At 67.6% G+C, this 46,939-nt stretch carries 49 protein-coding genes, 2 pseudogenes and 1 riboswitch (1 of these 52 only partly in view); of the genes and pseudogenes, 18 read left to right on the top strand and 33 right to left on the bottom strand.

What is annotated here, in order from left to right:
• On the bottom strand, positions 1-434 hold the start of the coding sequence (locus CEX87_RS16035) for an MFS transporter (RefSeq protein ID WP_064399247.1). 931 nt of this gene lie to the left of the window's left edge; 434 of the gene's 1,365 nt are visible here — the first part of the coding sequence; the start codon lies at positions 432-434; its stop codon lies beyond the left edge, outside the window.
• 70 nt (positions 435-504) lie between these two features.
• Here CEX87_RS16035 and CEX87_RS16040 point away from each other — a divergent pair, with 70 nt between their 5' ends.
• On the top strand, positions 505-1,461 hold the full coding sequence (locus CEX87_RS16040; RefSeq protein WP_094288068.1) for a LysR family transcriptional regulator: 957 nt from the start codon (positions 505-507) through the stop codon (positions 1,459-1,461).
• Positions 1,462-1,471: 10 nt separating this feature from the next.
• A complete protein-coding gene (locus tag CEX87_RS16045) occupies positions 1,472-2,239 on the top strand; it encodes an alpha/beta fold hydrolase (protein WP_094288069.1) in 768 nt (255 codons plus the stop codon).
• A gap of 5 nt (positions 2,240-2,244) precedes the next feature.
• On the opposite strand, the gene hsaB is transcribed toward CEX87_RS16045, so the two are convergent.
• The 4 genes from hsaB to hsaA are packed head-to-tail and all read right to left on the bottom strand — an operon-like array spanning position 2,245 to position 5,837.
• Positions 2,245-2,811 (bottom strand): 3-hydroxy-9,10-secoandrosta-1,3,5(10)-triene-9,17-dione monooxygenase reductase subunit, encoded by a 567-nt coding sequence (gene hsaB / locus CEX87_RS16050; protein WP_064399250.1) that lies wholly within the window; start codon positions 2,809-2,811, stop codon positions 2,245-2,247.
• Between the two features lie 19 nt (positions 2,812-2,830).
• Complete coding sequence (gene hsaC / locus CEX87_RS16055) at positions 2,831-3,730, bottom strand: iron-dependent extradiol dioxygenase HsaC (RefSeq protein ID WP_094288070.1); 900 nt, start codon at positions 3,728-3,730, stop codon at positions 2,831-2,833.
• On the bottom strand, positions 3,727-4,641 hold the full coding sequence (gene hsaD / locus CEX87_RS16060; RefSeq protein ID WP_064419297.1) for a 4,5:9,10-diseco-3-hydroxy-5,9,17-trioxoandrosta-1(10),2-diene-4-oate hydrolase: 915 nt from the start codon (positions 4,639-4,641) through the stop codon (positions 3,727-3,729). Before hsaD ends, hsaC begins: the two co-directional genes overlap by 4 nt.
• Before the next feature lie 11 nt (positions 4,642-4,652).
• The gene (hsaA, locus tag CEX87_RS16065) at positions 4,653-5,837 is read right to left on the bottom strand and encodes a 3-hydroxy-9,10-secoandrosta-1,3,5(10)-triene-9,17-dione monooxygenase oxygenase subunit (RefSeq protein WP_064399253.1); all 1,185 of its coding nucleotides are present in this window, start codon (positions 5,835-5,837) and stop codon (positions 4,653-4,655) included.
• Between the two features lie 202 nt (positions 5,838-6,039).
• Between hsaA and CEX87_RS16070 the strand changes: the two genes are divergently transcribed.
• Together CEX87_RS16070 and CEX87_RS16075 are read left to right on the top strand one after the other, a co-directional pair.
• Positions 6,040-7,098 (top strand): ferredoxin--NADP reductase, encoded by a 1,059-nt coding sequence (locus CEX87_RS16070; RefSeq protein ID WP_064399372.1) that lies wholly within the window; start codon positions 6,040-6,042, stop codon positions 7,096-7,098.
• Positions 7,099-7,201: 103 nt separating this feature from the next.
• Positions 7,202-7,690, top strand: a complete 489-nt coding sequence (locus CEX87_RS16075) for a hypothetical protein (protein ID WP_064428274.1) — start codon at positions 7,202-7,204, stop codon at positions 7,688-7,690.
• On the opposite strand, the gene CEX87_RS16080 is transcribed toward CEX87_RS16075, so the two are convergent.
• Complete coding sequence (locus tag CEX87_RS16080; protein WP_064399254.1) at positions 7,687-9,831, bottom strand: acyl-CoA dehydrogenase; 2,145 nt, start codon at positions 9,829-9,831, stop codon at positions 7,687-7,689. The two genes, CEX87_RS16075 and CEX87_RS16080, sit on opposite strands and share 4 nt — an antisense overlap.
• A gap of 272 nt (positions 9,832-10,103) precedes the next feature.
• Here CEX87_RS16080 and kstR point away from each other — a divergent pair, with 272 nt between their 5' ends.
• The 3 genes from kstR to CEX87_RS16095 are packed head-to-tail and all read left to right on the top strand — an operon-like array spanning position 10,104 to position 12,443.
• Positions 10,104-10,709 (top strand): cholesterol catabolism transcriptional regulator KstR, encoded by a 606-nt coding sequence (gene kstR / locus CEX87_RS16085; protein WP_165593330.1) that lies wholly within the window; start codon positions 10,104-10,106, stop codon positions 10,707-10,709.
• Positions 10,710-10,749: 40 nt separating this feature from the next.
• Complete coding sequence (gene otsB, locus CEX87_RS16090) at positions 10,750-11,502, top strand: trehalose-phosphatase (RefSeq protein ID WP_064399256.1); 753 nt, start codon at positions 10,750-10,752, stop codon at positions 11,500-11,502.
• Between the two features lie 2 nt (positions 11,503-11,504).
• Positions 11,505-12,443: an aminoglycoside phosphotransferase/kinase family protein gene (locus CEX87_RS16095; protein WP_064399257.1), complete on the top strand. Its 939-nt coding sequence runs from the start codon at positions 11,505-11,507 to the stop codon at positions 12,441-12,443.
• Here CEX87_RS16095 and CEX87_RS16100 read toward each other — a convergent pair.
• From CEX87_RS16100 to CEX87_RS16115, 4 genes are read right to left on the bottom strand one after another with little or no spacing between them, the layout of a single operon-like run.
• Positions 12,440-13,540 carry a LacI family DNA-binding transcriptional regulator gene (locus CEX87_RS16100; RefSeq protein ID WP_064399258.1) on the bottom strand — a complete coding sequence of 367 codons (1,101 nt, stop codon included), beginning with the start codon at positions 13,538-13,540 and terminating at the stop codon, positions 12,440-12,442. The two genes, CEX87_RS16095 and CEX87_RS16100, sit on opposite strands and share 4 nt — an antisense overlap.
• Before the next feature lie 32 nt (positions 13,541-13,572).
• Positions 13,573-14,439: a metal ABC transporter permease gene (locus tag CEX87_RS16105; RefSeq protein ID WP_064399259.1), complete on the bottom strand. Its 867-nt coding sequence runs from the start codon at positions 14,437-14,439 to the stop codon at positions 13,573-13,575.
• On the bottom strand, positions 14,439-15,242 hold the full coding sequence (locus CEX87_RS16110) for a metal ABC transporter ATP-binding protein (RefSeq protein ID WP_066810191.1): 804 nt from the start codon (positions 15,240-15,242) through the stop codon (positions 14,439-14,441). The genes CEX87_RS16105 and CEX87_RS16110 overlap by 1 nt, the downstream gene beginning before the upstream one ends.
• A complete protein-coding gene (locus CEX87_RS16115) occupies positions 15,229-16,182 on the bottom strand; it encodes a metal ABC transporter solute-binding protein, Zn/Mn family (RefSeq protein WP_066810192.1) in 954 nt (317 codons plus the stop codon). The genes CEX87_RS16110 and CEX87_RS16115 overlap by 14 nt, the downstream gene beginning before the upstream one ends.
• Before the next feature lie 31 nt (positions 16,183-16,213).
• Here CEX87_RS16115 and bluB point away from each other — a divergent pair, with 31 nt between their 5' ends.
• Positions 16,214-16,885 carry a 5,6-dimethylbenzimidazole synthase gene (bluB, locus tag CEX87_RS16120; RefSeq protein ID WP_066810193.1) on the top strand — a complete coding sequence of 224 codons (672 nt, stop codon included), beginning with the start codon at positions 16,214-16,216 and terminating at the stop codon, positions 16,883-16,885.
• Complete coding sequence (locus CEX87_RS16125; RefSeq protein ID WP_094288071.1) at positions 16,882-17,640, top strand: LamB/YcsF family protein; 759 nt, start codon at positions 16,882-16,884, stop codon at positions 17,638-17,640. The genes bluB and CEX87_RS16125 overlap by 4 nt, the downstream gene beginning before the upstream one ends.
• A 1-nt stretch (position 17,641) precedes the next feature.
• On the opposite strand, the gene CEX87_RS16130 is transcribed toward CEX87_RS16125, so the two are convergent.
• From CEX87_RS16130 to CEX87_RS16145, 4 genes and pseudogenes are all read right to left on the bottom strand, one after another.
• Positions 17,642-18,292, bottom strand: a complete 651-nt coding sequence (locus CEX87_RS16130) for a (2Fe-2S)-binding protein (RefSeq protein ID WP_094288092.1) — start codon at positions 18,290-18,292, stop codon at positions 17,642-17,644.
• Positions 18,289-19,071 carry an ABC transporter ATP-binding protein gene (locus tag CEX87_RS16135; RefSeq protein WP_233151398.1) on the bottom strand — a complete coding sequence of 261 codons (783 nt, stop codon included), beginning with the start codon at positions 19,069-19,071 and terminating at the stop codon, positions 18,289-18,291. Before CEX87_RS16135 ends, CEX87_RS16130 begins: the two co-directional genes overlap by 4 nt.
• Positions 19,068-20,137: pseudogene (locus CEX87_RS27985) on the bottom strand (FecCD family ABC transporter permease). The gene CEX87_RS16135 and the pseudogene CEX87_RS27985 overlap by 4 nt, the downstream one beginning before the upstream one ends.
• Complete coding sequence (locus CEX87_RS16145; RefSeq protein WP_094288072.1) at positions 20,134-21,111, bottom strand: ABC transporter substrate-binding protein; 978 nt, start codon at positions 21,109-21,111, stop codon at positions 20,134-20,136. The pseudogene CEX87_RS27985 and the gene CEX87_RS16145 overlap by 4 nt, the downstream one beginning before the upstream one ends.
• 88 nt (positions 21,112-21,199) lie before the next feature.
• A riboswitch (cobalamin riboswitch) is annotated at positions 21,200-21,323 on the bottom strand.
• 51 nt (positions 21,324-21,374) lie between these two features.
• Between CEX87_RS16145 and CEX87_RS16150 the strand changes: the two genes are divergently transcribed.
• Both CEX87_RS16150 and CEX87_RS16155 read left to right on the top strand, forming a co-directional pair.
• Positions 21,375-22,295, top strand: a complete 921-nt coding sequence (locus CEX87_RS16150) for an MBL fold metallo-hydrolase (RefSeq protein WP_094288073.1) — start codon at positions 21,375-21,377, stop codon at positions 22,293-22,295.
• Positions 22,286-23,524 (top strand): SLC13 family permease, encoded by a 1,239-nt coding sequence (locus CEX87_RS16155; RefSeq protein ID WP_094288074.1) that lies wholly within the window; start codon positions 22,286-22,288, stop codon positions 23,522-23,524. Before CEX87_RS16150 ends, CEX87_RS16155 begins: the two co-directional genes overlap by 10 nt.
• On the opposite strand, the gene rlmB is transcribed toward CEX87_RS16155, so the two are convergent.
• The 4 genes from rlmB to carD all read right to left on the bottom strand — a co-directional run bounded on the left by rlmB (position 23,521) and on the right by carD (position 26,918).
• Positions 23,521-24,465 carry a 23S rRNA (guanosine(2251)-2'-O)-methyltransferase RlmB gene (gene rlmB / locus CEX87_RS16160; RefSeq protein ID WP_094288075.1) on the bottom strand — a complete coding sequence of 315 codons (945 nt, stop codon included), beginning with the start codon at positions 24,463-24,465 and terminating at the stop codon, positions 23,521-23,523. The genes CEX87_RS16155 and rlmB overlap by 4 nt on opposite strands.
• Positions 24,466-25,866, bottom strand: a complete 1,401-nt coding sequence (cysS, locus tag CEX87_RS16165; protein ID WP_094288076.1) for a cysteine--tRNA ligase — start codon at positions 25,864-25,866, stop codon at positions 24,466-24,468.
• Between the two features lie 78 nt (positions 25,867-25,944).
• Positions 25,945-26,424, bottom strand: a complete 480-nt coding sequence (gene ispF, locus CEX87_RS16170; RefSeq protein ID WP_094288077.1) for a 2-C-methyl-D-erythritol 2,4-cyclodiphosphate synthase — start codon at positions 26,422-26,424, stop codon at positions 25,945-25,947.
• Between the two features lie 5 nt (positions 26,425-26,429).
• Positions 26,430-26,918: an RNA polymerase-binding transcription factor CarD gene (gene carD, locus CEX87_RS16175; protein ID WP_064425037.1), complete on the bottom strand. Its 489-nt coding sequence runs from the start codon at positions 26,916-26,918 to the stop codon at positions 26,430-26,432.
• A 340-nt stretch (positions 26,919-27,258) separates the two neighbouring features.
• On the opposite strand from carD, the gene CEX87_RS16180 reads away from it, so the two are divergent.
• From CEX87_RS16180 to disA, 3 genes are all read left to right on the top strand, one after another.
• Positions 27,259-27,825 (top strand): hypothetical protein, encoded by a 567-nt coding sequence (locus tag CEX87_RS16180; RefSeq protein ID WP_064399273.1) that lies wholly within the window; start codon positions 27,259-27,261, stop codon positions 27,823-27,825.
• Positions 27,826-27,900: 75 nt separating this feature from the next.
• Positions 27,901-29,292: a DNA repair protein RadA gene (gene radA / locus CEX87_RS16185; RefSeq protein WP_064399274.1), complete on the top strand. Its 1,392-nt coding sequence runs from the start codon at positions 27,901-27,903 to the stop codon at positions 29,290-29,292.
• 30 nt (positions 29,293-29,322) lie between these two features.
• The gene (disA, locus tag CEX87_RS16190) at positions 29,323-30,441 is read left to right on the top strand and encodes a DNA integrity scanning diadenylate cyclase DisA (protein WP_064399275.1); all 1,119 of its coding nucleotides are present in this window, start codon (positions 29,323-29,325) and stop codon (positions 30,439-30,441) included.
• Between the two features lie 14 nt (positions 30,442-30,455).
• On the opposite strand, the gene CEX87_RS16195 is transcribed toward disA, so the two are convergent.
• Together CEX87_RS16195 and CEX87_RS16200 are read right to left on the bottom strand one after the other, a co-directional pair.
• Positions 30,456-31,217: a hypothetical protein gene (locus tag CEX87_RS16195; RefSeq protein WP_064419281.1), complete on the bottom strand. Its 762-nt coding sequence runs from the start codon at positions 31,215-31,217 to the stop codon at positions 30,456-30,458.
• 58 nt (positions 31,218-31,275) lie between these two features.
• Complete coding sequence (locus CEX87_RS16200; RefSeq protein WP_064399277.1) at positions 31,276-31,896, bottom strand: carbonic anhydrase; 621 nt, start codon at positions 31,894-31,896, stop codon at positions 31,276-31,278.
• Between CEX87_RS16200 and CEX87_RS16205 the strand changes: the two genes are divergently transcribed.
• Positions 31,895-32,764: an HhH-GPD family protein gene (locus CEX87_RS16205; protein WP_064399278.1), complete on the top strand. Its 870-nt coding sequence runs from the start codon at positions 31,895-31,897 to the stop codon at positions 32,762-32,764. The genes CEX87_RS16200 and CEX87_RS16205 overlap by 2 nt on opposite strands.
• Before the next feature lie 17 nt (positions 32,765-32,781).
• Here CEX87_RS16205 and CEX87_RS16210 read toward each other — a convergent pair whose 3' ends face one another.
• Positions 32,782-33,777: a GlxA family transcriptional regulator gene (locus tag CEX87_RS16210; RefSeq protein WP_064425036.1), complete on the bottom strand. Its 996-nt coding sequence runs from the start codon at positions 33,775-33,777 to the stop codon at positions 32,782-32,784.
• Between the two features lie 71 nt (positions 33,778-33,848).
• Between CEX87_RS16210 and CEX87_RS16215 the strand changes: the two genes are divergently transcribed.
• Positions 33,849-34,103, top strand: coding sequence for a hypothetical protein (locus tag CEX87_RS16215; protein WP_064399280.1), 255 nt, complete (start codon positions 33,849-33,851; stop codon positions 34,101-34,103).
• Here CEX87_RS16215 and CEX87_RS16220 read toward each other — a convergent pair.
• Entirely contained in the window at positions 34,077-34,862 is a 786-nt protein-coding gene (locus CEX87_RS16220) for an alpha/beta fold hydrolase (protein ID WP_094288096.1), read from the bottom strand. The two genes, CEX87_RS16215 and CEX87_RS16220, sit on opposite strands and share 27 nt — an antisense overlap.
• 54 nt (positions 34,863-34,916) lie before the next feature.
• On the opposite strand from CEX87_RS16220, the gene mhuD reads away from it, so the two are divergent.
• Together mhuD and CEX87_RS16230 are read left to right on the top strand one after the other, a co-directional pair.
• Positions 34,917-35,240, top strand: a complete 324-nt coding sequence (gene mhuD, locus CEX87_RS16225) for a mycobilin-forming heme oxygenase MhuD (RefSeq protein WP_064399378.1) — start codon at positions 34,917-34,919, stop codon at positions 35,238-35,240.
• Positions 35,221-36,594 carry a serine hydrolase gene (locus CEX87_RS16230; protein ID WP_416171914.1) on the top strand — a complete coding sequence of 458 codons (1,374 nt, stop codon included), beginning with the start codon at positions 35,221-35,223 and terminating at the stop codon, positions 36,592-36,594. Before mhuD ends, CEX87_RS16230 begins: the two co-directional genes overlap by 20 nt.
• Here CEX87_RS16230 and CEX87_RS16235 read toward each other — a convergent pair whose 3' ends face one another.
• The 11 genes and pseudogenes from CEX87_RS16235 to CEX87_RS16285 all read right to left on the bottom strand — a co-directional run.
• Positions 36,595-37,146 (bottom strand): histidine phosphatase family protein, encoded by a 552-nt coding sequence (locus CEX87_RS16235; protein WP_094288078.1) that lies wholly within the window; start codon positions 37,144-37,146, stop codon positions 36,595-36,597.
• On the bottom strand, positions 37,143-37,940 hold the full coding sequence (locus tag CEX87_RS16240) for a CbtA family protein (RefSeq protein ID WP_066810203.1): 798 nt from the start codon (positions 37,938-37,940) through the stop codon (positions 37,143-37,145). Before CEX87_RS16240 ends, CEX87_RS16235 begins: the two co-directional genes overlap by 4 nt.
• Before the next feature lie 18 nt (positions 37,941-37,958).
• The gene (locus tag CEX87_RS16245) at positions 37,959-38,177 is read right to left on the bottom strand and encodes a CbtB domain-containing protein (protein WP_064399283.1); all 219 of its coding nucleotides are present in this window, start codon (positions 38,175-38,177) and stop codon (positions 37,959-37,961) included.
• 220 nt (positions 38,178-38,397) lie between these two features.
• Complete coding sequence (gene clpC1, locus CEX87_RS16250) at positions 38,398-40,941, bottom strand: ATP-dependent protease ATP-binding subunit ClpC (RefSeq protein WP_066810204.1); 2,544 nt, start codon at positions 40,939-40,941, stop codon at positions 38,398-38,400.
• 274 nt (positions 40,942-41,215) lie between these two features.
• Positions 41,216-41,557, bottom strand: coding sequence for a histone-like nucleoid-structuring protein Lsr2 (gene lsr2, locus CEX87_RS16255; RefSeq protein ID WP_064347878.1), 342 nt, complete (start codon positions 41,555-41,557; stop codon positions 41,216-41,218).
• 108 nt (positions 41,558-41,665) lie between these two features.
• Positions 41,666-43,204: a lysine--tRNA ligase gene (lysS, locus tag CEX87_RS16260; protein ID WP_094288080.1), complete on the bottom strand. Its 1,539-nt coding sequence runs from the start codon at positions 43,202-43,204 to the stop codon at positions 41,666-41,668.
• Positions 43,205-43,293: 89 nt separating this feature from the next.
• Positions 43,294-44,109 (bottom strand): type III pantothenate kinase, encoded by an 816-nt coding sequence (locus CEX87_RS16265; RefSeq protein ID WP_064399286.1) that lies wholly within the window; start codon positions 44,107-44,109, stop codon positions 43,294-43,296.
• A 4-nt stretch (positions 44,110-44,113) separates the two neighbouring features.
• Positions 44,114-44,521: an aspartate 1-decarboxylase gene (panD, locus tag CEX87_RS16270; RefSeq protein ID WP_064399287.1), complete on the bottom strand. Its 408-nt coding sequence runs from the start codon at positions 44,519-44,521 to the stop codon at positions 44,114-44,116.
• A complete protein-coding gene (panC, locus tag CEX87_RS16275) occupies positions 44,521-45,453 on the bottom strand; it encodes a pantoate--beta-alanine ligase (RefSeq protein ID WP_064399288.1) in 933 nt (310 codons plus the stop codon). Before panC ends, panD begins: the two co-directional genes overlap by 1 nt.
• A complete protein-coding gene (locus CEX87_RS16280) occupies positions 45,450-46,409 on the bottom strand; it encodes a Rossmann-like and DUF2520 domain-containing protein (RefSeq protein WP_198957236.1) in 960 nt (319 codons plus the stop codon). Before CEX87_RS16280 ends, panC begins: the two co-directional genes overlap by 4 nt.
• An 89-nt stretch (positions 46,410-46,498) precedes the next feature.
• Positions 46,499-46,939 (bottom strand): annotated as a pseudogene (locus CEX87_RS16285) (DUF6779 domain-containing protein); the annotation flags it as partial.

The raw sequence follows: 46,939 nt of genomic DNA on the forward strand, positions 1-46,939 counted from the left end.
ACCGCTCCCCCCCATTCGCCTCCGACCGCGAACCCCTGCATGAACCGCAGGACCACCAGCAGGATCGGCGCCCACACCCCGATCTGCGCGTACGTCGGCAGGCAGCCCATGAGGAAGGTGACGGCACCGACGAGCAGGATCGCGAACTGCAGCAGCTTCTTGCGCCCGTACTTGTCGCCGAAGTGACCGAAGACAATGCCGCCCAGCGGCCGCGCCACGAATCCGACGGCGTAGGTCAACAGTGCGGCGATCAGGCCGCTGGCCTCACTGGTGCCTTCTGCGAAGAACACCTTGTTGAAGACCAGGGTGGCGGCGGTGGCGTAGAGGAAGAATTCGTACCACTCGACGACGGTGCCTGCCATCGAGGCGACCACGACGCGTTTGAGCCCGGTCGGGACCGGCGCGGCGCCGCTGTCGGCATTGGTGACACCCATCGCACACTCCTTCGGGTTGTGATGGCAGACAAGTCGCCTGTGAGTATTCCCGCAGATACGTCCCCGGGCAATGGCGAAAGGCGCAGGGAGTATCTGCAAAAATGCACACATGACCCAGCCATCGGCTCGGCGACGACCGAGCGCCGATGACCTCCTGGTCCTGCTGGCCGTCGGCCGGTCGGGGCGGTACAACGCGGCCGCCGAGGAACTCGGCCTCAACCACACCACGATCTCCAGGCGTATCGCCGCGCTCGAGGAATCGGTGGGTGGACGGGTGCTGGTCCGCGGCGCGGGCGGATGGGAACTCACCGAACTCGGACGCGACGCCCTGGCCGCCGCGGAGGCCATCGAGTCGGCCGTGCGTTCACTTGCCCTCGATCCCGCAGGCGAGCGCGCGCTCGAGGGTGTCGTCCGGATCTCGGCCACCGACGGCTTCTCGGCCTACATCGCGGCACCCGCCGCCGCGCGCGTACAACGGCAGCATCCGAATGTGGCGGTCGAGATCGTCGCCGCCACCCGCCGCGCGACCCAGCAGAGGTCCGGGCTGGACGTCGAGGTCGTCGTCGGCGAACCCCGAGTCCATCGGGCCAGGGCGATCAGGCTCGGCGACTACTGCCTCGGCCTCTACGGTTCCCGCGACTACCTGGGCGAGCACGGTACGCCGAGGACCGTCGCCGACCTGAACCGTTACCCGCTGGTGTACTTCATCGACTCGATGTTGCAGGTCGACGACCTCGATGCGGCGACGAGCTTCGCGCCCGCGATGCGCGAATCCGTCACGTCCACGAATGTTTTCGTCCACGTCGAGGCGACCCGCGCGGCCGCCGGCCTCGGGCTGCTGCCCTGCTTCATGGCCGACCGCCACGCCGATCTCGTACGCGTCCTACACACCGAGGTGTCGGTGCGGCTGACGTACTGGCTCGTCACCCGCGGAGAAACACTGCGGCGGCCGGAAGTGGCGGCCGTCGTCGACGCGATTCGCGATCGGATGAGCGACCAGCACGACGTGTTATTGGGCAAGGGCTAACGTCGTCGGTATGCCGTTCATCGACCACCCGAAGGGTCGGGCTTACTACCGCCACTGGGCCTCGCCGCAGCCACGCGCGGCGGTGATCTTCCTGCACGGCTTCGGCGAGCACACCGGTCTCTACCACCGCTACGGCTACGCACTCAACGCCGCGGGCTTCGACCTGTGGGCAGTCGACCAGTTCGGCCACGGGCTGAGCCCGGGCACCCGCGGCGACTTCGGATCGACCGAGGACAGCTCCTCACTGGCCGACGATCTGATCTCGCTCGCCGAAAGCGCCACGCCCGAAATACCGTTAATCGCACAAGGACATTCGTTCGGCTCGATCGTCACGTTGTTCCGGCTGCTCGACCAGCCCGACCGTTACGCCGGCGGTATCGTCTCCGGCGCTCCGCTGGTGCCGATGGCGGCGATGCTCGACAACGACACCTCACTGGCCCTGGAGCCGAGTTGGCTGTCCGAGGACCCGTTCTACCTCGATCTGCTGGAGAACGATCCGTTGACGTTCGTCGACGCCGACGGTGTGGCGCTGGCGCGGGAGCTCGATAGGGCCTGGGACCGGTTCGGCGCGGTGCTGCCGAAGCTGACGGTGCCGACACTGGCCGTCCACGGTTCGAACGACCCCCTCGCCCAGGTCGGGGCGGTACGTGCCTACGCCGAGCAGATAGGCGCGCTGCGCCTCGCCGAGTTCGAGGGGGCTCGTCACGACGTTCTGAACGAAACCATGCATCAAGAAGTCGCGGCCGCGATCGTCGACTTCATCGACGGCTTGTTGTAGCGCGCCTACAACCAGGTGTCGTCGGTTGTCGCGGTGAGGAAGGCCTCGAGGTCGTCACGCCATTGGGCGGGCGTGTTCTTCTCCGGCTCGATACCGGTGTACTGCCCGCGGTAGAAAAGCAGCGGCCGCGGCTTGCGGTGCGGGACGTCCGACAGCGAATGCACCGCGCCGAACACGACGTAGTGGTCGCCTCCGTCGTGCACCGAATGCACTGAGCAGTCGATGTGCGCGAGCGTGCCTTCGATGACCGGAGAGCCGAGTTTGGACTGGTACCACTCGATTTCGGCGAACTTGTCGGGTTCCTTGGAGCCGAACCGCGCCGAGACGTCCTTTTGGTTCTCGTGCAGCACGTTCACGCAGAAATTACCGCTGGCCTCGATCGCCTGCCACGACCGGGACATCTTCGTCGGGCAGAACAGCACCAGCGGGGGATCCAGGCTCAGCGCGGCGAACGACTGGCACGCGAACCCGACCGGTACGCCGTCGTGGATCGTCGTGATCACCGTGATGCCCGTACAGAACTGTCCGAGCACGCTGCGGAATGTGCGCGGATCGATCGGTTCGGCCGCCATTATCGAGTGATCTTCACCGTCACTTGAAGCCGACGCTGAAGTCGTGGCCCCATAGGCTGACCGCGGTGCTTTCCCGCGCAACCCAGTCTTCGTTGTCGACTTGCAAACCCTCACAACCGAACTCGACGTCGAAGCCGCCCGGCGTCTTCATGTAGAACGACAGCATCTTGTCGTTGACGTGACGACCCAGCGTCGCCGACATCGGCACCTTGCGCCGCAACGCGCGGTCCAGGCAGAGCCCGACATCGTCGGCGCTTTCGACCTCGACCATCAGGTGCACGATGCCGCTCGGCGTCTCACCCGGCATGAACGCGAGGCTGTGGTGGCGCGGGTTGACCCCGAGGAAGCGCAGCCACGCGGGCGCGCCGTCGGCGGGCCGCCCGACGAGCTGGGGTGGTAGCCGCATCGAGTCACGCAGGTAGAACCCCAGCACGTCGCGGTAGAAGTGCAGCGTCTCGGCGTCGTCACGGGTGGTCAGCACCACGTGGCCCAGGCCCTGCTGCTCGGTGACGAACTTGTGGCCGTACGGGCTGACGACGCGACGGTGCTCGAGCGCGACGCCGTGGAAAACCTCGAGCGTGTTACCGGACGGGTCATCGAAGCGGATCATCTCGTCGACGCGGCGTTCGGCCAGCTCGGCGGCCGAAGCCTCCTTGTACGGCACGCCTTCGATGTCGAGCCGGTTCCGGATGTCCTGCAGCTCAGTGGCGTTGGCGGTTTCCCAGCCGGACTGCAGCAACCGGTCGTGTTCTCCCGGCACGATCACCAGCCGGGCCGGGAACTCGTCCATCCGAAGGTAGACCGCACCGTCGGTCTGGCCGGAGCCCTCGACCATGCCGAGTACCTTCAGGCCGTACTCGCGCCACGCCGCGACGTCCGTGGCCTCGATCCGAAGGTAGCCAAGCGATTTGATGGTCATCGCGCAACCTCCTTGGGTTTGACCGTCAGAAAGTCGATGGTGAGCTTGTTGAATTCGTCGAACTTCTCCAGCTGAGCCCAGTGTCCGCACTGCCCGAAGACATGCAGCTGAACCCGCGGAATCTGTTTGAGCGCCACCAGCGCGCCGTCGAGCGGGTTGACGCGATCTTCGCGACCCCAGATCAGCAGCACCGGTTGACGCAGCTTGTACACCTCGCGCCACATCATGCCGAGCTCGAAGTCCGCACCCGCGAACGACATTCCCATCGCCTTGGCCGCGGCCAGCGACTCGGGTTGGCTGGCGATCTCGAACCGTTCGTCGATCAGTTCGGGAGTGATCAGGTTCTGGTCGTGAACCATGATGCGCAGGAACTTCTCCATGTTCTCGCGCGTGGGCTCGGCTGTGAACTTGCCCAGTAGCTTGACGCCCTCGGTGGGGTCAGGGGCGAAGAGGTTGACCGACAGCCCGCCGGGACCCATCAGCACCAGCCGGCCTGCCCGCTTGGGGTTGTCGAGCGCGAACCGCACCGCGGTCCCGCCACCGAGCGAGTTTCCGACCAGCGCAGCACGTTCGATGCCCAGGTGGTCGAACAGTGCGAGCACCGCGTTCGCGCTGTAGCGGTTGTACTGTTCGTGCTCGGTGTGCTTGTCGGAGTGGCCGTACCCGGGCTGGTCAACGGCGATGACGTGAAAATGCCTGGCGAGCACCGCGATGTTCTTGGAGAAGTTCGACCAACTCGACGCGCCAGGCCCGCCGCCGTGCAGCAGCACCACCGTCTCGGAGTGGCCGACACCGGCCTCGTGGTAGTGCAGCCGCATGTCTCGTTCGCCTGCGCGGACCTGCGCGTACCGAGACGTCGATTCGAAGGTGACCTCGACCTGCTGCTCGGTCTCCTGGATGTATGAGGTCATCTGGCCTTCCGTTAAACCATCGTGTCTTGCGGCGGCAGCCCGAACTCGTTGTTGCCGAAGATCAGGTAGGCGCGTTCGGGATCGTTGGCGGCATGCACGCGCCCGGCATGGGCGTCGCGCCAGAACCGTTGCACCGGTGCGTCGTTGCTCAGCGCGGTAGCGCCGGAGGCCTCGAACAGCCGGTCGATCGAAGCGATCGCGCGGCCGGTCGCGCGGACCTGGTCGCGGCGGGCGCGGGCGCGCAGCTCGAACGGGATCTCCTCGCCCGCTTTCAGCAGGGCGTACTCGTCGCCGACATTGCCGATCAGCTGGCGCCAGGCCGCGTCGATGTCGCTGGCGGCCTCAGCGATGCGGATCTTGGCGAACGGGTCGTCCTTGGCCTTCTCCCCCGCGAACGCCGCGCGCACACGCTTGCCCTGATGTTCGACGTGCGCGTCGTACGCGCCGTACGCCATACCGACGATCGGAGCGGAGATGGTGGTGGGATGCACTGTGCCCCAGGGCATCTTGTAGACAGGCGCGGTGTTGGTCTGGAGTCCGCCCGCCGTGCGGTCGTTCATCGCCTTGTACGACAGGAAGCGGTGCCGCGGCACGAACACGTCTTTGACCTTGAGCGTGTTGCTCCCCGTGCCCTTGAGGCCGACCACGTGCCACACGTCGTCGATCTCGTATTCGGAGCGCGGGATCAAAAAGCTGCCGAAGTCGACCGGCTTGCCGTCCTTGATCACCGGGCCGCCGACGAACGTCCACGTGGCGTGGTCACAACCGGACGACCAGTTCCACGAGCCGTTGACGATGTAACCGCCGTCGACGACGGTGCCCGCACCCATCGGGGCATACGACGAGGAGATCCGCACGGCCGGGTCCTCGCCCCATACCTCTTCCTGCGCCTTCTGGTCGAACAGCGCGAGGTGCCAGTTGTGGACGCCGATGATCGAGCTGACCCAACCGGTCGAACCGCAGGCACTGGCCAGGCGGCGTACCGCCTCGTAGAAGAGCGTCGGATCGCACTGCATCCCGCCCCACTGCTCGGGCTGAAGCAGCTTGAAGAAGCCGACCTCGTTCAATTCGTTGACCGTGTCGTCGGGGAGGCGGCGCAGGTCTTCGGTCGCCTGTGCGCGTTTGGCGATCAGCGGCCGGAGGTCGTCGATCCCGGCTAGGACCGACTGCACGTCACGCTGTTGAATGGACGTCACTGATGTGCCTCCCGATAGGACGGACTGCGATGAGCACGCACGCGAAGCGCGAACCGCTTAGCCGTCAGATTAGAACACGTTACGATTCATGTCGAGTAGGGCATACCTGTAGGACCTGGACCTGCACACATACATTTCTGTAACCTGTTCTAGTTATTGCCCTGGATCGCAGGGCCGGCGGACGTGAGAGGTGGACGCGAAAGTGACCGACGAGCCACTCGGCAGCCACGTGCTCGAGTTGGAACTTGCCGATGTCGTCACTGAGACCGACGATGCGCGCTCGCTGGTGTTCAGCGTGCCCTCCGGTGCCGACATCCCCGCCGAACGGTTGCGGTATGCGCCGGGACAGTTCCTGACCCTGCGCGTGCCCAGCGACCGCACGGGTTCGGTGGCGCGGTGCTACTCGTTGTGCAGTTCCCCGTTCACCGACGACCGGCTGACCGTCACCGTCAAGCGCACCGCCGACGGGTACGCGTCGAACTGGTTGTGCGACCACGCGCACGCCGGCATGAAGATCCACGTCCTCGCGCCTTCGGGCACGTTCGTGCCCAAGACGCTGGACACCGACTTCCTGCTGCTGGCCGCCGGTTCCGGGATCACGCCGATGATGTCGATCTGCAAGTCGGCGCTGGCCGAGGGCAGCGGCAAGGTCGTGCTCATCTATGCCAACCGCGACGAGAAGTCGGTGATCTTCGGCTCGGCGCTGCGTGAGCTGAGTGAGAAGTACCCGGAACGGTTGGTCGTCGTGCACTGGCTGGAAACGGTGCAGGGTCTGCCGAGCGCGGCGGCGCTGGCCGCGTTGACCGCTCCATATACGAGCCACGACGCCTACATCTGCGGCCCCGGGCCATTCATGGCCGCGGCCGAGGAGGCGGTCAAGGGCGCAGGACTGCCCGCCGAACGGGTGCACATCGAGGTGTTCAAGTCGCTGGACTCCGACCCGTTCGCGGCGGTGGTCATCGAGGAGGACGACAGCGACGAGGGGCCGGCCACGGCGATCGTCACGCTCGACGGCGAAACCCACGAGGTGCGCTGGCCCCGCAACGCCAAACTGCTCGACGTGCTGCTCGACAAGGGACTCGACGCGCCGTTCTCCTGCCGCGAGGGCCATTGCGGCGCGTGCGCCGTGCTGAAGAAGAGCGGCGACGTCGAGATGGACGTCAACGACGTCCTCGAGCAGTCCGACCTCGATGAGGGTCTGATCCTGGGCTGCCAGGCCCTACCCCGCTCGGATTCGGTCGAAGTCACCTATGACGAATAGCGCGCGGGCTAGCATTCGCCGCACGTGGAAGGGGAGCAACGTGACGAACCGGTTGACCGGCGTCGCTGCGGCGATCTCGGCGGTGCTGCTGGCGTTGACGCTCATGGCACCCACCCCGACGGCGGCCGCGGCCGTCGACACCGCCGACTCGTCGATCCCGGTCGACCCCGGCACCAACCTCGAGATGCACGCGACCGCGAACTGCATCGCGGCCGAGGCCAAGTGCTTGTTCGACGCCAGGGCCAATCTGCGCCGCGGCCCGGACGTTCTCGGCTTCCCCGGCGACCTCTGGGCCCGCCAGACCACCACGCTGCGCACCATGGACCGGGGCGTGTACGTCGGGAACTTCAACTTCGACGCCCCGAACACCCGGTCGTTCAAATCGCTCACCGACGTGGAGTTCACGACCATCTACTTCGGGGGAGGACCGCCCGAGAAGTTCCAGCTCCGCGGGATCGCCTGGCCGGTCGATCAGCGCACGGGAGCGCCGCGCACCGACGTCCCCTTGATCGTGTGCTCGCACATCCAGGTGGTCTACAGCGGGGTCAACATCACCTCGCCGGACGCCTGCGCGCAGGCCTCGTTCAGTTAGCGGGGTAGGCCCAGGAGCCGTTCGCCCGCGAGGGTGAGCAGGATCTGCTCGGTGCCGCCCGCGATGGTCAGGCAGCGCGTGTTGAGGAAGTCGAACACCGTCGAGTTCTCGACGACGCCGCCACCTTCGGACAGTTCCATCCGCAGTTCGGCCAGCGCCTGCCGGTAGCGCACGCCGATCAGCTTGCGCGCGCTGGCCTGCGGGCCCGGATCCTGCCCTCCCACAGCGAGTTCGGCGATCTTCTGATCCAGCAGTGAGCCGACCTGAGCCGCCACGATCAACGAACCCAAGCGGTCCTGACCGGCCACGTCGAAGTCCAGCGTGGCGACCTGCTTGAGCAACTCCTCCATCGGGTTGCCGAGCGCGGTGCCGTGAGCCATCGCGACCCGCTCGTTGGCCAGTGTGGTGCGGGCCAGCCGCCATCCGTCGTTGACCTGACCGACGACCATCTCGTCGGGCACGAACACCTCGTCGAAGAACACCTCGTTGAACAGGTTGTCGCCGGTGATCTCGCGCAGCGGGCGGATGTCGATGCCCGGCGACTTCATGTCGACCAGAAAGTACGTGATCCCCTTGTGTTTCGGCGCGTCCGGGTCGGTGCGCGCCAGGCAGACACCCCACGCGGCCTTGTGCGCCGCGGAGGTCCACACCTTCTGGCCGGTCAACTTCCAACCCGGGCCCGTTGCGCCGCCCGCGGTCGCGCCGTCGACGCGTACGGCTTTGGTGCGCAGCGCCGCAAGATCCGATCCGGCGCCCGGCTCGGAGAACAGCTGACACCACAGCAGTTCGCCGCGCAGCGTCGCGGGCACGAACTGTTCGATCTGTTCGGGGGTGCCGTGTTCGAGAATCGTTGGCGCGGCCCACCATCCGATCACCAGGTCGGGCCGGGTGACACCGGCGGCCGCCAACTCCTGGTCGATCAGCAGCTGTTCGGCGGGCCCGGCCCCGCGGCCGTACGGCTTGGGCCAGTGCGGCGCCTGCAGGCCCGCGTCGGCGAGTGCGGCCTGCTGCTTCTCGACGGGCAGGGCAGCGACTTCCGCGACGGCAGCGGCGATCTCGGGTCGCAGACCCTCGACCGATTCGAGGTCGATACGCAGATCCCGGCGCACACCCTGTTGCGTCAACGCCGCGACCCGGCGCAGCCAGCGCGGCGCCCCGCCGAGGAAGTGCGAAATACCGTAGGCGCGGCGCAGATACAGGTGCGCGTCGTGCTCCCAGGTGATCCCGATACCGCCCAGCACCTGGATGCAGTCCTTGGCGTTGGCCTTGGCGGCCTCGATCCCGACGGCAGCGGCCACCGCAGCGGCGATCGAGAGCTGGTTCTCGTCGCCTTCCGAAACCGCTCTAGCCGCATCCATGGCGGCCACCGAGGCCTGCTCGGACCGCAGAAGCATCTCCGCGCACATGTGCTTGATGGCCTGGAAGCTGCCGATGGGCTTGCCGAACTGCTCGCGCACCTTCGCGTACTCGGTCGCGGTCTGCAGCGCCCAGCGGGCCAGACCCGCGGCCTCGGCCGCCATCACGGCCGCGGCGACGTCGATCACTCGCTGCGCCGGAGCGCGGACCGCCTCGGCAGGCGCGGACTCGAGCACGACGCGCCCAAGCGGCCGGGAGAAGTCGGTGGCGTTGCGCGGCTCGACGGTCACGCCGTCCGCGCCGGCATCGACCGTGAGGAAGACGTCACCGGCCGGGAGCAGCAGCACCCCCGCCTCATCGGCGCCGAGCACGTAGTCCGCGGTGCCCGAGGCGCGGCCGTCGGCGAAGCGCAGGTCGGCGGTCAACGCCACCCCTGCAACCCGCTCACCCGAAGCCAGCGCCCGCAGCACTTCCGGCGATTCGAGCACGACCGTGGCCAGTGCGGTCGTCGCTACCGGGCCGGGCACCAGCGAGGCCGCCGCCTCGTCGACCATCGCGCACAGGTCGTCGACCGTGCCGTCGGCGCCGCCGTGCGCCTCCGGTAACGCCACCCCGAAGATCCCCAGTTCGGCCATCCCCGCATAGGCCCGGCGCCAGGCGTCCGCCTGCCCCCGCTCGACGTCTCGCGCGGCGGTGACGACGTCAGAAGCTGTTGCCCAGTCACGCACCAGCTCCCTTACGGCTGCCTGGTCGTCGGCAATGGTCCCCGGGGATGCGAGCGACACCGTCCACTCCTAGCTATTGGGTGAGAAGGCGGTGCTCCTCACTAGAACGTGTTCTAATAGTGCCAGCGACCGACCGTCAAGTCGACCGCCATTACAGCAGGACACGTCGGTGCCATCGGGGATATCGGGGTGAGAAAAAATGCATCGGCATGCGTATCGTTTCCACGAGAACGCATAGCGAAGGAGAAAGCCGCCGCATGTCCGGCCCGTCTCAGCCAGCAGCCGCCAGCCCGGCCTCGGGGTCGGAATCTCGACCGCGCCAGGTGATGAACGTGGCGGTCCTGTCCGAGTCAGAGCTCGGCTCGGAAGCCCAGCGCGAGCGCCGCAAGCGCATCCTCGACGCGACGCTGGCCATCGCCTCCAAGGGCGGCTACGAAGCCGTCCAGATGCGTGCCGTTGCCGAACGGGCCGATGTCGCGGTCGGCACCCTCTACCGGTACTTCCCGTCCAAAGTGCACCTGCTGGTGTCCGCACTGGGTCGCGAGTTCGAGCGCATCGACGCCAAGACCGACCGCGCCTCGCTGGCCGGTGGCACGCCGTATCAGCGGCTGAACATCATGGTGGGCAAGCTCAACCGCGCGATGCAGCGCAACCCGCTGTTGACCGAGGCGATGACGCGGGCGTTCGTGTTCGCCGACGCGTCGGCGGCCGGTGAGGTCGACCACGTCGGCAAGCTGATGGACTCGATGTTCGCCCGCGCCATGAGCGATGGTGAGCCGACCGAGGACCAGTACCACATCGCGCGCGTCATCTCCGATGTCTGGCTGTCCAACCTGCTCGCCTGGCTGACCAGGCGGGCGTCGGCGACCGACGTCAGCAAGCGACTGGACCTCGCGGTGCGGCTGCTGATCGGCGACGGAGAGCACCCCAAGATCTGATTCGGAGGGCAGGAGCGTAGCGACCCGGGATGATGGTCTAGTGCTTCCAGCCGATCTGCAGCGCGCGCTCACTTCGGCCGCTGCGGCGCCACGGCTGCTGATCACCACCGATTTCGACGGGACGCTGGCGCCGATCGTCAGTAACCCGGGCGACGCCCGGCCACTCGCCGAGGCCGCGGACGCGTTGGTCGCGCTCGCCGACCTGCCCGACACGGCTTCCGCACTGATCTCCGGACGCGCGCTCGAGGTGCTGCGCGAGCTGTCGGGCATGCCGCCTGCGGTGCATCTCGTCGGCAGCCACGGCGCCGAGTTCAACACGGGATTCACGCACGAGGTCGACGACGTTGCGCTGCAGCGCATCACGTCGGAGCTGCGCGACATCGCCTCCGGTAAGCCGGGTGTCACGGTCGAGACCAAACCGGCCAGCGTCGCGCTGCACGTGCGCAACGCCTCGGCAGACGACGGCGCGGCCGCGCTCTCCGCGGCTCGCGAGGCGTCGACCGACTGGAATGCCCAGCTGACCGAAGGCAAGGAAGTGCTGGAGTTTGCGGTGATCCAGACGGACAAGGGCGAGGCGATCGACATCCTGCGAGAGCAGGAGAACGCGGACGCCGTGGTGTTCTTCGGCGACGATGTCACCGATGAGAAGGCGTTCCGCCGTCTTCGCGGTGACGACGTCGGGGTGAAGGTAGGACCGGGCGACACGTTGGCGGCCTACCGTGTCGAATCGCCGCAAGACGTTGCGGCAGCGTTGGTTTACCTGCTCGACGCGCGCCGCTCGCAATCGGGTTGACGGTGCTGACCGACGCCGAGATCGCCGAGCGGACCGCTTCCGCAGTCGCCGCGGCCGTCGCCGCCGGGGCCGACCTCGGCCTGCGCAGCGACGATCCCCGCGTGCTCTACGACGTGTTCTCCGTGATCGTCCACCTTCATCCCGAGCCGGTCGTCGTCCGGGTGCCCACGGTCCTACCGCCGTCGTACACCCGAAATCCGGATGTGCAGACCCGACAACAGCGCGCAGAGCTCGAAGTCACCAGCTGGCTCGCCGAGCGCGGGTATCCGGTAGTGGCACCGACCCCGCTGGTGCCCGCCGAACCCGTTCGCCGCGACGGGTTGTCGATGACGTTCTGGCAGTTCGTCGAGCAGGTCCCCGATTCGAACCCGGATTTGGGTCGCCGCATGGAGCAGACCGCGCAGCTACACGCCGCGTTGCGCGACTACGACGGGGAGCTGGATTTCTGGGCGCCGTTCGGCTCCTACATACCGGAGGGGCTGGCAGTATTGAGGGACCTGCCGGAACTCATCGCGACGCCCGATCTCGAACGGGCGCAACGTGAATGGGACGTCATCGGCCCAGTGTTGACGTCGCGCGCGGCCTTCCAGACCGCCTTCCCGGATGTCGACGTTCAGCCCATCCACGGTGACGCGCCATACCACAACATGATCACCACACCGGACGGCGAGCTGTGGTCGGACTTCGAACTCGTGACGCTCGGTGCGGTCGAATCGGATCTCGCGTTGGTGGGCGCCGACGCGCTCGCCGCCTACGACGCGGCGGCGGTCTCCATGGGGCTACGCCCGACCGATGAACGTGTTCTGCGGATCACCGAGGCGGCCGGCAGACTCGCGATGGTCGCGGCGCTGGCGATGGCTCCCGAGCTGCCGATGCTCACCTCGGGTATCGCACCGATGGTCGAGCAGTGGCGGGCGTCCCCACCGGTCACCGCGCTCTAGGAGGGCGGTCCCGCGGTGCGGCCCCGGACCAGCTCGGTGTCGAGGACTTCCACGACCGGCAGACCCGATCGTGGCGGGTGGTGCAGCAGCCGTCCCGCCCGGCGACCCTTCTCGATGCTGGGCTGTGCGACCGTGGCCAGACCGCGCCGCAGCGCCTCGGGCACTCCGTCGAATCCGGTGACCGTCATCTCGCCGGGAACGTAGATGCCCCGCGCCCGTAGGTAATCCATCGCCGACAGGGCCAGTACGTCCGCAGTGCACATCAACGCGGTGAGCCGGGGATTGGCTGCCAAGGCGACTGCCGCGGCCGCCCCGCCCGACGTCGGCAGGTGCTCGTAGCTCTCCACCACGGTCAGCGATTCGGGGTCGAGCCCGGCTGCAGTCATCGCGTCACGAACCCCTGCGATGCGTTCGCGCTGTACGTGAAAGTGCGGAGTCTGCAGTCGTTGGGGGTCGGCCACCGTGGGCCCTGCCCCGCCCTTCGGCCGATCCCGGCCCAGCCGCATCGTCAGCAGGCCGATTTCCCGATGACCCAGCTGCACAACGTGTTCGGCGAGTTGGCACATGGCGCCACGGTCGTCGATGGACACGCGCGAGGCACCGGGCACGTCCTTGGGCTGGTCGATCACCACCATCGGCAGGTGCCGCTGCTGGACGGTCGCGAGATACGGGTCGTCGTCGGAGGCCGAATAGACGGCGAAACCGTCCACCCCGGCGGCGAGGATCGCCGCCGTCCCGTCGCTGACGCTGCGGTTGGGGCCGATCGCGACGAGCAGCAGTCCCTGCCCGGCCTCTTCACACGACTCGGCCAAGCCGGCCACGAAGTCGAGTGCGGCTGGATCGCTGAAGGAATAGTTGAGCGGTTCGGTGATCATCAGACCGACCGCACCGGCCTTGCGGGTGCGCAGCGAACGCGCCACCGGGTCGGGGCCGGGGTATCCCAGCCGCTTCGCGGTGGCCAGTACGCGATCGCGGAGTTCGGCCGACAACTGGTCCGGCCGGTTGTAGGCGTTGGAGATCGTGGTGCGGGAGACCTTCAGTTCGGCGGCCAGAGAAGCCAGCGTGGCACGCCGTCGCGGCGTGGGACTCCTCGGCATGCTCCGTGAGGGTAGCCGACCACGCCTCGAGCTCAGGTGACCAGCACCTGATCGGCGGTTCGTCGCAGCCCGCGCTGCCCGGCCCACACCACCGCCCAGACGCTGCACGCGACCGTCACGATCACGAAGCTGGGCGGCGCGTTGAACATCGCCGAGAGCCCGAGACCCACCCACACCGCTGCGAGGCTGAACGCCGTGGACAGGGCGATCGCCTTGCCCGGTCGCGGTGTCAGCATGATCGCCGCCGCAGCGGGACTGACCACGAGCGCGAACAGCAGCAGCGTGCCGACTGCCTGCACGGCCATCGTCACCGCCAGGCCGAGCAGCGCCATGAACGCCACCGAAAGCGCGCGCACCGGCACTCCCCTGGCGTCGGCCACCTGGGCGTTGACGGACGTGAACAGCAGCGGCCGGTAGATCAGCGCGATGCACACCCCCAGCACCGCGACCAGCACCGCGAACGTGATGATCTGCTGCCGCGAGATCGCCAGCAGGTTGCCGAACAGGACGTTGGTCAGCGTGCTCGAACTCTTGGTCGCCAGCGAGTTGAAGAACAACCCGAGACCGGTCGCCATGGCCAGTACGGTCCCGGTGGCCACCTCGCGGTCGGCCGCCCGGCGACCCAGCGCTCCGATCACCAGAGCGCCGCCGATGCAGAACACGCCGAGTCCCACCCCGACGGGGACGCCGACGAGTACCGCTCCCGTTGCGCCCGGCAGCCCGATGTGAGCGAGCGCGTGGGCGGCGAAGGCGGTGTTGCGCACGACGACGAAGTAACCGATCAGGCCGGCGGCCAAGGCGACGATCGTGCCGCCGATCAGCGCGTTGCGCATGAAGGACGACGTGAGGATCGGCCACCAATTGTCTTGGTAGCCAAGCGCGACGATGGTCGTGTTCATCACGGCCTCCGCACGTAGAGATCGCCCTGCGGCGTATGCACGACTTCGACTCGGGTGCCGTAGAGGTGGCTCAGCAGTGTCTCGTCGACGGGGCCGTCGAAGGTGTCGAAGTGCGCGTGTCCGTCGAGTAGGTAGATGGCGCTGGTCAACACGCCCAACAGTGGGTTGAGGTCATGTGCGACGACCAGGATCGTCACGCCGAACTCCTTGCTGATCCGCTCGAGCACGGCGACGATCTCGCGCTGGCTGCGTAGATCGAGTGCGGCCAACGGCTCGTCGAGGATCAACATGCGGGGCTTGGCGACCAGCGCCTCGGCCAGCGCGACCCGCTGGCGCTGGCCGCCCGAGAGTTGGGAGAGCCGTTTGTCCGCCACCGCGGTCGCATCGACGGCGGCGAGCACCTCGTCCACGCGACGGTTGTCTGCACGACTCGGCCACCCGAAACCCCACCGGTGCCCGACGAGGCCGAGCATCACGGCGTCGCGCGCCCGGATCGCCTCGCCGGAGGCCGACGCGTAGTTCTGCGGGACGTAACCGATCGACTTGTTGAGCGCACCGGCCGGTTGGCCGAAAACGCGGACGTGTCCGGACGCCGGCGGCACCAGGCCGAGCACGATCTGCAGCAGCGTCGTCTTTCCGGCGCCGTTCGACCCGATGACGGCCACGATGCCGCCTGCGGGGACCTCGAACGTCGCCTCCGACCAGATCAGCCGCCCGCCGCGCGCCGCGCTGACGTCCTCAAAGGTCAGCGCCGTCTGCTCGACGACCGATTCCGCCTCAGGTTCGGAACTAGGTGGCGACACCGAGCGCCTCGCCGAGTGCGATCAACTGGTCGATCTGCCAGCTCTGGAACGAATCGGCGTCCGGGGGCAGCGTCTCGGTGATCTCGACCACCGGAACCCCCGACTGTTCGGCCGCTGCCCGAAGCTGTTGCGGGACAGAGCCTTCGGTCTGCACGTTGTAGATCAGGACGTCAACGCCGCGATCGGACAGCAGTTGTAAGAAGGCGTCGAGGTCGGCCGGGGACGGTTCGGAGTCGTTGGACGACGCGACCTGATAGCCGCGCGGGGTGCGGTTGGCCAGACCGAGCGCCGCACCCATGTCATCGAATGACGTCTCGGTCGCCGCATAGCTCTTGCCGGACGCTTTGGCCCTCAGGGAATCAATGAGCTCATGGTACGGCTTGAGGTTGTCCGCGAGCGCGATGCGACGTTCGTCGAAGTAGCCCGCCGCCTCCGGTGCGAGTTGACGCAGTCGCGCGGTGACCGCGTCGGCCAGCGCCGTCACCGCGGCGGGGTCGTACCAGGCATGGGGGTTGGCCCCGTCTTCGTGGTCGACGGCCATCGCCTCCACGACCGGCGCTTCAGGGGCCGTGCTGGCGGCGAGCTTGACCGCCCACTCGTCGTAGTGACCACCGTTGAGGACTACGAGCTGCGCGCCGTCGAACTTCGCCGCATCCGACGGTGCGGGCTCGAAGTCATGGGGGTCGGCCGCCGAGCCGGCCAGCACCGTGGAGACCTCCGCGCAGGCACCGCCCAACTGGGAGACGATGTCACCCCACTGATCCACGCTGACGACCACGTCGACCGGCCGGACCGGACAGGGAGCGGTACTCGTCTCCTGGGCCGCCTCGTCACCGCCGGCGCACGCCGCCACAGCGAACGGCGCGGCCAGCACCGCACTGGCGAGGATCGTGCGGACAATGCGGGGGGTGATCACAGCGATAACGATAACCGTTTCCATTAGTGGGCGCTGCACGGACTAAGCTGGCCGCGTGAACCAGCACGCGTTCGACGTCGAAGAACGCCGCGCGGTTTATCGGGTGATCGCCGAACGCCGCGACATGCGCCGGTTCCTGCCCGGCACGCAGATACCCGAAGACGTGTTGGTGCGGCTGCTGCAGGCCGCGCACGCCGCACCGAGCGTCGGCTTGATGCAGCCATGGCGATTCGTCCGGATCACCGACGACCGGCTGCGGGCACGCATCCACGACCTCGTCGATGAGGAGCGCGTGCGGACCGCCGAGGCGTTGGGGCCACGTGGCGAGGAGTTCCTGGCTCTCAAGGTCGAAGGGATCCTGGAGTGCGCCGAACTCCTCGTCGTCGCGCTGGGCGAAGGCAGACACGAGCATGTGTTCGGGCGTCGCACCCTTCCACACATGGACCTGGCCTCGGTCTCCTGCGCGATACAGAACCTGTGGCTCGCGGCGCGCGCAGAGGGGCTCGGCATGGGTTGGGTGTCGATCTTCGAACCGGACAGCCTCGCCGAGTTGCTCTACATGCCGAACGGCGCTGAGCCCGTAGCGATCCTGTGCCTTGGCCCGGTCCCCGAGTTTCCGGACCGTCCCCAGCTCGAGATCGACGAATGGACGACTGGACGTCCGTTGACCGAGTTCGTCGCCGAAAACCGGTGGCCATCATCGACATCCGCGGAGTTACCGACATGAGAACCGTCGACATGAATGCCGACCTCGGTGAGGGCTTCGGGGTCTGGCGCCTCGGCGACGACGATGCCATGCTCGACATCGTCACCAGCGCCAACGTCGCCTGCGGCTTCCACGCCGGCGACCCGGCACTGCTCTTGCGGGCATGCCGGGCGGCGGCCGAGCGCGACGTGCGGATCGGCGCGCAGGTGAGCTATCGCGATCTGCCCGGATTCGGCCGCCGGTTCATCGACGCGACACCCGAGGATCTCAAGGCCGACGTGATCTATCAGATCGGCGCGCTACAGGCGATCGCGCACGCCGCCGGATCCACCGTCACCTACGTCAAACCTCATGGGGCGCTGTACTTCTCGATCGTGACCAACAACGATCAGGCCCGAGCGGTCGCAGAGGCCGTGCACGACGTCGATCCCGCCCTTCCGGTGCTCGGGCTCACCGGCTCGGCGTTCTTCCGCGAGGCCGAACAGCTCGGATTACGCACGGTGCCCGAGGCGTTCGCCGACAGGGCCTATCGTCCCGACGGCCGGTTGGTGGACCGACGCCAGCGCGGTGCCGTCCTGCACGACACCGACGTCATCGCCGACCGGATCGCGTCGATGGTGTCGGACGGGCGCGTCGACGCGGTCGACGGCTCGACGATTCCGATCACCGTCGATTCGATTTGCGTGCACGGTGATTCACCGGGCGCCGTGCAGATCGCGACGGCGGTACGCGACAGGCTGTTGGCCGAGGGCATAAAGATCGCCCCCTTCACCTGATTCAGCGCAACGCACAGTCTCCGCACTTCGATCCGTCGCTCACGCGATAGTACAGACAGCAGCTTCGACGACGAAAAGCCAAGTTGTGTTTGACCGTTCCGGTTCCGGTGAGCTTGCCGGTCTCCAGCAGAGACCGCGCCAGGGCGGTCGCGGAACCGCGTAGCTGCGGTCGCACCGAGTAGAGCGCTCGGGTCGCGGCCACCAACGCCGAGGCGATGTTGCCGTAGAGCAGGCCCGGTGCGACCTTGACACGCAACCCGTCGGCCAACCGCTCCAGGTGCTCCTCGACGACGATGCGGTACAGCGTGGCCGACGGGTCTCCGACGAGCTGATCACCTTCGGGGACAGAAACTCTCAGTGCTGGGCTGTCCTCCGCACGCTGCAGGCTCGTGAGGTCGGGGACCACACCGTATGCGACGGCGCACGCGAGCACCGGCGACCACAGCCTCGACGCGTGGCTCAACTGCACCGCCGACGCACTGATGCGAAGGTCGCGGGTGCGGTAGCGCGTAGCCGTCGCCAAGATCAGGTCCTGGTATCCCTCGGTGTAGCACGCGTTCACCGGCCGCCAACCCGCTTCGGCGCTCCCCTGGGCGATGGCGAAGAACCCTCCGAAGCGCGCGATCTCGGTGAGTTGAGCATCGATCCTCACCGGGTCCACTCCTTGGGTGTCACGTCGACCCGGATTCGATCGGTGCCCGCATCGAGGCCGACCCTGGCTGCGACACCGTAGACCTCGGCGAGCATGTCCTCGGTCAGGACCTGTGCGGGAGTGCCGATCGACACCACGCGGCCGGTATCGAGAACGCAGACCCGGTCGCAGTATGCCGCAGCGAGATTGAGATCGTGCAAGGCCGCGACGACGGTGGCGCCGGTGGTCCGTAGCAGGTGCAGGGCATCGTGCTGGTGGCGCAGATCCAGGTGGTTGGTCGGCTCGTCCAACACGATCGTGTCGGTGCTCTGTGTCAGCGCACGAGCGATCATCACGCGCTGCTTCTGACCGCCCGAGAGCCGGTCGAACGGCTCGTTCGCCAGACCGGATACATCCACCGATTCGAGCGCCTCGGCGATGATGCGGCGATCGTCGGCGTTGTCGCCGTCGAACGCGCGCTTGTACGGGGTCCGGCCCATCGCGACCACGTCGAACACCGTGAGCGCGAAATCGCCCGGCGCGTCCTGCAACACGGCCGCAATGCGGCGCGCCGCGCGCTTGGCCGGCATCTGCCAGACGTCTTCGCCGCCAACCAGCACGCGCCCCGATGTCGGCCGCTGAGCACGGTAGAGAGTGCGCAACAGCGTGGTCTTACCGGCGCCGTTGGGTCCGACGACGGCCACCATCTCGCCGCGCTCCACCCGCATGGACACGTTGCGGACCAACGTCTTTCGCCCCTTCGTCACCGTCACTTCGTCGATGAGGACTCCGCCAGTCACGCCGACACCTTGCGCCGCATCAGCCACAGAAAGTACGGGCCGCCGACGAGGGCGGTCAGGACGCCGACGGGCAGTTCCTCCGGTGCCGCGACGGTTCGCGCGGCGATGTCGCACACGATGAGGAACGAGGCCCCGAGCAGCGCGGCCGCCGGCAAGGCGCGACGGTGGTCGGCGCCGACGAGCATCCGCACGATATGCGGCATGATCAAGCCGACGAAGCCGATCGCACCGCTGACCGCGACCATGGCACCCACCATCAACGCGACCACGACGAACATCGCCCCGCGGAAGCGATGGACGTCCAAACCCAGTGCCGCAGCGGCCTCTTCACCGCTGTACAGCAGATTCAGCGGCCGGGTGACGGCGAGCAGCACCGCGATACCGACGGCAACGGCCACAGCCGGGATCCACAGCGTCGACCAGGTGGCACCACCGAGGCCGCCGAGCATCCAGCGCACCGCGGACTGGGCCTTGTGCGGGTCGTCCGAAGTGACGATCAGCAGACTGGCGACGGCCGACAGCACCTCCGCGACCGCGACACCGGCGAGTATCAGTCGCAGCGTCGTCATCCGTCCGCCGGTACGAGCGAGAAAGTAGACGGCGAACAACGCGATCAACGCTCCGAGAACGCCGCCAGCGGCAGCACGAACAAGCCGAGCCCTGCGCCGGCCACCAGCACCGCGACCGCACCCACCGACGCACCCGACGACACACCCAAGAGCATCGGGTCGGCCAACGGGTTGCGCACGACGGCCTGCAGCACCATCCCGCAGCACGCCAGGCCGGCCCCGATGACCGCCGCCAGCGCAACACGGGGAAGCCGTGCGTCGAGCACGATCGAGGCACGCACCGGCGGCCATGTCGGGTCGACAAGCATCGGATTGAGCTGGTGGAGCAGGATCTGCCACACCTGCCCGGGCGGAAGGGCCACCGACCCGATGGTGACCCCTGCGGTCGCACACACCACAAGCAGCCCCGCGAGCATGGTCAGCACGAGGCCGTACGGAAGGCGTTGCGGACCCGGGGTCACGGACCGTGCCGGCTTGTCCAGGGCGGTTGTCGTCATCCGGATGGCTCCGGATGCAACTGCTCAGCAAGGGATTTGGTCGCGCGCCCGACACGCACGCCTGCGGTGATCTCGGACAACGGCAACACCGCGAAGCGTTGGTCGCGGACGGCAGGTACCCGCTGCAGCAGCGGATTGTCCAGCAGAAACCGCTTCTTCTGCTCGACCGATTGGTTGCCGTAGTCGTAGATCAGGATGACCTCGGGCGCCCGTTCGGCGAACTGTTCGAACGAGACGTCGGCCCACACCTTCGGTACGTCGGCGAACAGGTTGCGCCCGCCCGCGGATTCGATGATCTGGTTGCCGATGCCCTGCCCGCCGGAGGTGAACACGGTGGTCTCACCGCTGTCGTAGACAGTCACCTCGACCGGTGCCAGGTCGCGCACGCGCCTGCGGGTGTCCTGCAGGCTCCGCTGCTGGCGTTCGACCACCCGCTCGGCTTGGTCGCTGACACCGAATATCCGCCCTATGGTGCGTATTTCGTCGTCCACCGCAGATAACGTCATCGGCTCAGAAGAGCAGTTCTCAGGGTTGAGGTGGGTGTCGATGCCGACATCGCGCAACCGCTCGCGTCCACGCCCCTCCTTCTCGTCGAACGCGCTTTCCCAACCGCCGTAGACAAAGTCGGGTTCGGCGGCGAGCAGTGTCTCGTACGACGGGTACTCCTCGGCGATCACCGGTACGGCCTCGTAGGCGTCGCGGTATTCGGGCAGCACCTGATCGTCGAGGAATGCGGTGCCCACCATGGACTTCTGAAGTTCCAGCGCCAACATCGTCTCGACCGAGTGCTGGTTCAAGGCCACGGCCCGGCGCGGTGGGCGGTCGTAGGTCGTGGTGACGCCGCAGTTGGTGACGCTCACCGGGAATCCCGCCACGGCTTCGGCAGCGGTGGCGCCGGTCGGCGGGGTCGCCGTGCCGCACGCCGTGAGCAGCAGCGCCGAGATCACCGCCGCCGCAAGATGTCGACGCGCCATATGCCGTGCCTTCCGTCGTGCGCGGATGCCACGGGAAGCGCTCTCGGTACGCCGAGGTCAGCCTCACCGGGGAAATCCGCCCCAGCCTTATGAGGAGGCGACCGCGGTGAGTATCTGGCTCCCGGCTCGATCGCAAAGACCTCGCCGGTCACAGTGGCGGGACCGCGCCGGATTCACACCGGCTTCCTCGAGTCGCGATCGCCTGTCGGGCACGATCCTGCCACACGGCCGAAGAGTCGAGTGGCGCACTTACAGTTGGCGCTATGCGTCTCAAGCTCGGCAGGCCGAACCTGGCGGATTACGAGCGCTATTTCGACACCCCACCGGCGGGCGCGGGCATGCGGCTGCGGGTCACCTGGGCGGGCGTCACGACGCTGCTCATCGACGACGGCGAATCGGCGCTGCTGACCGACGGTTTCTTCTCACGCCCGAGCCTGCCCGAAGTCGGGCTGCGGCGGCTGTCACCGTCGCAACCGCGCATCGACGGCTGCCTCACCCGCCTGGGGGTCGACCGGCTGGAGGCCGTCCTTCCCGTACACACCCACTACGACCACGCGATGGACAGCGCGGCTGTCGCCGAGCGGACCGGCGCGCGACTCGTCGGCGGCCAATCCGCCGCCCACGTGGGCCGCGGCCACCGGCTGCCCGAGGACCGCATCGTGGTGGTCAGTTCCGGCGACCCCGTCGCGCTGGGCGCTTACGAGGTCACGCTCATCGAGGGGGATCACTGCCCGCCCGACCGGTTTCCGGGTGTCATCACCGGTCCGGTCGTGCCGCCGGTCAGGGTGTCGGCGTACCGGTGTGGTGAGGCGTGGTCCACGCTGGTTCGCCACCGTCCGTCGGATCGTCGTCTACTGATCGTCGGCAGTGCGGGATTCGCTGCCGGCGCACTGGCCGGACACCGCGCCGATGTGGTGTACCTCGGAGTCGGCCAGCTCGGGCTGCAACCGGAGCGCTACCTGCGTGATTACTGGCACGAGACCGTGCGGACCGTGGGCGCGCGCCGCGTGGTGCTCATCCACTGGGACGACTTCTTCCGTCCCCTGCACGAACCACTGCGCGCGCTCCCCTACGCAGCCGACGACCTCGACGTCTCGATGCGGGTGTTGTCGCGGTTGGCCTACGACGATGGCGTCGCATTGCACCTGCCCACGCTGTGGCAGCCTGCCGATCCGTGGATCTGATCCTGGCCCTGGCCGCCCTGGCGGTCGTACTGGCCTTCGCGGTGGCCCGCCCGCACAAGTGGCCGGAAGCCGTCGTGGCGGTACCCGCGGCCGCGCTGCTGATCGGTGCCGACATCATCTCGCTGGACGAGGCCGCCGCGGAGGTCGGTCGCCTGTTGCCGGTGGTGGGTTTCTTGGCGGTCGTTCTGGTGTTGGCGCGGCTATGTGCCGACGAAGGGGTGTTCCGCGCCGCGGGTGCTGCGTTGGCGCGTGCCGCTGACGGCAACCAGAACCGGTTGCTGGCAGGGGTGTTCGCGATCGCCGCGGCGACGACGGCGGTCCTGAGCCTGGATGCCACCGTGCTCTTGCTGACCCCCGTCGTGCTTGCCACCACCCGCATGCTGTCGGTGCCGGCCACGCCGCATGCCTATGCGACCGCGCACCTGGCCAACAGCGCGTCGCTGCTGTTACCGGTGTCGAACCTGACCAACCTGCTGGCGTTCACCGCGGCGGGCATTACCTTCCTGCACTTCGCCGCGCTCATGACACTGCCCTGGCTGTTGGCCATCCTCGTCGAATTCGTCGTGCTGCGTTGGCTTTTCAGGAAGCGGCTCTCGATCGCGCCTCAGCCGGTGCCCGGCGAGACGGTGCACGTCCCCGTGTTTCCCCTTGTCGTGCTGGGCTTGACGCTGGCGGGATTCGTCGTCACCTCGATGCTCGGAGTCTCACCGGCCTGGGCGGCACTCGGCGGAGTCGTGGTGCTCGGCGGGCGGAGCCTGGTGCGACGCCACACGACCGTGGCGCGGATGGTGGCGGCAGCCGATGTGCCGTTTCTGCTGTTCGTGCTGTGCCTCGGCATCGTGGTCGACGCCGTCATGGTCAACGGTCTCGACAGCGCGATGCGCGGCCTGCTGCCCAGCGGTCACGGACTGCTCGCCCTGCTCGGGATCGCGGCCGTTGCGGCGCTGCTGTCGAACGTCGTCAACAACCTGCCCGCGGTGCTGGTGCTGCTGCCTCTGGTGTCGGCATCGGGGCCGGGCGCGGTGCTGGCGGTGTTGATCGGAGTGAACATCGGGCCGAACCTCACCTATGTCGGCTCGCTGGCCAACTTGCTATGGCGTAGCGTCGTACGCCGCGCAATGGCAACAACCGCAGGCGAGTTCAGCCGCATCGGATTGTGCACAGTACCCGCCACGCTGGTCGCCGCGGTCACCGGTCTGTGGGTGGGGCTGCGGTTGTTCGGCCTCTAGCCTCTACGCTGCCGCGCGATCTCGGCGAGCACGACGCCCGCGGCCACGGAGGCGTTCAGCGACTCCGTGGGGCCGGCCATCGGAATGGAGACCACGGCGTCGCAGGTCTCCCGCACCAGGCGCGAAAGCCCCTTTCCTTCGGAGCCGACCACGACGACGATCGGTCCGCAGCCGTCCAGTTCGTCGACCGTGATATCTCCATCGGCGTCCAAGCCGACGATCTGCAGGCCCTCGTCGGCCCAGTTCTTCAGTGTGCGGGTGAGATTCGTGGCCCGCGCGACCGGAAGCCGGGCGGCGGCACCCGCACTGGTACGCCACGCGACCGCGGTCACAGAGGCCGACCGGCGCTGCGGGATCAGGACGCCATGACCGCCGAACGCGGCCACCGAACGCACGATCGCACCGAGGTTGCGCGGATCGGAGATATTGTCCAACGCGACCAGCAGCGCCGAGGCGCCCTCGGCCGTGACGGCCGCGAGCAGATCGTCCGGATGCGCGTACGAGTACGGCGGAACCTGAAGCGCCACACCCTGATGCAGACCGTTGGCGGCGATGCGGTCAAGGTCGTGGCGCGGGACCTCGAGGATCGAGATGCCCGCGTCGGCGGCGATCTGCACAGATTCGGTCAACCGCTCGTCGGCGTCCGCGCCCAGCGCGACGTACAGCGCCGTCGCGGGCACCCCGGCCCGCAAACACTCCAGAACGGGATTACGTCCCAGCACCACCTCGGTGTCGTCGGTTTTCTTGCCCTGGCGACGCGGCTGGGATTTCGCTGCCTTGGCCGCCCGCTTCGCCGCCGGATGGTTGGGACGCATGTGCGCGGGCGGAGTGGCGCCGCGACCTTCCAGACCGCGCCGCCGCACGCCGCCGGACCCGACCGTGGGCCCCTTCTTCGTTCCCGGCTTGCGTACCGCGCCTCTGCGCTTGGAGTTTCCGGCCATCTACTTCGCGTGCCCGTCGAGCAGCGTCCACTGCGGACCATCGCCGGTGTCGGTGACCTCGATCCCGGCTTCCTTGAGGCGATCTCTGATCGCGTCGGCTTCGGCCCAGTCCCGCCGCGCCCGCGCGTCCTCGCGCCGTTCGACCTCCGCGCGCACCAACACATCGACCGCGGCCAGTGCGGCCGACGTCTCGTCCTTGGACTCCCAGCGCTCGTCGAGCGGGTCCGCGCCGAGGATGCCCATCATCGCGCGGATCGACATCGCCTGCGTCAGGGCGGTTTCGTGGTCACCGGCGTCCAGCGCGCGATTGCCCTCGGCGCGCGCTGCGTGCACCTCGGCAAGCGCGATCGGAACGGACAGGTCGTCGTCGAGCGCCTCGGCGAACTTCGGAGTCCACTCGCCGGGCACGACTGCGCCGACCCGGTTGCGCACGCGGTGCAGGAAGTCCTCGATACCGGTGTAGGCCCTCGCCGCGTCCTGCAGCGCCGTTTCCGAGAACTCCAGCATCGACCGGTAGTGCGCGCTGCCCAGGTAATAGCGTAACTCCGCGGCCCGGACACGTTGCAGCACAGCGGGAATCGCGAGCACGTTGCCCAACGACTTGCTCATCTTCTCGCCGCCCATGGTCACCCAGCCGTTGTGCAGCCAGTATCGGGCGAACGGGTCGCCGGCCGCCTCTGCCTGGGCGATCTCGTTCTCGTGATGAGGGAACACCAGGTCCATGCCGCCGGCGTGGATGTCGAACTCCGCGCCGAGATACGCCTGGCACATCGCGACGCATTCGGTATGCCAGCCCGGTCTTCCACGACCCCATGGCGTCGGCCAGGACGGTTCACCGGGTTTGGCGCCTTTCCACAAGGTGAAATCGCGTTCGTCGCGCTTGCCGGTCGCTACGCCTTCACCCTGATGCACGTCGTCGATCTTGTGGCCGGACAGCTTGCCGTAGCCCGGCAGGCTGAGCACGTCGAAGTAAACGTCGCCGTTACCGACATACGCGTGGTCCCGCTCGATCAGCCGCTCGATCAACTCGACCATCTGGGTGATGTGGCCGGTGGCGCGCGGTTCGGCCGACGGCGGCATCACCCCGAGCGCATCGTAGGCGGCCGAGAACGCGCGCTCATAGGTGGCGGCCCACTCCCACCACGGCCGTCCCGCGTCGGCGGCCTTGTTGAGTATCTTGTCGTCGATGTCGGTGACGTTGCGGATGAAGGCGACGTCGTAGCCCTTGGCCATCAGCCAACGCCGAAGCACGTCGAATGCAACTCCGCTGCGCACGTGGCCGATGTGGGGCAGACCCTGAACCGTGGCGCCGCAGAGGTAGACCGAGGCGTGCCCGGGGCGCACGGGAACGAAGTCGCGGACGGCACCGCTCATGGTGTCGTACAGCCGCAGGTCGGTCACGCGCTGACCGCCCAACCGTTCGTCTGATCCACGGCACCCAATCGTTCGCCCCCAATCACGAAGGGCCAGCTTACAGGCCTAATCGCGGTCGACCACCAACGCGGTCGCGATGGCCGCCAGACCCTCACCACGGCCGGTCAGACCCAGGCCGTCGGTGGTGGTCGCACTGACGGACACGGGGGCGTCGAGCAGTTCGGACAGGAGCTTCTGCGCCTCGATGCGGCGCGGACCGACCTTCGGACGGTTGCCGATCACCTGCACTGCCGCGTTGACGATTCGGAAGCCCTGATCGGTGACGAGCCCGTGGACGTGCCGAAGCATGTCGGCGCCGCCGGCGCCGCGCCACTCGTCGCGACCGGTGCCGAAGACCTCGCCGAGGTCGCCGAGACCGGCCGCGGAAAGCAGCGCGTCGCAGAGCGCGTGCGCCGCGACATCACCGTCGGAATGGCCTTCGCAGCCGTCTGCCCCGTCGAACAGCAGGCACAGCAGCCAACACGGCCGCCCCGCCTGGATGGGGTGTACGTCGGTGCCGAGCCCGACCCTTGGCAGGCTCGTCATCGGCTTCAGGAAGCGGCGGCGAGTGCCTCGTCGAGGATGGTCGCGGCCTTCTCGTCATCGGTGTTCTCGGCGAGAGCAAGCTCGCCCACCAGGATCTGTCGCGCCTTGGCCAGCATCCGCTTCTCACCCGCCGACAGGCCACGCTCCTGATCGCGTCGCCACAAGTCGCGGACCACTTCGGCGACCTTGTTCACGTCACCCGAGGCCAACTTCTCGAGGTTGGCCTTGTACCGCCGCGACCAGTTGGTCGGTTCCTCGGTATGGGGGGCACGGAGCACCTGGAAAACCTTGTCCAGGCCCTCCTGTCCGACGACGTCGCGCACCCCGACATACTCTGCGTTCTCGGCTGGCACTCGAACCGTGAGGTCCCCCTGAGCGACCTTCAAGACGAGGTATTCCTTTGGTTCGCCTTTGATGGTCCGGGTTTCGATCGCCTCAATTAACGCAGCACCGTGGTGGGGATAAACAACGGTGTCTCCGACCTTGAAAATCATCAGTTTCGAGCCCCTTTCACACCTCAATGCTAGCACGGTGCCCAGACAGGGGTGGACCAACGGTGCAGGTCAGGGGCACCTCGGGGGAACGTTAGGGGTTGACACGCCGACGAATCCATGCATGGCTCAGGCGTCTTCGAGACGTCCATCCAGTAGCTGGGGCGGGGCATCGCGCATGGGGCAGTGGCACTTCCGGTGCCACTTTCGCGGCGCCGCCCGCGGATTCCCGACGACGTGCCGGACCTCAGCTACCGCCGCCCGCACGCACCTACTACTCTGCATAGTCGAATCCCGCGACCGACCGGATCGGTCGCTTCGACGGGCCGAGCAGGAGGCAAGAGTGGACCGCTTCAAACTGGCCGCCTGCGGGTTGGCTGCTGCCTTTGTCGTGGGCGGGGCGCTCGTCGGCTGCAGTTCGGGACAGGTCTCCCAGATGACCACGCAGGAGCCGGCCGTCAACGGCACCAGCGCGAACCTCGGCGAGATCGCGTTGCGCAACGTTCACCTGCGGGCCGAGCAAGTGACCGACTTCGTCCGGCCGGGCAAAGAGGTCGAGCTGATCTTCGTGGCGGCCAACACCTCGCCTGAAGAGGCCGACAAGTTGGAGTCGGTCACTTCCGAGGTCGGCACCGTGACCCTGACCGGTGACACCACTGTGCCCGCGGGCGGCATGCTCACGGTTGGCGCACCGGACGGGCAGATCACCCCATTGGAGAGCGTCGAGGCCGCAGAAGCCGCCGAAGCCATGGTCACCCTGAGTAAGCCGATCACCAACGGCCTGCTCTACGACTTCACGTTCAAGTTCCAGAAGGCAGGCGAGGCGACCGTGCGGGTGCCGATCTCCGCCGGTGAGGCGCCGCGTCGAGGCGAAGCCGCCGAAGCGGGCGGACACGGCGGCGGGCACTGAGCGAAGTCCGCGACACGACCGCTCAGCGCTGAGTTTCTGTCGCTGTCTGTCGGAGGCGACGGCTACCGTCAACGCGTGGCCAAAAGTGGCGCCAAAGCGCGCTCGCAGTACCGCTGCTCGGAGTGCCACCACGTAACCCTCAAATGGGTCGGCCGCTGCCCCGAATGCGGCACCTGGGGCACCGTCGACGAGGTGGCCGTGTTGTCCGCGGTGGCCGGAGCCGGAGCGCGACGTTCAGTCGCCCCCTCCTCAGCGGCCGTGCCGATCAGCTCGATCGATCCCGGGCGCACCCGTCACTGCCACACCGGTGTCACCGAGTTGGACCGAGTGCTCGGCGGCGGCCTGGTGCCCGGATCGGTGACGCTGCTCGCCGGTGATCCCGGCGTGGGCAAGTCGACGCTGTTGTTGGAGGTCGCGCACCGGTGGGCGGCGGCGGGGAAACGGGCGCTGTACCTCTCGGGTGAGGAGTCGGCAGGCCAGATCCGGATGCGGGCGGAACGCACGCGCTGCACTCACGACGAGGTGTACCTGGCCGCGGAGTCGGATCTGGGCACAGCACTTGCACACATCGACGAGGTGCAGCCCAGCCTGGTGGTGGTCGACTCGGTGCAAACCATGTCCACCACCGAGGCGGACGGCGTCACCGGCGGCGTCACCCAGGTACGCGCGGTGACCACCGCTTTGACGATGGCGGCCAAGACATCCGGCGTCGCGCTGATCCTCGTCGGCCACGTGACCAAGGACGGTGCGATCGCCGGGCCGCGCTCGCTCGAACATCTCGTCGACGTCGTGCTGCACTTCGAGGGCGACCGCGCATCGTCGCTTCGGATGGTCCGCGGCATCAAGAACCGCTTCGGCGCCGCGGACGAAGTCGGCTGTTTCCTTCTGCACGACAACGGGATCGAAGGCGTGGCCGACCCATCCGGCCTGTTTCGCGACCAACGACCCAAACCCGTTGCGGGAACGGCGATCACGGTCACCCTGGACGGTAAGCGTCCGCTGATCGGAGAGGTGCAGGCGCTGATCGGGCCGCCTGCGAACGGGACCGCCCGGCGCGCCGTCAGCGGAATCGACTCCTCGCGTGCCGCGATGATCACCGCGGTCCTGGACAAGCACGCGGGCCTGTCGGTGGGCGCCCACGACATCTACCTGTCGACCGTGGGCGGTATGAGGCTGACCGATCCGTCGGCGGACCTGGCGATCGCGGTGGCCATCGCGTCTTCGAAGATGGACCTGCCCGTGCCGGCCGCCGCGGTGGCAATCGGCGAAGTGGGCCTGGCGGGCGATCTACGGCGGGTCACCGGCATGGACCGCCGCCTGGCCGAGGCGGCCCGGCTCGGCTTCGCATCGGCGGTCGTACCACCCGGCGTGACATCGGTGCCCGCCGGATTGCGGGCGATCACCGCCCACGACATCGGCTCTGCGTTGCGAGTTTTGCGCGATATCAGCAAAGATCAGCAAAGATAGAGCAATGACGGCCGATCCTAGGGAGGGACGATGGCCGTGAAGTCGGGTGGCAGATCGGGACGCACGGTGGTGCCGTTGGCGCGGCCCACCATGCGCGAGACGATCGCCCGCTTGGCCCCGGGAACGGCGCTGCGCGACGGCCTGGAGCGCATCCTGCGCGGCCGCACCGGCGCCCTGATCGTGATTGGCTACGACGAGAGCGTCGAGGCCATCTGCGACGGCGGCTTCTCCCTCGACGTCCGCTATGCGCCGACACGCTTGCGGGAGCTGTCGAAGATGGACGGCGCGGTGGTGCTGTCCAGCGACGGCGCCCACATCCTGCGGGCCAACGTGCAACTGGTGCCCGATCCGTCGATCCCCACCGAGGAATCCGGAACCCGGCACCGCTCCGCCGAGCGCACGGCGATCCAGACCGGCTATCCGGTGATCTCGGTGAGTCATTCGATGAGCATCGTGACCGTGTACGTCGCCGGTGAGCGGCACGTCATCCCCGACTCGGCGACGATCCTGTCGCGCGCGAACCAGACGATCGACACCCTCGAGCGGTACAAGACGCGTCTCGACGAGGTCAGCAGGCAGCTCTCGACCGCCGAGATCGAAGACTTCGTCACGCTGCGCGACGTGATGACCGTGGTGCAGCGGCTCGAGATGGTCCGCCGCATCAGCCTCGAAATCGACTCGTACGTGGTCGAACTCGGCACAGACGGCCGCCAGCTCAAACTGCAGCTCGACGAGCTCGTCGGCGACAACGACACCGCCCGCGAGCTCCTCGTGCGCGACTATCACGCCAACCCGGACCCTCCATCGGCAGCGCAGGTGAGCGCCACCCTCGAGGAGCTCGACGGGCTTTCCGACAGCGAGCTCCTCGACTTCACGACGCTGGCAAGGGTTTTCGGTTACCCGTCGACGATCGAGGCGCAAGATTCGGCGATGAGCTCGCGCGGCTACCGCGCGATGGCCGGCATACCCCGGCTGCAGTTCGCGCACGTCGACCTGCTGGTTCGCTCGTTCGGCTCGCTACAGGGCCTGCTGGCGGCCAGCGCGGGCGACCTCCAGTCGGTCGAGGGCATCGGCTCGATGTGGGCGCGCCACATCCGGGAAGGCCTTTCGCAGTTGGCTGAGTCGACGATCGCCGACCGGCTGGCCTGAATCCGCGCCAAACCTCAGTTGGGGACGGGTCCCGGCGGCGGGGCGACGCCCTGGCCGTGCTCCGGCGACTGCGGCGCGGCGAGGATGAACGGCACCGTGGCCGACCGCAGATTGCCCAGCTGGACGACGAGGTTGTAGGTGCCCGGCCCGATCGGCTGACGCGGCAGCGGGCAGCCCGGAGCCGATCCCATGCCCGTCCAGGTGACCTCGGTGGTCACCTGCTCACCGGGCTGGAACGCCTTGACCAGCGTCTCGTTCGACGGCGCACAATCGAGGTTGGACCAGAGCCGGGCGTTGTCCAGCGAGTAGACGTAGGCGGCCAGCACCGCCGCGCCGACGTCACGCTTGCAGCCGACGAGCCCGATGTTGGTGACGACCATCGTGAACTTCGGCTGCTCACCGACGACGTACTGCGGTTGGTTGGTGATGCCCTTGACCGCCAGCGTCGAGTCGGGGCAGTCGTCGCCCTCGTTGAGGATCGGCGGCGGTGTGACGGCCGCGGTGGGTGTCGGGGTGGGGGGCGGTGCGTCCTGCGCCGGCGGCATCACCGGCGTCTTCACCTCGGGGTTCTCCCCCGGCAGCGGCGTCGGTTCGCCTGCCGCAGCGGGGGCGGACGCCTCGGCGCCCTTCGTCTCGGAGCCCCCGGTGTTCTTCACGACCACGACCACGATGGCCGCGATCACGCCGATCACGAGGACCGCTATGCCCAACGCCAGTGCCCTGCGACGCCAGTAAATCTGCGTCGGTAGCGGGCCATGCGGTTCCAGATCCAGCACAAGCTCACGGTAAGGCCAGGTCACGCCTTATCGGTCGAGGTCGCTCGGCGTGTCGCCCTCAGCTTTCGCCGATGTCGCCGAGGTGGTCCCGCAACACCACCCGGCCGTCGGCGAGGTGATAGGTGACGCCGACGATCGCCAGCTCGCCCGCGGCCACACGCTCGGACACCGTCGTCGAGCGGGCCAGCAGTTGGGAGCCGGTCTCGCTGACGTGACGGGCCTCGAACTCGTCCACGCGGGTCAGGCCGTCGCGACGGCCCAACAGGATCGACGGCATCACGCGCTCGACGATGTCGCGGACATAACCGCCGGGCACCACGCCCTCGTCGAGCGCCCCCAGCGTCGCCTTCACCGCCCCGCAGCTGTCGTGGCCGAGCACGACGACCAGCGGCACGTCGAGCACCGCGACCGCGTACTCGATGGAGCCCAGCACCGCCGCATCGATCACGTGCCCTGCGGTGCGCACCACGAACATGTCCCCGAGCCCCTGGTCGAAGATCAGTTCGGCGGCCACCCGGCTGTCCCCGCAGCCGAACACGACGGCCGTGGGTTTCTGCGAGGTGGCCAAGCTGGCGCGGTGCTCAATTCCTTGGCTGGGATGCAGGGGCTTGCCGGCGACGAAGCGCTCGTTACCCTCCTTGAGTGCTTTCCACGCGGTCACTGGGCTGGTGTTGGGCATGACCGACATTGTGCCCCAGTTGGTCGATTGGTATGACCGCGAACACCGAGATCTACCGTGGCGTCGGCCGGGGGTCACCCCGTGGCAGATCCTGGTCAGCGAATTCATGCTGCAGCAGACGCCGGTCGCACGCGTCGAACCGGTCTGGCTCGCGTGGGTACAGCGGTGGCCGACACCATCGGCGACCGCGGCGGCAAGCGCAGCAGACATCCTGCGGGCGTGGGGCAAGCTCGGCTATCCGCGCCGCGCCAAGCGGTTACACGAATGCGCGACGGTGATCGCCGAGCAGTACGGCGACGTCGTACCGTCGGACGTCGAGACGCTGCTGTCGCTGCCGGGCGTCGGGGCCTACACCGCGCGGGCGATCGCCTGCTTCGCATACCGCGACCGGGTACCGGTGGTCGACACCAACGTCCGGCGGGTGGTGACCCGGGTCGTGCACGGTCGCGCCGACGCGGCGTCGTCAACGCGCGACCTTGCCGACGTCGAGGCCCTTCTGCCCGAAACCGCTCTGGCGCCCAAGTTCTCGATCGCTTTGATGGAGTTGGGCGCGACGGTGTGTACCGCGCGGGCGCCCCGGTGCGGGCTGTGCCCGCTGAGTACGTGCGCGTGGCGGTCTCGGGGCTTCCCTGCGCCGACCTCGCCGGCGCGGCGCGTTCAACGCTATGCGGGCACCGACCGGCAGGTCCGCGGCAGACTGCTCGATGTCCTGCGGGACAACGCCTCTCCCGTGACCCGGGCCCAGCTGGACGTCGCGTGGCTGTCCGACACCGCACAACGCGACCGCGCGCTGGACTCGCTTCTGGTCGACGGCCTCGTCGAACAGACCGCCGATGGCCGCTTCGCGCTCGCCGGTGAGGGCGGCTGAGCGCGCACGGCACGAGGTCAGGCCGAGGCCATTTCCGTATCGGTGTTGGTCTCGGGTTCACATGTGCTGCATGAGAACCGGCGACGGTAGTCCGATGGTGTCACCCCGATGATCCTGCGGAAGTGGTGCCGCAACAGCGTCGCTGTCCCGAAACCGCTGCGCTCGGCGATCCGGTCGACGTCGAGATCGGTCTCCTCCAACAGGGTTCGTGCGTACAACACGCGTTGGTCGGTCACCCACTGCATCGGGGTACGGCCCGTCTCCTCCACGAACCGGCGGGCGAAAGTACGCGCCGACATGTGCGCGCGGGCGGCCAGGGTGGCGACCGTGTGCGGCTTGTCGAGGTTGCTCAGTATCCAATCCAGGTGCGGTGCAAAGCGTTCCGAACACCGCACCGGGATCGGCTGGTCGATGTACTGGCGTTGACCGCCGTCTCGTTGCGGCGGCACCACCATGCGGCGCGCGATCTTGTTGGTGACCTCGCTGCCCAGCTCACGCCGGACCAGGTGCAGGCACGCGTCGATACCGGCCGCCGTGCCCGCGCTGGTGATCAGGTTTCCGTCGTCGACGAACAGCACGTTGCGGTCGACCTTGGCCGTCGGGTGCCTGCGCGCGAGTTCGTCGGCGTGCATCCAGTGCGTCGTGCACTTCCTTCCGTCGAGGAGACCGGCGGCGCCTGCGACGAACGCGCCCGAACACACGGTGAGGATGATCGATCCCGACTCGGCGGCGGCCCGGACGGCAGCCAACGCCTCGGGCAGATACTGCGACCCTCCGATCGCCGGGATGGCGACCAGGTCCGCACCGACCAGGTCGTCCAGGCCGTGGTCGGGGGTCAGCGTCGCGCCGACCGAGGTGCGAAGCGGCTTGCCAGGAACCGGACCGCACACCTTGAAGTCGAAGTTGGGGACGCCGTCGCCCGAGCGGTCGATGCCGAAGACCTCGCAGATGACGCCAAACTCGAATATCGCCAGATCGTCCAGGACGAGCGTCGATACGCTCCTGATAGACATGGCAGCATTTTATCGCAAAGTGTCATTGCTGCCACTGTTGGCTGGATTTTGTCTGACGAATAGTTACTGCCATGAGCACTTTACTGGCACTTCTGGTTCTCGTTTTCCCGGTCGCGGTCGCAGCCGCGTTCGCCTGGGCCGCCAGCCGCTCCGGGTACCTGCGGTTGCACCGCGATCAGTTCCGCATGGCCGCGCCGATGGCAGGCCGGGTGTTCGAAGACGACCGCGACCTGTTGCGTCTCGAGCGCGACATCGACGCGATCCGCACCCGTTTCGAGCGCCACCCCGTCTGGCCTTCCTCAGGTGCGCTCGGAGAGCGTCGCTAGAAACGACTCGACCGCCTGCCGATAGGCCTGCGGCACATCGTCGTGGACGAGGTGACCGGCCTCGGGCACCCGCAGATACGTCGTGTGCGGGCCGGACTCCGCCATTCGGGCCATCTGTCCCGGCGGGGTGACCGAGTTACCCGCCTCGATCAACAATGCCGGCACGCGGACGGCCTGCCACTCGCGCCAGTAGTCGCGGGTGCCCCATTCCGCGGCGATCTCGATCCAGACATCCGTTCGGCCGTGCAAGCGCCAGCCGCCCGGAATGCGATCGAACGCCTCGAGGAAATACTGACCCGCCACCGGACCGAACTCGTCGTAAACCCTTTGGGCGGCATCGAATTCGACCGGTAACGCATGCAGCCACGGCTCCCAGGGCCCGGTCGTGCGGCCGCGGAAATCCGGCGCCATGTCCTCGACCACCAACGCCTCCACGAGATCGGGTCGCGTCGCGGCCAGGCACCATGAATGCAAGCCGCCCATCGAGTGACCGATCATGACGGCGGGCTGGCCGATGCTCGCCACCGCGTCGCCGAGATCCGCGACGAACCGTTCGGTGCTGATGGGGCGGACATCATCGGCGTCGCGGCCGCGGTGCCAGGGCGCGTCGTAGGTGTAGACCTCACCCAGCCGGGTCAACCACGGCAACTGGCGCGACCACGTGCTGCCGCGCCCCATCAGCCCGTGCACCAGGACGAGCGGTCGTCCCCTGCCGCCGCGGTGGGTGAGCGGGGCCCGCGTACCGCCTGGTGACTGCATCCCGACATCATCGTGCCTCCGGGTGACCCCGATGCATTCGGTAGCCTGATGCGCATGGCAAGCCAGAATCCCGTCGTGAAGATCAACGCGATCGAGGTACCGCCCGACGCCGGTCCCGAACTGGAGAAGCGCTTCGCGCACCGGGCCCACGCCGTCGACAACCAGCCCGGCTTCCTCGGCTTTCAGCTGCTGCGCCCCATCAAGGGCGAGGACCGCTACTTCGTGGTGACGCAGTGGGAGTCCGAGGAGGCTTTCCAGGCCTGGGCGACGGGCCCGGCCATCGAAGCCCACAAGGGTCAGCAGGCCAACCCGGTGGCCACCGGCGCGTCTCTGCTCGAGTTCGAGGTCGTCCTCGACGTTGCGGGTGCTGACAAGTAGAGGCTCGCTCATCGCGTGCCGGGCGCTCGCGCTGACGGTCGCGGCCTCGTTGGTCGTCGCCGTCGGCGGCTGCGCGAAAGTCGGGCCTGCACCGGCCGACGCCGCGTACGGCACGCCCATCGAGATCAACACGCCCCAGGGGCTGCGAGCCAAGCAGACGCTGGACATGCTCAACTCCGACTGGCCGATCGGGCCCGTGGGAGTGCGCACGATGGCGGAGCCCGAGAAGGTCGACGAGATCGTCGCCAAGCTCGACCGGATCTGGTGGGACCGGCCGTTCAAGGTGACCGACGTCGACATCCGGGCCGGACAAGCCGAAGTCGGAGTGCTGACGTCGTACGGTGTCGCCCAGGAGATCGACCTTCGCACCAACGACGCCGGCATGGTCGACCGGTTCGATGTGACGCTGCGCCCGCCGGAGATCGACGAATGGTCCGATATCGACACCGAGATCACGAAGTCGGGGGCCCGCTACTCCTACCAGGTGTCGAAGGTCGTTGCCGACCAGTCGAAGTGCGATGTGGTGGCCGGGACCAACACCGAACTGTCGTTGCCGTTGGCATCGATCTTCAAGCTCTACGTGCTTCTCGCGGTCGCCGAAGCGGTGAAGGCGGGCACCCTGAAGTGGACCGACCCGCTGACCGTTACGAAGCGGGCCAAAGCGGTCGGCTCCGCGGGCCTGGAAGAACTCCCGCCCGGCTCCCGGGTGTCGGTGAGAACCGCTGCGCAGCAGATGATCTCGGCCAGCGACAACATGGCCACCGACCTTCTCATCGATCGTCTGGGGCCGGGCGCCGTTGAGCGGGCACTGGTTCTGGCACGCCATCACGACCCGGCCAGCATGACGCCGTTTCCGACCATGCACGAGATGTTCTCGGTCGGCTGGGGGCGCCCCGATCTTCGCGAGCAGTGGCGCCAGGCGGTCGAGACGGGTAGCCCGCAAGTTCGGGCGCAACTGCTCGCACAGACCAATTCGCGCCCGTACGAACCGGATCCGCAGCGCACGCATACCCCGGCGTCGAACTTCGGGGCGGAGTGGTACGGCAGCGCCGCCGACATCTGCCGCGTGCACATCGCGCTACAGGCCGCCGCCGTGGGTGAGGCCGCGCCGGTGAAGGACATCCTGTCGGCGATACCCGGCATCGATCTCGACGGGTCCAAGTGGGGCTACATCGGCGCCAAAGGCGGAAACCTGCCCGGTGACCTCACGTTCAGCTGGTATGCCGTCGACCACACGGGGCAGCCGTGGGTGGTCAGCTTCCAGTTGAACTGGCCCCGCTACCGCAGCCCCACCGCCGCGGGGTGGTTGTTGTCGATCGTGCGCCAGACCTTCGACCTGGTGCCGATCGGCTGATCAGCGGTTCGACCGGAGTGTCCAGGCGTGCCCGCGGAAATGCATCACCGTCCGGCTCACCGGCGCAATGTCGATGCGCCAGAACGACTTCGGCGGAGCATCCAACGCGATGAGGATGGCGGCGCGGACCACCGCCGGATGTGTCACCGCGACCAGCCTGCTTCGACGGTCGGTCAACGAGTCCATCCAGTCGCGAACCCGGTCGACCAGCTCGACAACCGACTCGCCACCGTGCGGCGCCCGGGTCGGGTCGGTCAGCCAGATCGCCAGGTCGGCCGGTCGCACCCCGCTCAGCACGTCGCCACGCCATCGGCCGCAGTCCAAGTCCGCCAACCGACCGTCCACATCGGCTTGCAGGCCGAGCAGCTCGGCGGTCTGCCTGGTGCGCTTCTCGGGACCGCACAGAGCCGCGTCGACGACGCCGAGGTTGATCGACACGTCGACCTGCCGGTGGCCGGTCGGGTTCAACGGCTCGTCGGTGGGAAATCGTCCGGCCGACATCGCATCAGTCAGCGCGTGCGATACCAGCGTCAGCCGGACGACCTCACTCACGCAGGGATGCTCTCCCGGCGGTTCTGTTCGAGCAGCCGCGCGGCCATCGCACCGAAGACCAATGCGATCGTCGTGTACATGACGATCTGGGTGCCCAACGAGTACAGCCGGAACTCGTAGAGCACATCCGCCGGGAAGCCCTCGTAGACAATGTTTCCGGCGTCGTCGGTCAACGGTCCCGGTGTCTCGTTGATGCTCGGCAGCACCAGCATCACGACCGCCACCGCGACGATGTAGGACCCCGCAGCGGCCAGCGCCGCGTTCCATGTCCCCAGGCGTTCGGCCAGCCGTCGGCCCAGATACACCGCGCCGACCACAAGCGCCGCCGACAAAACCACCGTCAGCAGGTACAGCAGCGTGCGCTGGCGGATGGTCTCGTCCAGGCTCAGAGCCGGCGGGCTCGGGGGATACTTCAGGGCGGGAACGACGTACAGGCTCAACAGCATTCCGCCGGCCACATATACCGACAGCAGCCGTGCCGAGATATTGCCGACGCGGCCGTAGGCCACGGCGAAGATCACCGCGAAGATCGCGCCGATCGCCAGGCTGAACAGCAATACGCCCAGTCCCATACCGATGTTCATCTGAACGGCGCGCTCGAATCCGCCGCCCTCGCCGTGGCTATGACCCGCGCCTTCGGCGTGTTCCAGCGCCTCGTGCGCGGCCCCGACACCGTCCTCATAGGCGATGGCCAGGTCGATCTGCGGTTCGACGAAGATGCGCGCGAAGACGAACGCGAGTACGCCGGCGACGGCACCTGCGAGCAGGCCACGCCAGATGATCTGCTTTTCCATGTCCGGTTACCTCGGCCGTCAGTGGCAGGGGAAGCCGAGCAGGTGCCGGGCGTCGTGCACGAACTCGTGGATCGCGGTGTTGTCCGCACCGAACACCGACGTCGCGCCCTGGTCCAGGCCGATGAAGTAGAGCACCAACAGCGCCAGGAAGGTGGTTGCCGACAGCCACACGGCCGCTCCGGTGGCGGACAGGTCGAGTGCGGGTGCAACGCTTTTGCGGGTGTCGGGTGAGGTCATGTCGGTGTCCTTTCCGGGATTTCCGCGTCCCGAGTTCTAAGGTGACGGCGAGCGTCGGGTCTGACTTGACACAGTGGCGCGACCGTTCTGGATTCTCACCAGATTCCTTCGCCCGCCGATAACATCGCACATCCTAACCACTCGGTCCAGCGGTAGCGGGATCGGACGGAAAACGGGCGGCACCCGTGTGGGTACCGCCCGTTCTCTCTGCGTGATGCCGCTATTCGGCTGGGCCTGCAGCGCCTGCCGCACCGGCCTGGGCCAGGTCCGGCTCGGCCACCGGAGCCGGCCGCTTGGTGCCCTTGAAGGTGAACACCGCGTCCTCTCCGGCGCTTTCGCCGTCCCAGTTGTCGACGTCGACCGTGATGAGCTGGCCGGGGCCGATCTCCTCGAACAAGATCTTTTCCGACAGCTGGTCCTCGATCTCGCGCTGGATGGTGCGCCGCAGCGGCCGCGCGCCGAGCACGGGATCGAACCCGCGCTTGGCCAGCAACTCCTTGGCCCGGTCCGTCAGCTCCATCGTCATGTCCTTGGCCTTCAGCTGGGTGGACACGCGGCCGATCATCAGGTCGACCATCTTGATGATCTCGTCGCGGGTCAGCTGGTGGAACACGATGATGTCGTCGATACGGTTGAGGAACTCCGGGCGGAAGTGCTTCTTCAGCTCGTCGTTGACCTTCTGCTTCATCCGCTCGTAGTTGTTGTCTCCGCCGCCCTGGGAAAAGCCCAGCCCGACCGCCTTGGAGATGTCGGACGTGCCCAGGTTCGACGTGAAGATCAGCACGGTGTTCTTGAAGTCGACCGTGCGGCCCTGGCCGTCGGTCAGGCGGCCGTCCTCGAGGACCTGCAACAGGCTGTTGTAGATCTCCTGGTGGGCCTTCTCGATCTCGTCGAACAGCACCACCGAGAACGGCTTGCGCCGCACCTTCTCGGTGAGCTGGCCACCCTCCTCGTAGCCGACGTAACCCGGAGGGGCGCCGAACAGCCGCGAGGCGGTGAACCGGTCGTGGAATTCGCCCATGTCGATCTGGATGAGCGCGTCGTCGTCGCCGAACAGGAAGTTGGCCAGCGCCTTGGACAGCTCCGTCTTACCGACACCGGACGGGCCGGCGAAGATGAACGAACCGGACGGACGCTTCGGGTCCTTCAGGCCTGCACGGGTACGCCGGATCGCCTTGCTGACCGCCTTGACGGCGTCCTCCTGGCCGATGATCCGCTTGTGCAGCTCCTCCTCCATGCGCAGCAGCCGGGTGGTCTCCTCCTCGGTCAGCTTGAACACGGGGATGCCGGTCCAGTTGCCGAGCACCTCGGCGATCTGCTCGTCGTCGACCTCGGCGACAACGTCGAGATCACCTGAGCGCCACTGCTTCTCGCGCTCGGCACGCTGCGCGACGAGCTGCTTCTCCTTGTCGCGCAGGCTGGCCGCCTTCTCGAAGTCCTGCGCGTCGATCGCGGACTCCTTCTCCCGGCGCGCATCGGCGATCTTCTCGTCGAACTCGCGCAGGTCTGGCGGCGCGGTCATACGCCGGATCCGCATCCGGGCGCCGGCCTCGTCGATCAGGTCGATCGCCTTGTCCGGCAGGAACCGGTCGTTGATGTAGCGGTCGGCCAGGGTGGCCGCCGCGGCGATGGCACCGTCGGTGATCGAGACGCGGTGGTGCGCCTCGTAACGGTCGCGCAGACCCTTGAGGATCTCGATGGTGTGCGCAACGGTCGGCTCACCGACCTGCACCGGTTGGAAACGACGCTCCAGCGCGGCGTCCTTCTCGATGTACTTGCGGTACTCGTCGAGCGTGGTGGCGCCGATCGTCTGCAGCTCGCCGCGGGCCAGCTTCGGCTTAAGGATCGAAGCGGCGTCGATGGCGCCCTCGGCGGCGCCCGCACCGACCAGCGTGTGCAGCTCGTCGATGAACAGGATGATGTCGCCGCGGGTGTTGATCTCCTTGAGGACCTTCTTCAGGCGCTCTTCGAAGTCACCGCGGTACCGGCTGCCTGCCACCAGGGACCCCAGGTCCAGCGTGTAGAGCTGCTTGTCTTTCAGCGTCTCGGGCACGTCGCCGTGCACGATGGCCTGCGCCAGGCCCTCGACGACGGCGGTCTTGCCGACGCCGGGCTCGCCGATCAGCACCGGGTTGTTCTTGGTGCGACGGCTCAGCACCTGCATCACCCGCTCGATTTCCTTCTCGCGGCCGATGACCGGGTCGAGCTTGCCCTCCATCGCGGCCGCGGTCAGGTTGCGGCCGAACTGGTCGAGCACCAGCGAGGTGGACGGGTTGCCCGCCTCGCCGCCGCGGCCGCCTGTGCCGGCTTCCGCGGTCTCCTTGCCCTGGTAGCCCGAAAGCAGCTGGATGACCTGCTGACGCACGCGGGTGAGCTCGGCGCCCAGCTTCACGAGCACCTGGGCTGCGACGCCCTCGCCCTCACGGATGAGGCCGAGCAGGATGTGCTCGGTGCCGATGTAGTTGTGGCCGAGTTGCAGCGCCTCGCGGAGGCTGAGCTCCAGCACCTTCTTGGCGCGCGGGGTGAACGGGATATGGCCCGACGGCGCCTGCTGGCCCTGGCCGATGATCTCCTCGACCTGGCTGCGCACGCCCTCGAGCGAGATGCCCAGCGACTCCAGCGACTTGGCCGCTACGCCCTCACCCTCGTGAATAAGTCCCAACAGGATGTGCTCGGTGCCGATGTAGTTGTGGTTGAGCATCCGGGCCTCTTCTTGAGCCAGGACGACGACCCTGCGGGCACGGTCGGTGAATCTCTCAAACATCGGTGGTTACCTGCTCTCCATCAATTGGTCGGTGCCACGCGCGCCCAACGGTCTCGAGTACGCACCACACCACCGTCCACTCTAGTGGGCAGTAGGGCGGCACGTCCCGCCCGCCGGTCTGCTCTAAGCGGACACCCGGGGCATCGACGCGCACGGGATCGAATACCCGCCGCTATGGGAGAGCAACGCATCGGTGGGCCGATTCGTTTCCCAATCGAGCCCCGATGGCTTCGCGGCTAGCGAACAACCGCCACGGCGCACGTGAGGATCGCCGCTACGTAGCGGCGTGGAAGGCGTCGATCACATCGGCGGGAATGCGCCCACGCGTCGACACATTGTGTCCGTTACGCCGGGCCCACTCGCGGATCGCCGCGCTTTGCTCGCGATCGATCGCCGCCCGCCCGCGACCCGACCCGGCGGCACGTCCGCGCCGACGGCCGCCGACCCGACGACCGGAATCGACCCACGGCTTCAGGGCGTCGCGCAGCTTTGCGGCATTCTTCGAAGAAAGGTCGATCTCATAGGTGACCCCGTCGAGGCCGAATTCAACAGTCTCGTCGGCCGCACCTTCGCCGTCGAAATCATCGACCAAGGTGACGGTAACTTTCTTCGCCATTTAAACACGCCCTTCTGCGCGATCACAGGACCGCAGTAAAGTATCGAACCCGGCACCAATGTGCCATATCTGTGTGCGCTATACAACAAAGATCATACGCCGCCGCGTTCAGTTGCCGTGGCGCCGAACAATCGGGAACAAAACCGTCTCTCTAATCGACAGTCCCGTCAGGGCCATCATCAATCTGTCGATACCCATTCCGGTCCCTGTGGACGGCGGCATGGCATACTCCAAGGCTGCCAGAAAATCCTCGTCAAGGACCATCGCCTCGTCATCACCTGCGGCCGCCGCCCTCGCCTGGGCTTCGAACCTTTCGCGTTGGATTACGGGATCGATCAACTCCGAATAGCCGGTTGCCAGTTCGAAACGCCGGATATAGAGATCCCATTTCTCGGTGACACCCTCAATACTGCGGTGTGGCCGCGTAAGGGGGGTCGTCTCGACGGGGAAATCACGGACGAACGTGGGCGCCCACAAAGTGTTCCCGACGGTGTGCTCCCACAGTTCCTCGACCAATTTCCCGTGACCGTAACCCCGGTCGCGAGGGATCTCGACTCCGAGGCGATCGGCGATCGCCCATAACTTCTCGGCCGGTGTTTCCGGTGTGATCTCTTCGCCCAGAGCTTCAGACAGTGATGGATACATTTCGACGGACTGCCATTCGCCATCAAGATCATAGACAGTGCCATCGGGCAATGGCACCTCGCGTGTTCCGATCGCCTCGTCCGCGACTTCTTGAATAATCTCTCGGGTCACGACGGCGGAATCGTCGTAGGTCCCGTATGCCTGATATGTCTCGAGCATCGCGAATTCCGGAGAATGCGTGGAATCGGCGCCTTCGTTTCTGAACACCCGATTCAACTCGAAGACGCGCTCGAATCCACCGACCAGTGCGCGCTTGAGATACAGTTCGGGTGCGATACGCAGATATAGGTCGGCATCGAGCGCATTGGAGTGCGTCACGAACGGCCGCGCCGCGGCGCCGCCCGCGAGTGTCTGCAGCATCGGAGTTTCGACTTCCAGGAATCCGCGCCGTTCCAGCGCCGTCCGCACCGCGCGCACCACCGCGACCCGCTGGCGAGCGACGGTCCTGGCTTCGGGACGCACGATGAGGTCGACGTAGCGCTGCCGAACCCGGGCCTCTTCGCTCATCTCCTTGTGCGCCACCGGCAGCGGCCGGAGGGCCTTCGAAGCCATTTGCCACGAGTCGGCAAGCACCGAGAGTTCGCCGCGCCGGGAGCTGATCACCTCTCCTCGCACGAACACGATGTCGCCGAGGTCTACGTCGGCCTTCCACGCGTCCAGCGATTCCTGTCCGACCTTGTTGAGGCTGATCATCGCCTGCAGCTGTGTGCCGTCCCCCTCCTGCAGCGTGGCAAAGCACAGCTTTCCGGAGTTGCGGGCGAACATCACCCGTCCGGCCACACCCACGATCTGGCCCGTCTCGTCACCGGCGGTCAGATCGGGATAGGCCGCGCGGATCTCGGCCAGGGAATGGGTGCGCGCGATCTCCACCGGATACGGCTCGCGCCCCTCGGCGAGCAGCCGCTCACGCTTGGCCTGACGGATCCGGTACTGCTCCGGAAGGTCAGGCTCGGATGTGGCGTCCGCGGCCGGTGTGGTGCGGGACGGGTCGGGTTCGGTCACGTCGTGCCAGCCTAAATGAACGGGTACCGACGAGGAATTTCGGTGCGTCGACGCTGACCTGGCAACCAGTTGGGCACCGAAATCATTTTTCAGCGGGCCTGTTTGAGGCGGCCGCGCTGGTTGTCGCGGTTGCGCTCGAACACCAGCCGCAAGCCGTCGAGGGTGAGGTGCTCGTCGTAATGCTGAACCGTGCGCATATCCGGCAGCAGCAGCGGCGCGGTGTGCCCGGTGGCGACCACGGCGATGTCGGTTCCCCCGAAGCCGTCGACGTCGTCGCGGATGCGCTGCACCAGGCCGTCGACCAGGCCCGCGAACCCGAACACCGCACCGGCCTGCATGCACTCGACGGTGTTCTTCCCGATGACCGAACGCGGTCGGGTCAGCTCGACGCGACGCAACGCCGCCGATCGCGCCGCGGCCGCGTCAGACGACACCTCGACACCGGGAGCGATCGCGCCGCCGAGGAACTCGCCCTTCGCCGAGACCACGTCGACGCAGATCGACGAGCCGAAGTCAACGACGATGGCCGCGGTGCCGTACTTGTGGTAGGCCGCCAGGCAGTTCACGATGCGGTCGGCGCCGACTTCCTTCGGGTTGTCCACCAGCAGCGGGATCCCCGTGCGGACACCGGGCTCGATCAACACATGCGGCACCGACGGCCAGTACTGGCGCAACATCTCGCGCAGTTCGTGCATCACCGACGGGACGGTCGACAGCCCGGCCGCCCCGGTCAGGCGTTCGGAGTCGTCGCCGATCAGCCCGTCGATGGTCAGGGCGAGTTCATCGGCGGTGACTTCCGATTCGGTGCGAATCCGCCACTGCTGCACGACTTTGGCGTGCTCTCCGGAACCCGACACCAAACCCACGACGGTGTGGGTGTTACGGACGTCGATGGCTAGTAACACGGTCTCACCGTGGCGACATCAACTCGGCCGCGTCGGCCGGTACGAACGCCGGATCGTGACCGAGGTCGACCTGCCTGTTGTCGGCGTCGACGAACACGATCCGCGGTTGGTACGCCCTGGCTTCGGCCTCCTCCATGGTGCCGTAGGCGATCAGGATCACCAGATCCCCGGGATGAACGAGATGCGCTGCCGCACCGTTGATCCCGATCACACCGCTGCCACGCTCACCGGTGATGGCATACGTCACCAGCCGGGCGCCGTTGTCGATGTCGACGATCGTCACCTGCTCACCCTCGAGCAGGTCGGCGGCCTCCATGAGGTCGGCGTCGATGGTCACCGATCCGACGTAGTGCAGGTCGGCCTTCGTGACCGTCGCGCGGTGGATCTTCGATTTCAGCATTGTCCGTAACATCAGTTCCTCCAAGGAAGTTCGTGCTCGTCAAACGCGACGTCCGGGCCAGGCCCCGACGGCACCCCGATATCTATGGCGATGTTGTCCAGCAGCCTGGTGGGCCCCAGCCGGCCGGCCACCAACATGCGCGCCGCCCCGACCTCCGGTGCGGGCCCGAGCATCGGGTCGCGCACGTCGAGATAATCGACCTCGATGGCCGGCACCGAGTCGAGCACCGCGCGTGCGGCGTCCAATGCTGCCGCGGCCCCCTCCCCAGCGGCGTACATCCCGGCCAGCAGCGCGGCCGACAGCGCGCCTGCGTGTTCGCGCTGCTCGGGGTCCAGGTACCGGTTGCGCGACGACATCGCCAGCCCGTCGGCCTCCCGCACGATCGGCACACCCACGATCCTGGTGTCGACGTTGAGGTCGTCGACCATCTGCCGGATCAGCGCCAACTGCTGGTAGTCCTTCTCCCCGAAGAACGCCTGGTCGGGCCGTACGATGTTGAGCAGCTTGAGCACCACCGTCAGCACACCCGCGAAATGCGTTGGCCGAGAGTTGCCTTCGAGGTCGGCACCGAGCGGACCGGGATGCACCGACGTGCGGGTGCCGTCGGGGTACATGTCGGCGACGGTCGGAGTGAACGCGATCTCGACCCCTTCCTCACCCAAGGCGGCGAGGTCGTCGTCGAGCGTGCGCGGATACGCATCGAGGTCCTCACCGGCCCCGAACTGCAGCGGGTTGACGAAGATCGACACCACCACGACGGCGCCCTGGACACGCTTGGCGGAGCGGATGAGCATGCGATGACCCTCGTGCAGAGCGCCCATCGTCGGGACCAGCATCACGCGTCGACCGGTGGCACGCAGCGCCCTGGTGACCGCCGCGACGTCACCGGGTTTCGAGTAGACGTTCAGTTCGCCCGCCGTGAACTGCGGTTTGCGGGCGGTCATCGGCCCGGCTCCGTCCGTCGCGAGCTCCCGCCGCGGTCCGGATCGGCGGTGAGCACGGCGACCACCTCATCCGGGGCGTGCGCGCGCTGGGCGGTGCGCAATGAGTTCGCCCGATATGCCTGCGCCAATTCGGGATTCACCTCCGTCAGGGCTTCGAGATGACGCGCCACAGCGGCGGCGTCCCCGCGTGCCACCGGGCCGGTCAATGCCGCCTGACCGCGTTGGAGCGCGTTCTCCAGTGACGCGCGCGCCAGCGGGCCGACGACCCGCTCGGGCAGACCTCCAGGCGCATCGCCGACCAGTTCCTGGCCGAGCAGCTCCTGGCCCCACAGCGCCGACCGCAATCCCTCGACCGCGTCGAGCAGCACCGTCACCAGGTGATTGCTGGCATGCGCCAGTGCCGCGTGATAGAGCGTGCGCGCGTCCTCGCGGACCCGGAACGGCTCCCCGCCGATCTCGAGCACAAGCGATTGGGCGATCGCGTATCCGACCTCGTCGGCTGCCGTCACCCCGAAGCAGGTGTCGGCCAGGCGGTCGATGTCCTCGTCGGTGCCGGTGAAGGTCATCGCCGGATGGATCGCCAGCGGTATGCAGCCCTGCGACGTCAGCGGTGTCAGCACGGCGATTCCGTTCGCACCGGAGGTGTGCGCGACGATCGTGCCCGACCGCACCGACCCGGTCGCGGCCAGACCGGACACCAACTTCTCGAGCTCGGCGTCGGGCACCGCGAGGATCAGCAGTTCGCAACGGCTCGCCACCTCGTCGACCGGAAGCACCGCGGTGTCGGGCAGCCGACGCTGGGCGCGGTCGCGCGACGCACGCGAGACCCCGCTGCACGCCACCACGACGTGCTCGGCGCGCTCGAGGGCGACACCCAGCGCGGAGCCGACACGACCTGCTGAAACGATGCCGACAGTGAGCCGCGCCGGGCGGAATCCGCCAGGTGGGGTCCCCATGGCGACCATGAAGTCGACCTCGCTGCGAGTTGATGGGTGTACGTTCCAGTCCCGCGGTGCGGGTACCGGACGGTCGCTACGAGATTAACTCACTCCTCGCGGCGTCTGCGACGCCCGCCCGGTGTGGGGCTCGCCTGAAGCCGGGCCAACAGTTCGGCGACGGACTGTCCGGCGGTGTCGGGGTCGTCGGCGCTGCGGTGCCGCCGCCCTGTGGGAGGCGGTGGTTCCGGCGGTTCTGGGGGCACGGTCTGCTGCGCGGGGCGCCCCGGATCGCCGCTGGCCGGCGACGCCGAATGCCTGCCACGTCGCGGTTCGGGCGACGGTGTCGAGGCGTCGGGCTCGGCGGCCGGGCCGGCCACATCGTCCTCGGGTTCTGGGGCCCGGCGCCTACCGACGTACTCGGTCGTCGATCCGTTGCCGCGCGAGACCCAGTTGCTGCCCGGGGCGCCCGGCGGAAGCCAGCGCCCGTCCGCGGGTGCGGGCTGCCAGTCGCTCGTCGGCGCCGGCTCGGGGGCGGGGGCCGGTGGCGG

The sequence above is a fragment of the Mycobacterium lehmannii genome (genome assembly GCF_002245535.1).
GTDB lineage: Bacteria > Actinomycetota > Actinomycetes > Mycobacteriales > Mycobacteriaceae > Mycobacterium > Mycobacterium lehmannii.

What these genes read in the sequence shown, in the direction of transcription:
- CEX87_RS16040 (WP_094288068.1), top strand. Translation starts at nt 505, where the DNA reads ATGGCGAAAGGCGCAGGGAGTATCTGCAAAAATGCACACATGACCCAG.
- CEX87_RS16045 (WP_094288069.1), top strand. Translation starts at nt 1,472, where the DNA reads ATGCCGTTCATCGACCACCCGAAGGGTCGGGCTTACTACCGCCACTGG.
- hsaB (WP_064399250.1), bottom strand. Translation starts at nt 2,811, where the DNA reads ATGGCGGCCGAACCGATCGATCCGCGCACATTCCGCAGCGTGCTCGGA.
- hsaC (WP_094288070.1), bottom strand. Translation starts at nt 3,730, where the DNA reads ATGACCATCAAATCGCTTGGCTACCTTCGGATCGAGGCCACGGACGTC.
- hsaD (WP_064419297.1), bottom strand. Translation starts at nt 4,641, where the DNA reads ATGACCTCATACATCCAGGAGACCGAGCAGCAGGTCGAGGTCACCTTC.
- CEX87_RS16075 (WP_064428274.1), top strand. Translation starts at nt 7,202, where the DNA reads ATGGCACCCACCCCGACGGCGGCCGCGGCCGTCGACACCGCCGACTCG.
- CEX87_RS16100 (WP_064399258.1), bottom strand. Translation starts at nt 13,540, where the DNA reads ATGCCGAGGAGTCCCACGCCGCGACGGCGTGCCACGCTGGCTTCTCTG.
- CEX87_RS16105 (WP_064399259.1), bottom strand. Translation starts at nt 14,439, where the DNA reads ATGAACACGACCATCGTCGCGCTTGGCTACCAAGACAATTGGTGGCCG.
- CEX87_RS16115 (WP_066810192.1), bottom strand. Translation starts at nt 16,182, where the DNA reads ATGGAAACGGTTATCGTTATCGCTGTGATCACCCCCCGCATTGTCCGC.
- CEX87_RS16125 (WP_094288071.1), top strand. Translation starts at nt 16,882, where the DNA reads ATGAGAACCGTCGACATGAATGCCGACCTCGGTGAGGGCTTCGGGGTC.
- CEX87_RS16145 (WP_094288072.1), bottom strand. Translation starts at nt 21,111, where the DNA reads ATGGCGCGTCGACATCTTGCGGCGGCGGTGATCTCGGCGCTGCTGCTC.
- CEX87_RS16150 (WP_094288073.1), top strand. Translation starts at nt 21,375, where the DNA reads ATGCGTCTCAAGCTCGGCAGGCCGAACCTGGCGGATTACGAGCGCTAT.
- rlmB (WP_094288075.1), bottom strand. Translation starts at nt 24,465, where the DNA reads ATGGCCGGAAACTCCAAGCGCAGAGGCGCGGTACGCAAGCCGGGAACG.
- ispF (WP_094288077.1), bottom strand. Translation starts at nt 26,424, where the DNA reads ATGACGAGCCTGCCAAGGGTCGGGCTCGGCACCGACGTACACCCCATC.
- carD (WP_064425037.1), bottom strand. Translation starts at nt 26,918, where the DNA reads ATGATTTTCAAGGTCGGAGACACCGTTGTTTATCCCCACCACGGTGCT.
- disA (WP_064399275.1), top strand. Translation starts at nt 29,323, where the DNA reads ATGGCCGTGAAGTCGGGTGGCAGATCGGGACGCACGGTGGTGCCGTTG.
- CEX87_RS16205 (WP_064399278.1), top strand. Translation starts at nt 31,895, where the DNA reads ATGACCGACATTGTGCCCCAGTTGGTCGATTGGTATGACCGCGAACAC.
- CEX87_RS16200 (WP_064399277.1), bottom strand. Translation starts at nt 31,896, where the DNA reads ATGCCCAACACCAGCCCAGTGACCGCGTGGAAAGCACTCAAGGAGGGT.
- CEX87_RS16210 (WP_064425036.1), bottom strand. Translation starts at nt 33,777, where the DNA reads ATGTCTATCAGGAGCGTATCGACGCTCGTCCTGGACGATCTGGCGATA.
- CEX87_RS16215 (WP_064399280.1), top strand. Translation starts at nt 33,849, where the DNA reads ATGAGCACTTTACTGGCACTTCTGGTTCTCGTTTTCCCGGTCGCGGTC.
- CEX87_RS16220 (WP_094288096.1), bottom strand. Translation starts at nt 34,862, where the DNA reads ATGCAGTCACCAGGCGGTACGCGGGCCCCGCTCACCCACCGCGGCGGC.
- mhuD (WP_064399378.1), top strand. Translation starts at nt 34,917, where the DNA reads ATGGCAAGCCAGAATCCCGTCGTGAAGATCAACGCGATCGAGGTACCG.
- CEX87_RS16240 (WP_066810203.1), bottom strand. Translation starts at nt 37,940, where the DNA reads ATGGAAAAGCAGATCATCTGGCGTGGCCTGCTCGCAGGTGCCGTCGCC.
- CEX87_RS16245 (WP_064399283.1), bottom strand. Translation starts at nt 38,177, where the DNA reads ATGACCTCACCCGACACCCGCAAAAGCGTTGCACCCGCACTCGACCTG.
- clpC1 (WP_066810204.1), bottom strand. Translation starts at nt 40,941, where the DNA reads ATGTTTGAGAGATTCACCGACCGTGCCCGCAGGGTCGTCGTCCTGGCT.
- lsr2 (WP_064347878.1), bottom strand. Translation starts at nt 41,557, where the DNA reads ATGGCGAAGAAAGTTACCGTCACCTTGGTCGATGATTTCGACGGCGAA.
- panD (WP_064399287.1), bottom strand. Translation starts at nt 44,521, where the DNA reads ATGTTACGGACAATGCTGAAATCGAAGATCCACCGCGCGACGGTCACG.
- panC (WP_064399288.1), bottom strand. Translation starts at nt 45,453, where the DNA reads ATGACCGCCCGCAAACCGCAGTTCACGGCGGGCGAACTGAACGTCTAC.
- CEX87_RS16280 (WP_198957236.1), bottom strand. Translation starts at nt 46,409, where the DNA reads ATGGGGACCCCACCTGGCGGATTCCGCCCGGCGCGGCTCACTGTCGGC.